Origin of the sequence: Candidatus Clostridium stratigraminis (assembly GCF_045310675.1) — a bacterium.
Lineage (GTDB): Bacteria > Bacillota > Clostridia > Clostridiales > Clostridiaceae > Clostridium_AT > Clostridium_AT stratigraminis.
On the sequence record NZ_JBJHZZ010000015.1, the window covers coordinates 1 to 57671 of the forward strand.

The 57671-nt window shown below is 32.8% G+C and carries 53 protein-coding genes, 2 pseudogenes and 1 riboswitch; of the genes and pseudogenes, 6 read left to right on the plus strand and 49 right to left on the minus strand.

The features are described 5' to 3' along the window. Nucleotides 1-55: 55 nt before the first annotated feature. The 20 genes and pseudogenes from ACJDUG_RS15055 to ACJDUG_RS15150 form a co-directional block, all read right to left on the minus strand. Nucleotides 56-232: a flagellar basal body-associated FliL family protein gene (locus ACJDUG_RS15055; protein WP_406770698.1), complete on the minus strand. Its 177-nt coding sequence runs from the start codon at nt 230-232 to the stop codon at nt 56-58. 315 nt (nt 233-547) lie between these two features. Beyond that, the gene (locus ACJDUG_RS15060; protein ID WP_406770699.1) at nt 548-1237 is read right to left on the minus strand and encodes a 4Fe-4S dicluster domain-containing protein; all 690 of its coding nucleotides are present in this window, start codon (nt 1235-1237) and stop codon (nt 548-550) included. A 582-nt stretch (nt 1238-1819) separates the two neighbouring features. Next, on the minus strand, nt 1820-2134 hold the full coding sequence (locus ACJDUG_RS15065; RefSeq protein WP_406770700.1) for a tetratricopeptide repeat protein: 315 nt from the start codon (nt 2132-2134) through the stop codon (nt 1820-1822). 21 nt (nt 2135-2155) lie between these two features. After that, on the minus strand, nt 2156-2278 hold the full coding sequence (locus ACJDUG_RS15070; protein ID WP_406770701.1) for a hypothetical protein: 123 nt from the start codon (nt 2276-2278) through the stop codon (nt 2156-2158). A gap of 35 nt (nt 2279-2313) precedes the next feature. Further along, complete coding sequence (locus ACJDUG_RS15075; RefSeq protein ID WP_406770702.1) at nt 2314-2847, minus strand: hypothetical protein; 534 nt, start codon at nt 2845-2847, stop codon at nt 2314-2316. A 98-nt stretch (nt 2848-2945) separates the two neighbouring features. Beyond that, nucleotides 2946-3728, minus strand: a complete 783-nt coding sequence (locus ACJDUG_RS15080; protein ID WP_406770703.1) for a class I SAM-dependent methyltransferase — start codon at nt 3726-3728, stop codon at nt 2946-2948. 345 nt (nt 3729-4073) lie between these two features. After that, entirely contained in the window at nt 4074-4697 is a 624-nt protein-coding gene (locus ACJDUG_RS15085; protein WP_406770704.1) for a CPBP family intramembrane glutamic endopeptidase, read from the minus strand. 112 nt (nt 4698-4809) lie between these two features. Further along, nucleotides 4810-5460, minus strand: a complete 651-nt coding sequence (locus tag ACJDUG_RS15090; protein ID WP_406770705.1) for a hypothetical protein — start codon at nt 5458-5460, stop codon at nt 4810-4812. A gap of 260 nt (nt 5461-5720) precedes the next feature. Then, nucleotides 5721-6242, minus strand: a complete 522-nt coding sequence (locus tag ACJDUG_RS15095; protein ID WP_406770706.1) for a hypothetical protein — start codon at nt 6240-6242, stop codon at nt 5721-5723. Between the two features lie 452 nt (nt 6243-6694). Then, a complete protein-coding gene (locus ACJDUG_RS15100; protein ID WP_406770707.1) occupies nt 6695-7123 on the minus strand; it encodes an OsmC family protein in 429 nt (142 codons plus the stop codon). A gap of 137 nt (nt 7124-7260) precedes the next feature. Then, complete coding sequence (locus ACJDUG_RS15105) at nt 7261-7836, minus strand: helix-turn-helix domain-containing protein (protein ID WP_406770708.1); 576 nt, start codon at nt 7834-7836, stop codon at nt 7261-7263. Nucleotides 7837-8016: 180 nt separating this feature from the next. After that, entirely contained in the window at nt 8017-8451 is a 435-nt protein-coding gene (locus tag ACJDUG_RS15110; RefSeq protein ID WP_406770709.1) for a hypothetical protein, read from the minus strand. Nucleotides 8452-8558: 107 nt separating this feature from the next. Then, the gene (gene ltrA, locus ACJDUG_RS15115) at nt 8559-9854 is read right to left on the minus strand and encodes a group II intron reverse transcriptase/maturase (RefSeq protein ID WP_406770760.1); all 1296 of its coding nucleotides are present in this window, start codon (nt 9852-9854) and stop codon (nt 8559-8561) included. A gap of 783 nt (nt 9855-10637) precedes the next feature. Continuing rightward, nucleotides 10638-10919: an immunity protein Imm33 domain-containing protein gene (locus ACJDUG_RS15120; RefSeq protein WP_406770710.1), complete on the minus strand. Its 282-nt coding sequence runs from the start codon at nt 10917-10919 to the stop codon at nt 10638-10640. A 571-nt stretch (nt 10920-11490) separates the two neighbouring features. Next, nucleotides 11491-12309, minus strand: a complete 819-nt coding sequence (locus tag ACJDUG_RS15125) for a tetratricopeptide repeat protein (RefSeq protein WP_406770711.1) — start codon at nt 12307-12309, stop codon at nt 11491-11493. A 316-nt stretch (nt 12310-12625) separates the two neighbouring features. Continuing rightward, nucleotides 12626-13172: pseudogene (locus tag ACJDUG_RS15130) on the minus strand (GNAT family N-acetyltransferase). Between the two features lie 484 nt (nt 13173-13656). Next, the gene (locus tag ACJDUG_RS15135; RefSeq protein ID WP_406770712.1) at nt 13657-13917 is read right to left on the minus strand and encodes a transporter; all 261 of its coding nucleotides are present in this window, start codon (nt 13915-13917) and stop codon (nt 13657-13659) included. 650 nt (nt 13918-14567) lie between these two features. Then, a complete protein-coding gene (locus ACJDUG_RS15140) occupies nt 14568-14933 on the minus strand; it encodes a MazG nucleotide pyrophosphohydrolase domain-containing protein (protein ID WP_406770713.1) in 366 nt (121 codons plus the stop codon). Between the two features lie 224 nt (nt 14934-15157). After that, nucleotides 15158-15325 (minus strand): annotated as a pseudogene (locus ACJDUG_RS15145) (MerR family transcriptional regulator); the annotation flags it as partial. A 272-nt stretch (nt 15326-15597) separates the two neighbouring features. Beyond that, the gene (locus ACJDUG_RS15150) at nt 15598-16158 is read right to left on the minus strand and encodes a hypothetical protein (RefSeq protein ID WP_406770714.1); all 561 of its coding nucleotides are present in this window, start codon (nt 16156-16158) and stop codon (nt 15598-15600) included. A 653-nt stretch (nt 16159-16811) separates the two neighbouring features. Here ACJDUG_RS15150 and ACJDUG_RS15155 point away from each other — a divergent pair. Continuing rightward, nucleotides 16812-17723, plus strand: coding sequence for a TraB/GumN family protein (locus ACJDUG_RS15155; RefSeq protein WP_406770715.1), 912 nt, complete (start codon nt 16812-16814; stop codon nt 17721-17723). Between the two features lie 437 nt (nt 17724-18160). Here ACJDUG_RS15155 and ACJDUG_RS15160 read toward each other — a convergent pair whose 3' ends face one another. From ACJDUG_RS15160 to ACJDUG_RS15170, 3 genes are all read right to left on the minus strand, one after another. After that, nucleotides 18161-18433, minus strand: coding sequence for an LbetaH domain-containing protein (locus tag ACJDUG_RS15160; RefSeq protein ID WP_479723037.1), 273 nt, complete (start codon nt 18431-18433; stop codon nt 18161-18163). A gap of 432 nt (nt 18434-18865) precedes the next feature. Continuing rightward, entirely contained in the window at nt 18866-19348 is a 483-nt protein-coding gene (locus tag ACJDUG_RS15165; protein ID WP_406770716.1) for a hypothetical protein, read from the minus strand. Between the two features lie 421 nt (nt 19349-19769). Beyond that, nucleotides 19770-21053 (minus strand): hypothetical protein, encoded by a 1284-nt coding sequence (locus ACJDUG_RS15170; protein ID WP_406770717.1) that lies wholly within the window; start codon nt 21051-21053, stop codon nt 19770-19772. A gap of 94 nt (nt 21054-21147) precedes the next feature. Here ACJDUG_RS15170 and ACJDUG_RS15175 point away from each other — a divergent pair, with 94 nt between their 5' ends. Next, nucleotides 21148-21315, plus strand: a complete 168-nt coding sequence (locus ACJDUG_RS15175) for a hypothetical protein (RefSeq protein WP_406770718.1) — start codon at nt 21148-21150, stop codon at nt 21313-21315. A gap of 155 nt (nt 21316-21470) precedes the next feature. Here the strand turns inward: ACJDUG_RS15175 and ACJDUG_RS15180 are convergent, their stop codons facing one another. The 16 genes from ACJDUG_RS15180 to kal form a co-directional block, all read right to left on the minus strand. Next, nucleotides 21471-22559, minus strand: a complete 1089-nt coding sequence (locus ACJDUG_RS15180; protein WP_406770719.1) for a nucleotidyltransferase family protein — start codon at nt 22557-22559, stop codon at nt 21471-21473. A gap of 799 nt (nt 22560-23358) precedes the next feature. Next, the gene (locus ACJDUG_RS15185; protein ID WP_406770720.1) at nt 23359-24012 is read right to left on the minus strand and encodes a hypothetical protein; all 654 of its coding nucleotides are present in this window, start codon (nt 24010-24012) and stop codon (nt 23359-23361) included. A 386-nt stretch (nt 24013-24398) separates the two neighbouring features. Continuing rightward, nucleotides 24399-25079 (minus strand): DUF2625 family protein, encoded by a 681-nt coding sequence (locus ACJDUG_RS15190; RefSeq protein ID WP_406770721.1) that lies wholly within the window; start codon nt 25077-25079, stop codon nt 24399-24401. Between the two features lie 283 nt (nt 25080-25362). Continuing rightward, the gene (locus ACJDUG_RS15195) at nt 25363-25773 is read right to left on the minus strand and encodes a DUF4279 domain-containing protein (RefSeq protein WP_406770722.1); all 411 of its coding nucleotides are present in this window, start codon (nt 25771-25773) and stop codon (nt 25363-25365) included. Nucleotides 25774-25867: 94 nt separating this feature from the next. Beyond that, nucleotides 25868-26086, minus strand: coding sequence for a hypothetical protein (locus ACJDUG_RS15200; protein WP_406770723.1), 219 nt, complete (start codon nt 26084-26086; stop codon nt 25868-25870). 265 nt (nt 26087-26351) lie between these two features. Further along, nucleotides 26352-27404 carry a site-specific tyrosine recombinase/integron integrase gene (gene xerA / locus ACJDUG_RS15205; RefSeq protein WP_406770724.1) on the minus strand — a complete coding sequence of 351 codons (1053 nt, stop codon included), beginning with the start codon at nt 27402-27404 and terminating at the stop codon, nt 26352-26354. Nucleotides 27405-27819: 415 nt separating this feature from the next. Further along, nucleotides 27820-28608 (minus strand): lysine 5,6-aminomutase subunit beta, encoded by a 789-nt coding sequence (gene kamE / locus ACJDUG_RS15210; RefSeq protein ID WP_406770725.1) that lies wholly within the window; start codon nt 28606-28608, stop codon nt 27820-27822. A 2-nt stretch (nt 28609-28610) separates the two neighbouring features. Continuing rightward, a complete protein-coding gene (gene kamD, locus ACJDUG_RS15215) occupies nt 28611-30185 on the minus strand; it encodes a lysine 5,6-aminomutase subunit alpha (RefSeq protein WP_406770726.1) in 1575 nt (524 codons plus the stop codon). Between the two features lie 224 nt (nt 30186-30409). Then, on the minus strand, nt 30410-31909 hold the full coding sequence (gene kamC / locus ACJDUG_RS15220; protein ID WP_406770727.1) for a lysine 5,6-aminomutase reactivase ATPase KamC: 1500 nt from the start codon (nt 31907-31909) through the stop codon (nt 30410-30412). Nucleotides 31910-31929: 20 nt separating this feature from the next. After that, complete coding sequence (gene kamB / locus ACJDUG_RS15225; RefSeq protein ID WP_406770728.1) at nt 31930-32955, minus strand: lysine 5,6-aminomutase reactivase subunit KamB; 1026 nt, start codon at nt 32953-32955, stop codon at nt 31930-31932. Between the two features lie 218 nt (nt 32956-33173). Next, nucleotides 33174-34451 (minus strand): lysine 2,3-aminomutase, encoded by a 1278-nt coding sequence (kamA, locus tag ACJDUG_RS15230; RefSeq protein ID WP_406770729.1) that lies wholly within the window; start codon nt 34449-34451, stop codon nt 33174-33176. A 26-nt stretch (nt 34452-34477) separates the two neighbouring features. Beyond that, nucleotides 34478-35512 (minus strand): L-erythro-3,5-diaminohexanoate dehydrogenase, encoded by a 1035-nt coding sequence (gene kdd / locus ACJDUG_RS15235; protein ID WP_406770730.1) that lies wholly within the window; start codon nt 35510-35512, stop codon nt 34478-34480. A 136-nt stretch (nt 35513-35648) separates the two neighbouring features. Further along, nucleotides 35649-36296, minus strand: coding sequence for a 3-oxoacid CoA-transferase subunit B (locus tag ACJDUG_RS15240; protein ID WP_406770761.1), 648 nt, complete (start codon nt 36294-36296; stop codon nt 35649-35651). A gap of 245 nt (nt 36297-36541) precedes the next feature. Beyond that, complete coding sequence (gene atoD / locus ACJDUG_RS15245; RefSeq protein WP_406770731.1) at nt 36542-37192, minus strand: acetate CoA-transferase subunit alpha; 651 nt, start codon at nt 37190-37192, stop codon at nt 36542-36544. Continuing rightward, nucleotides 37192-38016, minus strand: coding sequence for a 3-keto-5-aminohexanoate cleavage enzyme (gene kce / locus ACJDUG_RS15250; RefSeq protein ID WP_406770732.1), 825 nt, complete (start codon nt 38014-38016; stop codon nt 37192-37194). Before kce ends, atoD begins: the two co-directional genes overlap by 1 nt. A gap of 29 nt (nt 38017-38045) precedes the next feature. Then, nucleotides 38046-38438, minus strand: coding sequence for a 3-aminobutyryl-CoA ammonia lyase (gene kal, locus ACJDUG_RS15255; protein ID WP_406770733.1), 393 nt, complete (start codon nt 38436-38438; stop codon nt 38046-38048). 135 nt (nt 38439-38573) lie between these two features. Then, nucleotides 38574-38753, minus strand: a riboswitch (Lysine riboswitch). 600 nt (nt 38754-39353) lie between these two features. Here kal and ACJDUG_RS15260 point away from each other — a divergent pair. Next, nucleotides 39354-40733 carry an amino acid permease gene (locus ACJDUG_RS15260; protein WP_406770734.1) on the plus strand — a complete coding sequence of 460 codons (1380 nt, stop codon included), beginning with the start codon at nt 39354-39356 and terminating at the stop codon, nt 40731-40733. A 112-nt stretch (nt 40734-40845) separates the two neighbouring features. Here ACJDUG_RS15260 and ACJDUG_RS15265 read toward each other — a convergent pair whose 3' ends face one another. After that, nucleotides 40846-41043, minus strand: a complete 198-nt coding sequence (locus tag ACJDUG_RS15265; protein WP_406770735.1) for a hypothetical protein — start codon at nt 41041-41043, stop codon at nt 40846-40848. 193 nt (nt 41044-41236) lie between these two features. On the opposite strand from ACJDUG_RS15265, the gene ACJDUG_RS15270 reads away from it, so the two are divergent. Both ACJDUG_RS15270 and ACJDUG_RS15275 read left to right on the plus strand, forming a co-directional pair. Continuing rightward, entirely contained in the window at nt 41237-41806 is a 570-nt protein-coding gene (locus ACJDUG_RS15270) for an HDIG domain-containing metalloprotein (protein WP_406770736.1), read from the plus strand. 63 nt (nt 41807-41869) lie between these two features. Then, a complete protein-coding gene (locus ACJDUG_RS15275; RefSeq protein WP_406770737.1) occupies nt 41870-42457 on the plus strand; it encodes a protein kinase in 588 nt (195 codons plus the stop codon). Between the two features lie 23 nt (nt 42458-42480). Here the strand turns inward: ACJDUG_RS15275 and ACJDUG_RS15280 are convergent, their stop codons facing one another. The 7 genes from ACJDUG_RS15280 to ACJDUG_RS15310 form a co-directional block, all read right to left on the minus strand. After that, nucleotides 42481-42660, minus strand: coding sequence for a hypothetical protein (locus ACJDUG_RS15280; protein WP_406770738.1), 180 nt, complete (start codon nt 42658-42660; stop codon nt 42481-42483). 126 nt (nt 42661-42786) lie between these two features. Further along, nucleotides 42787-45555 (minus strand): tubulin-like doman-containing protein, encoded by a 2769-nt coding sequence (locus ACJDUG_RS15285; protein WP_406770739.1) that lies wholly within the window; start codon nt 45553-45555, stop codon nt 42787-42789. 64 nt (nt 45556-45619) lie between these two features. After that, a complete protein-coding gene (locus tag ACJDUG_RS15290; RefSeq protein WP_406770740.1) occupies nt 45620-47599 on the minus strand; it encodes a vWA domain-containing protein in 1980 nt (659 codons plus the stop codon). Nucleotides 47600-47817: 218 nt separating this feature from the next. Further along, nucleotides 47818-49035, minus strand: a complete 1218-nt coding sequence (locus ACJDUG_RS15295; protein ID WP_406770741.1) for an ammonium transporter — start codon at nt 49033-49035, stop codon at nt 47818-47820. Between the two features lie 355 nt (nt 49036-49390). Next, nucleotides 49391-50743 (minus strand): sigma-54-dependent transcriptional regulator, encoded by a 1353-nt coding sequence (locus tag ACJDUG_RS15300; RefSeq protein ID WP_406770742.1) that lies wholly within the window; start codon nt 50741-50743, stop codon nt 49391-49393. A 15-nt stretch (nt 50744-50758) separates the two neighbouring features. Then, a complete protein-coding gene (locus ACJDUG_RS15305) occupies nt 50759-52468 on the minus strand; it encodes an ATP-binding protein (protein ID WP_406770743.1) in 1710 nt (569 codons plus the stop codon). 148 nt (nt 52469-52616) lie between these two features. Next, on the minus strand, nt 52617-54524 hold the full coding sequence (locus ACJDUG_RS15310) for a cell wall-binding repeat-containing protein (protein ID WP_406770744.1): 1908 nt from the start codon (nt 54522-54524) through the stop codon (nt 52617-52619). A gap of 245 nt (nt 54525-54769) precedes the next feature. Here ACJDUG_RS15310 and ACJDUG_RS15315 point away from each other — a divergent pair, with 245 nt between their 5' ends. Further along, on the plus strand, nt 54770-55216 hold the full coding sequence (locus tag ACJDUG_RS15315; RefSeq protein WP_406770745.1) for a hypothetical protein: 447 nt from the start codon (nt 54770-54772) through the stop codon (nt 55214-55216). Nucleotides 55217-55281: 65 nt separating this feature from the next. Here ACJDUG_RS15315 and ACJDUG_RS15320 read toward each other — a convergent pair whose 3' ends face one another. Both ACJDUG_RS15320 and ACJDUG_RS15325 read right to left on the minus strand, forming a co-directional pair. Continuing rightward, nucleotides 55282-55440 (minus strand): hypothetical protein, encoded by a 159-nt coding sequence (locus tag ACJDUG_RS15320; RefSeq protein ID WP_406770746.1) that lies wholly within the window; start codon nt 55438-55440, stop codon nt 55282-55284. A gap of 102 nt (nt 55441-55542) precedes the next feature. Next, on the minus strand, nt 55543-57045 hold the full coding sequence (locus ACJDUG_RS15325; RefSeq protein WP_406770747.1) for a DUF5050 domain-containing protein: 1503 nt from the start codon (nt 57043-57045) through the stop codon (nt 55543-55545). Nucleotides 57046-57671: the final 626 nt, after the last annotated feature.

The window sequence follows — 57671 nt, forward strand, 5'->3', positions numbered from 1 at the left end:
GCATTGTAGACACGTCCTTCCTTTTCTATATTTTATTATGTTCGGATTTCTGTGTCTACATTATTATACTAACACCACCTTCATTAGATAAGGTTTTCTGAACAGTTTGCTTTTCTGAACTTGTTAATTCTTTCTTCTTGCTATCGGAACCATGTTGAATATAATAAGCTACACCTCCAACAAGCAGAACAATAGTTACGCTAACTGATACCCATATAAAAAGTTTTTTCATTATCTCGCCCCCTTATTAAATATAATAAATTATACGCTAAATTTACAAATGTAGGAGGTAATTTCAATTCGTGTTAAATTGTAAGTGTATCTCTATAAAATTAAATCTAAAAACCTTTAACGTTCCTAATTGCCGACGACGAGATACTTAGCTATCTCCTAGCTTAGTGTCACAGGTGTGTCTTGTCTCTCTTTTCAGGATAAGACGAACGGCAATTTTTTGCTAGTAGAAGTCCGGCAGAACTACAGTTGAAATTAATACTATCCCAACCTATCCAACAAATTTAAGATTTACTTTACCTATTAGCAAGCATGACTATTTATTAATATATCTTTGTGTATATGGACATACTTGTATACATTTTCCACATATGGTTGACTCAATTCCTATTTTTGCAGCTCGCAATCTTGCTTGCGTCCTACATAATACAGGATTAAAAAATTCATCTCTATCTTTTGTCACGTTCCATTGATCACCCGAAGCAGCATCTGCAGGGCAAGCATTTACACACACCATACAAGAATTGCATTTTGCACAGTTAATTGGGTCAGATATTTTAAGTGGCGCATTAGTAAGTATGGAAGAAATTCTTATTGCAGAACCATATTCTTCTGTTACTAGTAAAGCACATTTTCCAATCCAACCAATCCCTGCACGAGTTGCGAAACTCTTATGTGGTAAAAGCGTTCTATTATTGCCAAATTCTTTTACACTTGATGTTGTTTGTGCTAATGCCTTAAATCCTTTATTTTGCAAAAATGTCGCCCCTTTTATAACTAAATGATCTAGAAGAGAATTCAATCTTTTATATTCTAAATAATATTCCTCAGTAGGTCCATTCTCTATATTCTTAACTATACTGGGTGTCATGCTTACAACTACTGATACACCATACTTCATGTCACTGTCTTTATCTTTGACCAATTCACTAATGTCTCCAAATCCAACTAATGCCGCACCTTGTCCTAATAATAATTGTTTTAACTCTGCTCCTATCTTCTCCATAACTACCCCTCCCTCAAATACAGAACTTTTTACAATAGGATTTCCACTAACGTTTTATGATCTAGACACCGAGAAGCTTAGAGAGACTGCACTTGGCTTCGCAGGTGTGCTTTGCAGCCTTCTCATGCAAAGCTAACTTGAACATTTTGTGATGTTTTAGAACTATTAATATCTATATGCGTAGGCTTGCTCCAAAAATTTAAGAATAAGATTTACTTAAAACAAAAGAATTGTGTACTACACTCCATTAATAATTTCATTTAATTGAACTTGATGAATATATAGAATATACATCATTACTATGCCAAAGGTAATGAAAAAACTTAAGGATATAATTGTTTTTTTCTGTTTATTTAAATTTATACCATTATCAAGAATTCTCCTATTCAAAGTTCCTGTTAGAATTAATGATATAGTAAGCGGAGTTATTCTTTGATTTATTGAATAAATAAATCACACCCCCATTAATTAATGTTTTGATGTACCATAGATCACCATTACAATATATCCTTAATACGTACTCAAAAATACCTTAGCTCTAAAATCTCACATAACGTCTCGCATTCCTGCACCTCCTGAGGCTTAGATAGATCCTATCTTTGCCTCAGGAGGTTGTTTTGAAGCTTCCTCAAAATCTTTTTTCGCAAAGCATACTTTACCATAGGCATAATAAGTGCTTGCGTAATTTGAATTACAACTAATAGCTTGAGAAAGCAACCGGATTGCTCTTTTTTCACTACTCTCTCCGCATTCTTCTAGTAGAAAATAAGCCATGTCAGTAGCCCATAGAGAAAAACCTTCATCTGAAAAATTTGATTGGTTATGAACGTAGCATTGTTCTAATATTTCAACAGACTTTTCAGTATCCTCCCGCAACTCACAAGCTATCATAGCCATAAGACAATAGGCTTCTATATTTTATGGATTTGCAATTATCTCTGATTTAAGAATTTCCTTATACTTTTCAAAATATTGAGCTCTTTCATCAAAGTCAAGATTCATAACACTCTGAAGCTTTTTTATTCTTTCTTGTAGTTTCATCTATTCATCTCCATTGTACTATTAACATGAATTATTCATGCAAAATTTTCAAGCTCTTCTACTATACGCTCACTAAGCATATTCCAATTCCGTTTACTATGAATATAACCAATAATTGCTCCACTTACTATGACTCCAACCCCCATCTTAATTAATTCATATAAGTCCGTTTTTAATAAATGTACACTATCAAAAATGATACCTACAGATAATAGCATTATAGAAATTCCTATAATATTATTTATGAAGTAAACCCTTTTATATTTTTCTATTTCCACTTCTCTCAAATTATGAATCAAAGCATTGAATTTCCATATTATTTGCACACTTGCGTACGCATAAATTGTACCCAATAGCAGAGGTATTATTAAAAACACTAAAAAATATTGATATATAGTCAGCCTAATATTGCTAAAAAATAGTATAACTAGGTTTACTATTGTATTGAATATCGCAAAGACAAAAATAGTACCTATTGAAATATATGCAGTAGTCAAAACTCGCCCGCCTTCTTTTAATTCCGACCATTCTTCAAAAGATTTTATATCTTTAGAACCTATATAGTCCATTTATTCCACCTCAAATAACTTTGATAAAATATAATAATTGAAATTTATCTCCTTTAAAAATAATTTAGGAAACTGCATGTTATGCTCATAACAGGAAGTTATGGTTTTCTTGCAAGTTGTAAATCTATTGTATCGTATATAGTAATAATACCGCCGTTAGCATTAATAGCTTCTCTAATTTCATCAAAGAACTTAATTCTTGTCGTTTCTTCAATAATAATGTGGTCTGAATAGGTACCTAATAAAAACGTATACTCATCAGCTGTAAATGTTCTTGTTCTATGATAAAGTTTATAACTTATATCTATAAATCCATATTTGTTAGCTATTCCAGCTAAATTTTTGGCATTTTCCTTACTATATTCATCTCCACCTAATGAACCAGGCATATACTTTGCATATATTTTTTCAAATGCAATATGTATGTTATTGCGTTTCTTGTCTTTATATGGGTGATTAGCAAATCGCGCAAAAACACCACCACTTTTTAGCATATCAAATACTTTTGTATATCCTATATCTTCAGGAATCCAGTGAAAGGCAGATGCTGAGAAGATAAGGTCAAATGAATTAGTGGAGCACTCAAAATCTTGAAATGCCAAATTTTCAACATTAAATTTCTCATAATTTTTAAATTTATATTTTGAGAATTCTGCTAGATTGTAACCTAATTCAATTGCAGTTAAACTACAACCTGTTTCAAGTATAGGCAGTGTTGCTTGTCCAGTTCCTATTCCAACCTCAAGTACATTACTTGACGGATTTATTGCTTTTACATTAAAAATATCATCATATAGCACTTTAACATAAGAAGGACGCCACTTGTCGTATTCAGCGTAGACAGAGTTAAATGTGGTTTCTAAACCTTTAATTATGGACATTTTTTTAACCCTCCCATTATATAAATAGTCCCCTGGGCAAATTACGTTTTATTGCTTTTATAAATGATTCATATTTTACCCTTGATTAAATTAACAAAATACTGAGACTTTAAAGACCAGCCCCGATATTGCCATTTCCTATATCGTATCATGTTCAAGACGCCGAGAAGCTTAGAGTTACTGCACTTGGCCTCACAGGTGTGCTTTGCAGCCTTCTCATGCAAGGCGAACTTGAAAATTTTGTTCTAATGAGCCATGTTAAATATTTTCTTAAAGCGATAGTACTACCCCATAATTGATTATTCTATGTCATTTAAGAATACATTTCGTTACACCGTGTCTATACTATTTGTTTGATATTACTTTTTTGCTACTGTATTTTGAAAATACAATTGCTGATGTGTTAAACGCCATGTGTAAAAATATAGAGGGCAGTATTGATTTTGTCATTAGAACTATATTTGCAAAAAAACAGCCTCCTATAAATGCAAATAATACATATCTAATAACATCCTTCTTAAGTCCAAAGTACTGGAAATGCATAATGCCAAAGAACAATGCTGACAATACTACTGCATATTTATTACTTAGTCCCGCAATATTAATAAGAATTAAAAATATAACTCCGCGAAAGAGTATTTCCTCAAATATAGGGAATATAATACAAAAATTAAAATCATGCTTTCTATTTATTGTTTTATATCCTGAAAAACAACCTATAATACAAGCAAATACAGCTATTTTTAAAATTTCCATTACAATTTTTCCATTATATAAAAACTCAAACGATTCGTTTCTCAATAAACTATTAGGATAAATTAATGCTATAATCAAAATTGAAACTGCCCATATATAATTATAATACCTTTTAATAAATGTACTTACTTTTAATCTCATAAGTACCCTATAAAGAATGATATATAAGAAAGATAATATACAACATCCAATAATACTAATTATAGTTATCATCTAATCCCCCCTTAATCAAATATAAATTTAACTTCACAATATTCTACTAATGGAGCCTAACCCTTTCGTGACTCCATTTTGAAAAACCATTAAAAAATTCTCAAATCAACATTTACTTGTCTATCTTCTTAACATACATTGCTTTATGAAACTTTCCATCTTTATCTTCTACTGCAATAACTTTGTTAGAATTATTGCCTTGTAGAAGACTTATCTTTCCTCCGACTTTAAAGATTGACAAATCCCCCATATATCCAAGGGTTGTTATATCACCATTTTTAGCATTATTGTAGTCTATTCCCACCCTCTTAATTTGTCCAATCTCTTTAGTTAGATTTGCTTTTTCATTTTCTTCATCGAAATTACCAACAAAATCATATATTTTATTATCCCATACTATTCCTAATGAACTTCTTATTCTGTCTATTCTAAAATATTTACCGCTACTCATAATAGCAATTGCTTCCGTTGTTTCGATATTTTTTATACTGAAAATCTTATCACCCACAGCAAAATTACTGATATCATTGATTTCTCCATCTCTTTTAGGCATAGGTTGAACTTGTTTTGAAATTCTCCCTAACTCTGAATCTATAGATAATTCTTCGATAACAACCGAATTTCCAGGACTATAAAAGTCACTGTTCCACATAAGCGCTGCAACGTAGCTGCCTTGTTTAGATATTTTTGTAACTTCTCCAACTTTACTACAACCGGCAAGAAAAAGAAAAGATAAAATGATAACTATAGCTATTTTCCTCATAAATAATTTTTCCTCCTTAATATCTCTTTTACCTGCCTATGGATTTCCACTAACGTTTCGAATTTCCAATGCCGAGAAGCTTAGAAAGCTTAGCAGGTGTAGCTTAGCTATCTTTTCAAGCCAAGCTGAACGGAAATTTTTTGTTATATGTTGCTTTGGTACTGCACTTTATATAAATTCTGTTTTAATTAAATTTAAATTAGTTTTACTTTTCAAAAGAATATTGTGAGCTAAATTTTTATATTTATCGAGTTAACAAATTACTTGAAAATATCCTTATAACCACTATCAATTAGTTCCTTTATTTCTGGGGATAATACTCTAAAAGATTCTATGTTTGAATTTATACTAATTGTAACTTCATTTGGAATATCAAACTGGGATATTTCAGTTGAACCATCTGACAGTTTAGTAACTTTCCCTTCCACAGCAGACTTTATTTGAATAATCGAACCATCTTTAAGTTCTAAAACAAGAAATGTAGGCGAGCCACCCTTGTTAACAACCTTTTCATCTGCATTTCCTTGAAATTTAGCAGAGTTTAACTGACTTATAACATCTTTAAGAATTTTAATTTGGCTAGGGCTATTAAAATCAAAGGAATATTTCTTAATTGGACTTGATCCAGTTCTTGCTAATTCAATTCTTGCTGATTTTATATTATCAAATTCAAGTGTCTTTATGGTATTAGGAAGTTTTGCTAAAATTCCTCTAGAGCATCCGGCCATAAAGACTATAGCGAGTATTAAGTTAACAACTAAAATCTTAATGAGCTTATTCATATAAATTACCATCCTTCTAATATTCACTTTATATTTCTATACGAGTCTTAAAGATGAAAGTTTTAATATCATTTACAATTACGTTATAAAAAATAATATAAAAAAACTTTGAATTGGCATTCTGCTTATAAAAAATTACATATAACGTCTCGTGTTGCCGACATTCCTGAACCGGGCCCAGAGGAATACCTCTTGGCTGCACTTACGCTTGTGAAGGAATGTGCCTTGGAACCTCACCTATATAACCTATATATAGATTATAAACCATAAATTTACACATATCTATATTAAAAAATCCACCTACCAAGGCGGACGGCAAAACTTTGTTAGTTGATGTTCTAGGTCTTTTACTATCTAAATCCGTAGGATTTTTCCCAAAGAATTTCTTATAATGTAGTTTACAATATAAGAAAAAACATATTACTCTTTATGAAATGTACAATCTCTATTCTTTATTGGCATATTATCTTATACTCACATTTTATATCAACATTATTTTTTACCATGTTCCAAACTGGGCACATAGATTCTTTCGACAGTTTTATAGCCTTTTCCATATCATCAGGCTGCACATCCTTTGATTCAAGTTCAAAGCTTAGTAGTATACTTTTAAAATATGTGGGATTAATATCTCGTCTATCGCCTGAAGCAATTACTTTTAGTCCCAATACATCCTTATGCATCTTTCTAAGCAATATAACTATAGTCATTCCACTGCAGGATGCCAAGCTTAATAGAAACAGCTCAAGTGGAGTATGTCCATTATCATCACCTATAGGCGACGTATAATCTATCGTTATCTCATCATTATCACGTGATACCCCTGAAAATTTCACCTTGTCATTTATCAGATCTGCTGTTACTATCAAATTATTGCTCACAATAAAACCTCCTAAAATTTTGTTTATGTTATTTGAAAATACTTCATAATATTTTACATGTCAGAGCCCATTCATATAACTATTTACATAATGTAAAATATGAAAATGGCAAGTAAAATTAGCTATTTGAATTGGAATTAAAAAAATACACTGTACATGATTACCGCAACTGCAATCGTCAATAAACCTGCACCTATTGCTAACAACAATTTCTGATATGGTCGCTTCCCATACTCACGATTCTTTTCAATTTCATTGAGATTTCTTCCTTCTGAAAAAGCTATGATTTCTTTGTAAGTCTGGATATCAAAACTCTTTTTGTGCTTTTCGACCCGTATTGCATAATATATTGTGATAATAGCAATAAGAACCCAAACAATAGCGCCAGTATACCCCAGAAACTTCACAAGTGGAACTGGTAATACAATCATGCTTAACATTAGGACACTAAAGGTGGTGCTATCACGCTTAAAGCTTGCTTTGTCTTCGGTTTTGATTTTTGCTTTCATTTTCTCAAGATCTCCTTTAATTAATATGTCAAGAGAAACACAAAAAAGAGAACTTAATAATACTAAGCTTTTCACATCTGGGTAGTTTTTATTATTTTCCCAATTTGAAATTGTTTGACGAGATACAAATATTCTTTCAGCTAATTCATCCTGTGAAAGCTCCATTTCAGCCCTATATTTTTTTATTTGTTTTCCAATCTCCATAATAGTGCCCTCCTGCACTTTCAGTGTATAACCTCAAATGAATTTTCGCCATCAAAGGTGTTTGATATTACCGTCTTTTCGCGTGTCAAAAGCGTTTGACACTCAATAAATGCTATATGTTTGCATTCATAAATTATAAATAATCCGCAATTCAAAACTACCCGATAGAATTGGAATTTGTCATTCCTTATAATACTGAAACATCCTTTGATAAAGTTCTCTTGTTTGCTCTTCATCTCCCCACGACAAAGGATCATCCGCATAACACAAAGTCCAAAATGGTTCTTTATTTTCAATTTCAGATGGCAACACTCTCCATATTAAGTACATTTTTGAGCCAAAAAATCGTATATCCATATCATCTTGATAATAAATTTCTTCTAACTTACTCATCAAAAACCTACCAAAGGTATCATAATCAACATTATTCTCTAAAAAGTAGTCAAAAATAATTTTAATTGAACCTTCTATATCTTTAGTTCTCCACTCCAATTCTAAAAGCAAAGCATTATCAGGTTGTTCTAAAAAATGCGCATCAAGATTTTTTTTATATTCTGCATCCGATACCAATCTCACATATAACAAAATAGCATATGATAATAATATTTCAGCCATAATACCTCCTCCACAGTCGAGTAGACTTACACCTTACAATGCAAGCCCCTCACAGAATCCGTACGTGCGGCTTTCCCGCATACGGCTCCTCATAATAACATTCACAGTTAAAACAATTTACAATATATCTTTGGTTTCGCTAAAGAATAATATTTCAGCATTTCTGTATATCCATCCCAGTTGTAGCTTTTCATATCGCTTCGCCGATTAAGTGTCTTACATAAAAATTGCTGTACCCTATGCAGAAAGTTTGTTATCCTCTTGCCATTGAAAGATACACCATAGTACCTATAATGTCCAACCAGTTTGAGATTTAATGCCTTTATCATTTCCTTAACTGGCACTGTCCTATTATCGTAAAGCCACTTTTTGGTGTCTTTCAGCTTTTGTCTAAATTTCTTACTGCTTGTTTGTAGCATGACACATGGATACCCTCTGCGACTTTTCCCGCAGTAAAACGTAAAACCTAAGAAATCAAATGTTTCTGGTTTACCTTCTCCCCGTGCTTTCCGGTTACTTTCTGCAAATTTACCGAACTCCAGTAATCTGCTTTTGCTAATCTCTAGCTCTAGATTGAACTTCCCCATTCTTTTCTTGAGTTCATCGTAATATTTCTCAGCTTCCCATTTATACTGGAACCCTGCTATAAAATCATCTGCATAGACCGTCAAAAAGTTATCTCCCTTTATATCTTTTGCCATAACAACCTTATACCACAACATCAGAGCGTTATGCATATAAATATTAGCTATTATTGGGCTTATAATATTTCCTTGGGCAGAGCCACCTGTACTTTCATCAAATACTCCGTCAGTTACTACTCCAGCTTTCAAGTATTTCTTAATCAGCCATAGGAAATTTGGGTCTTTTATGTATACTCCCAAGAATTTCATTATCCATTCATGACTCATGTTATCAAAGAAACCTTTGATATCCGCATCAACAATGTAGTTTATCTTTCCATTATACATTCTACTGTAAACTTCTTTAATAGCAGAATGACAGCCTCGTCTCGGTCTGAAACCATGCATATTACTCAAAAATCTTGGTTCATAGATTGCTTCCAGTATCTTCTTTACTGCTAGTTGTACCATCTTATCTTCATATGATGCAATTCCTAATGGTCTCACTTTGCCATTACCTTTCGGTATGAATACTCTCAATGATGGTAAAGGTTTGTATGCCTTGTTCTTTAATCGTTCTACTAAATTAGATATATTTTCTTCTAGATTTACTTCGTATTCTGCTTTTGTAACTCTATCGATGCCAACTGCCTTCTTTCCGTCTAGCTCTATGTGGCACTTTCTTAACATATCTTCATTAATATGATGATAGAGTGAGGTGAATTCTGGTTTTCTCGTCTTTACTGATATTTCTGCTATTCTTCCTAATTTTGTTTCCATCATTTCTCCTGCCCCTGAGTACAGATGATGTGTCCTCAGAAAGATTGTTATTATGTAGTCCCCTTCCCTCCACTGGCATTACCCAGTCTCGCCGGTACTATGAGACTATCCGACTGCCTGTCATTCATTTGACATTCTCCGTTTTATTGTTGTTTGTCATACTTATTGCTAAGAAACAACAGGCTCTCCCCAGTTGATAATTAACCATAGTGTAAAGCATGATTGGCCCTTTGACCCGGCAGTGCCACATAGTTCTTGCCATTATGACCTATGTGATGTTGTTTTCCGCAGTAATTAATACGTCAACCATCTGGATGAACAAAATTTCGAGGCTCAATAGCATTTCAACCCTACTTTCTCGCTGTCTACGCTTAGCTACCACCATTACTGATGACAACTCAAGACTCGCTACTGCTGGTTGGCTAGACCTTATTCAGACAGGATTTCCACCTGTTAGGTTAATTACCCTTTGCTGGGCGCACAATTACTATTTATCGCATTTTAATAATTAATATTTTTAATATTTTCCCTTGATGTAATACTAATCAATTTTGGTGAAGTATGACAAAATACTGAAACTTCAAAGAACAGCCCCGATATTGCCATTTCCTATAACGTACCTAACTCCCGACGTTCTTGAGCCTTAGATAACTCCTATCTTAGTCTGAGGAGGTGGCTTTGGCGCTCTTCTCAAGCCAAAGCGGACTGGAATGTTTTGTTAGTCTATGGACCTCGTTTACTTTTCATATTGGATTTCAAAAAATGAAATCATTAAGTAAACCCTTATTTGTTTTTCCTTACTATCCATTCATCATGTTTGCTTTCTCTTTCCGCAATGTAACCAAGAGGTAAGTTTGCCAGCAAGCCAATAGAAGGGTCAATTGTATAAATGTATTTTAAACTAACAAGCATTGCATCTTCTACTTTCGTTTCATCACCAGAGTGAAATTGCCATCCTCCATCATCTTCATCATGTGAAACGTACAGTATATCTTTTCTGTTCTTTATGATATGTGTTGAAGTAAAAACAGCTACGTTTTCAGGATCTTCAAAGGGCCAGTCCATGGTTTCATCTCTCCCGTCTATATGATTAATAATATTATAGAGTTCCATTGGGCTCATTCTCTTGATTTTGTCTTCTACTTTTCTATTGTATCCGCGATCATTGGAATCTAGAGTATTTTTTCTCTTCCATCGATATTGGTTAATGAACGCTCCAAATTCCTTTCTAATTTTTTTGAATTATATGCCATAATGCCTCCATCTATTGATTTAGCACGAATCTCTTAAAAACTAGTGAGCTTGGGATAGTTACATTGTCTTTCGACTAACGTTTCGAATTTCCGACGCCGAGAAGCTTAGAAACTCTTTTCTTAGCTTCGCAGGTGTAGCTTGGCTGTCTTTTCAAGCCAAACTGAACGGAAATTTTTTTTTATATGTAGTTTTAACAACTGCGCTTTGAGCAAATCCTTTTTTTAATTAGTTAAACAAAGTTTAAATATTACGCTTAAAGATAAGAAATTTCTTAATGAACTTCATATTTTATATAACAAATTTACTCTAACCTGTTCCCACACTTAACTATCTATCCCTATTATTTTTTTACTTTTAGATTAATCTAAAATATTCTGATTAATTATTTCTTCTTTAATCTTGTTAATGCGTTTTTTGCATCTGTATAAGTAGGCTCAATATTAAGAGCACTCTCATAATCTTGTATAGCCTTGCTCTTCTGACCAATTCTTTCATAGATATATCCTCTCCAATAGTATGAAGCTGCAAAGTTAGGAGAAAGTTCTATGGATTTATTAAAATCAGATAATGACTCAGAATTCTTTTTCAAGGCTCCATAGGATATTGCTCTTAAATAATAGGCCATACTGTTTTCGGGAGTTAATTCAATTGTTTTAGTAAAATCATTAATTGAATCTAGAATTTTACCTTGTTTTTGATATGCCCATCCTCTATTCAAATATGCAATGTCAAATTTCGAATCGAGTGCAATAGCTTTACTACTATTCTTTATCGCTTCATCAGCGTTGCCTTGATCTAGATTACATTGGCTAAGAAAGGAGTATGCATCAGGATAGTCTGGCTTAAGTTCTATAGATTTTCTAAAGTCGCAAATAGCATTTGTATAATTACCAATGTTTAAATAGGCTGCGCCACGAAAACAATAAGCTCCATAGTCCTTGGGATTTGATTTTACTAATGAATCAAAGTATTTTATTGCACCAGTACTATCGTTGTTTGTTGAAAAATTATTGTACTTTTCTATATAACTTGGCAAGTCGATTTTCAAATTATTAGCTTCTGAGGTTTGAGCATTATTTGAGTTGGCATTAGCTGGAGCAGTCTCACTTTCTTTACTATTACTACTGCAACCAGCAACACTAAAAGTTGATGCCATTGTAAGTGAAAGAATAATAACCCACCTTTTATATCTAGTAATCATGATTGATATCCCCCTATATCACTAAAAAAATTTTTATTACACTATATTTATAATTTATAATAATATAACTATAAAAATCTATGAAATAGCACTATGTTATTCGAAAATTACATATAACGTTTCGTGTTCAAGATGGCGAGAGCCTTAGATACTTCTTATCTTAGGCTCACAGGTGTGCTTTGCAGTCTTCTCATGCAAAGCGAACTTGAATATATTGTTATACGTAGTTTTCACCTCTAAACTTTGGCCTATGTCTTCTATTTCCATCTACACTTACTTAAATATTACAGGATACTTTTTGATAAAAAAATTAATATTATACTAATTTTGCATGTTCAGTCTTATAGTCTTCCTTTTCCATCAAATATGAAGGGTGATATAGTCCTGTAGATTCATAATATTCATCATGTGTATAAATAAATCCAAGTTTCTTAAGCAAATTAGCAGATGCTAAATTTTTAGGATTGTGTCCTGCAAAAATCGCATTTACTTTAAGAGTTACAAATGCATGCTCAATAACCGCCAAACATGCTTCTAGCAAATCCTTTTCCCCAATACTTATCTTTCAAATGTATTCCTAATTCAAGAATATTGTTTTCAGAATCATATGGTCGTAAACCACAGCACCCTATATTCTTATTGATATCTATGCAGTAAATAGGCCAATATTGAATATTGTGATTATTAAATGTTTCTATTTCCTTTTTAAGTCTTTGCTGTATTTGTTCTTTTGACATTCTACCTTCAGATGAAATATACTTTGTTACTTCTGAGTTACCCCAAAGTTCTAGAGCATCAAGAATATCCTTTTCACTCCATACTGAAAATCCTAATCTCTTTGTTTTTAGAAAAAACTCTCTCATCATTTACTCTCCAGTTAATATTAAAAAAATTCCTAAAACTTTTTTTATATCACTTTGTTACAAAAATTACGTATAACGTTTCGTGTTGCCGACGTTCCTGAACCGGACCCCATAGGAATACCCCTTGGCTGCGCTTGCGCCGGTAAAGGACTGCGCCTTGGTAAGCCACCTGTCTTTAACCTTTATATAGATTATAAACCATAAATTTACACATATCTATATAAAAAAATCCACCTTCCAAGGCGGACGGCAAAATTTTGTTATCTGATGAGCTATGTTATGACTTTCTTCATGCAAAAAGATTTCCAAATAAACAATTACTTAAAATCATCATAAAAGAAAATAACGACCTAAAATAGCCGTTATCACTTTATCATTTTCTCATAAATGCGCTTCTATTACTACCCATGAAGTATTCAAAAGCCCCTCAATGCAATTAACTACATCAGGGGCTTTTTCAAAAATTACTTATTTAAAAAGAACTTTAGTAAAGGGTAGGAACCGGATAGCATGCAACTTGATCAATAAACTCTGGATCAAATCCATAGAACGTCCAATTTTGTCCAGTCCATATATAACCCGAAACTTCTCCATATTCTATTCTTGTTGGATAAAACCAAAAAGGTTTCCCCCTTTTGGGCCATACATACGTATATGAGTTTACGCAGTCAATGATATATGAAACTCTTGGTTTTTTAGGGATATTTGTTGGCGGTGGAGAATTCGGTGGTCCGAATTGTCTCATATGTTTTCACTCCTTTTAAAAATCCTATCTGATTATTATATGAGTGAAGTCATTCTGTTGTTCATATATATTATAATAGCTCATGCAAAAGTGTATCTAATCTTTGCAATATGAGTGCGTCACAATAACTTACCAATCTGACATAAGAAGTTTCCTATATTACGTTGATATATTTTAATAAACATAGCTTTTCAGATAACGTCTCGTGATGCCGACGTTCCTGAACCGTACCCCAGAGGAATACCCCTTAGCTACGCTTGCGCCGGTGAAGGAATGTGCCTTGGCTAGTCATCCATTTTCATTCTATATATAGATTATAAACCATATTCTTACACTGTTCTATATAAAAAAATCCACCTGTCAAGGCGGACGGCAAAATTTTGTTATGTGATGTTTTAGAGCTTTTACTATTTATATAGCGTAGTCTTGCACCATAAAAATTATATTTTGTATTTGGGAATAAAAGAAAATTATAAATTTTTATTTATATATATTCTTAATGCTTTAATTAGAAGATAAATTAAACAAATTACTACCACGATCGGTATAATCATAATAAGTAACAACAAAGATACCTTGGTCAATAAATTCCCATCCCCTTTTAATAAGTTCAACTTACTTTATTACTCCGTTGCAATATAAACTATACCTTACTTAAAGTTTTTATATTGCTCTTCATAATCTCTATTCATGTTTTTCAGAAATTTCTTTAGATAAATTTTAGAAAACTCTTCAGATGAAATGTTAAATCTATTTAGTACATCCATAAAATACATTAAGACATCCCCTAATTCCTCAACAAAATGCTCTCTAACATCTGGATTGTCCATAATTTCTGTCTCACCTTTTTTCTTTATGATTGAAATAGACTCTCCAATTTCTTCAATCATGTAAAGAATAAATGATTTTGCATATTCTGGCTTCATAGGCGACCATGAATCACTATGTTTTTCCCATAAGTCATACGATAACTTTAACATCTCTGATACTTTTAAATCATTTTCTTTAGTACCCATTTGTTTTTCCCTCCTTGCTTCATAATAACTTGAAATTTCGATATATTGTTTACATAAATAATTCCTAAATACGTAAACATAAACTCCCTTAGCTCTAAAATTTCACATAACGTCTCGTGTTGCCGACGTTCCTAAACCGGGCCCCAGAGGAATACCCCTTGGCTGCGCTTGCGCCGGTGAAGGAATGTACCTTGGCTAGCTACCTGTCATTAACCTTTATATACAATGAATTTTAAAGTAGTAATCTGCTGAAGTTTTAAAAAATCCTCTTCACAATAAACTCTGTAACCAGAGTCGCTCTTAGATGAAGGTTTAAGTAAACCAATCTTATCATAATGAAGTAATGTTTTTATTGATATACCTGCTCTTTTTGAAAACTCACTTATCTTCAAGATACCGCCCCTTTTAGAGCTATTGTAATATCCTACCTTAGGTCAGGGTCAATATATATTAAATATATTAATATTAGCAAAATAATACTTATAATAGTCAAGTAAAAACAAACAGAAGCTCCAAAGAACGACCCCGATATTGCCATTTCCTATACCGTCTCTTGTTCAAGACACCGAGAAGCCTAGAGCGACTGCACTTGGCTTCACAGGTGTGCTTTGCAGTCTTTTCATGGAAAGCGAACTTGAACATATTGTTATAGGTTGCGGCAACCTTAATTCTCATTTTTTAAATTTTCACTACATCTTTTTAAAAAGCCTAGTATGACTAATGTAAGTATAATTGCTATTATAAAAAGTACGATAATATAAACTACGGCTAATGGAGGTATGAAAATTAAGATATATGAAAACAATACTGCAATCTGAAACATCTTGTATTGATTCCATCTTTCATTAGACTCTTTCATTAAATCAAATTCTTCTCGTTTCTCCGCCATATCCTTAATTCCCATAAATAAATTAAATACAATTAATAAATTTAGCACAAAAGATGCAATTCCAATAGGGATACTAAATATCCCCAATGGGCCTAAATTAATACCTCCACCTTGGGCAGGAGTTTGGTAAATTGAAAATATTGATAATATTATCATGGGAATATTATATTTTGCAGCTATACTAAAATAGCTACTACTTGAAGCAAGCTCAACAAACCCGGAAGCAAAGAATAAATAGCCAACTATATCTGGTAAAATATCAAAGCCTTGAATTCTGAAACTGAGCATTATAAATATAAATCCCCAATACAATTTATTTATCCCACTTTCATTCATACAATTACCCCCTTATATTGAATTAACTTGTATTATTTTACTGTTTCCTGTAACTATTCTCTCAAAAGGTTTCAGAGAACAGCCCCGTAATTGCCATTTCCTATAACGTTTCGTGTTGCCGATGTTCCTGAACCGGACCCAAGAGGAATACCCCTTATCTGCGCTTGCGCCGGTGAAGGAATGTGCCTTGGTTAGCCACCTATCTTAAACCTATATATAGATTATAAACCATAAATTTACACATATCTATATTAAAAAATCCACCTACCAAGTCGGACGGCAACATTTTGTTATGTGAAGTTTTAGAGCTTTTATTATCTATATGCGTAGATTTACCAGAAAATTATATTATGTGTTTCTTAATATAAGAAAAAGGCGAAGTAACTATAGAAATTGATAATACGAATAATGTTCTTTGAAAATTAAATTATGCGGTGAAAAAATAGTATGAAGAACCTCTGCAATCTATAAGATTTATGGGGATTATTTACCATTAAATGATATAATTAGAAGTAGTTGAGACATAATAGTATTTTTCCGCGAAGGAGATGATTGAATTTATGCTAATACATGTTGGTACTAAGAAATATGAAGGAACATTGCGTCATTTTTTTATCAGGATGGAGAATAGTATAAAGGGGAGTGGAACAAATATGAGGAAAATAACAAAAAAAACAGGAATATTTCTGATAATCCTTTCAATGTTCTTAAGTGTTTCTGCTGGAGGTTGTAAGCAAGAAAAAAAATATGGTGATGTAAAAGGGATGTTCTGGGAAGTGAAAAAGGGGAATTCTACGGTGTATATATTGGGAACAGACCACGTAGGAGAAAAAAAATTTTTCCCAATGGCACAGGTAGTAGAGGATGCCTTTGACAGCTCAAATATAGTGGTTGGGGAAATTGATAGCACTGATACTGCTGAAATGTCATCGGCTAAAACTTTGATGGAATACTCAAATAGTGAAACTGCAATGGATCATTTGTCACCAGCTGGTAAGGAAAAGATGAACAAGTTGTGCAAAGAATTAAACTTAAACCCTGAAACACTATTAAATGAAAAGATTTATGCTATAGGCTTAACAATTCAATTGATGCAGTCTATGAGTACAGGTTTTGATCCAGCTTACGGTATAGATAATCATTATCTCTTTAAGGCTAAAGACAATGGTAAAAAAATAGAAGAGATGGAGAGCGTAAAATTTCAATTTGATATTCTAAATAGTTTTTCTGATAAAGAGCAGGAGAATGAATTTTTACTAAACGTGGGCACAATTGAGGAAACTAAAAAGTTGAATGATGATATATTTAAAGCTTATAAAGCTGGCGATGAAGAAAAACTTAAAGAGCTGGCATTTGGAGACAAAAACTCTGCTATTGGAGACAAAAATTCTAACATTTATAAGAAATGGGTTTTAGAAAGGAATATAGGTATGGCTAATAAAATAGAAGAATACCTTAAAACAAATAATACTTACTTTGTAATGGCGGGAACATTTCATTTTGTAGGCGATGATAGTGTCATTAAAATGCTGAGAGATAAAGGTTATACTGTTGAAAAGAAGTAGTAAAAAAGTACATTTTATGTATGTGTCAAAATCTTATAAGTCTGAGGGAACATTAGGAGATTTAATAAACATTAGTTACTTATCATTTATTTATGCCGTGTTCTTAAATATTTGATATACTCTTGTTGAGACACTTTCAACATTCCTTTCATCCCCCTCGTTGTTTCTCGACAACTCAACGATATAGGGTTTTTAGTTTGTTGGCAAGTGTCTTTATTTATAGCTGTTAATCTGTGCACTTTTAAGCAGCTAAACTCTGCACTTCTATTATGCTATAAACAACATTTTGTTATCTGTAGTTTTAGGTCTTTTATTATCTATGGTCGTATTACTTTCCCCCAAAAATCGCTTTTCTTTATTTTACAATATAAGAAAAATCCGAATTAAGATACAGTAAAATTCCTTCTAAAATAATTCGATATTCTGGTTCCTTCACTTTATCTTCGCTCTACAATTTCTCCATTATTTTTCAAAATACTCTTCTGTGGAATATAACCTCTTACAGAACTTAATGGATAAACAATACTATCTTTTCCTATTATTGTCCCTGGGTTTAAAACCGAATTACATCCTACTTCTGATAAATCGCCAACAATTGCACCAAATTTCCTTAAACCAGTTTCAATAATATCTGAACCATATTTTACTTTCACCAATGCTCCATCGGACTTTAAATTGGAGGTTATCCCCTTCAAATATGGCTCTTGCATCTAATTCTTTAACGTTTAATAATTCGTTAATGGAAATATTCATTACAATCCTCCCCTAATTTATTTAGTCATTATCTACAGTTGCAAATTATCTTTTAAGATTTTCCAAAAAAACCAAATGCGTAATCAAAACTTCATTAGACCTAAAATTACAGATAACGTTCCGCACTCAAGACGTTCCTGAACCGGACCCCAGAGGAATACTCCTTGGCGTGCTTGCACCGGTGAAGGAATGTGCTTTGGCTGTGCTTCAAACATTATCTATGCTCAAATTGTAAATTTCAGCTAACCAACATATTTGTCCAAACAAGCTCCAAGCCAAAGCAAACTTGAATGTATTGTTATACGTAGCTTTAGGCACCGCACTTTGAGCTGAGCCAATTAAAGAAACTTCCTAAATATATACAATTTAAGAGTTACCACTTTTGTTTGCTAACAATGTTTTTTTATTAGTTTTTGTAAATCCATTTCTTTAACAACCTTTAATCGATTATGCCCATCACCATAAAACTTTGTATTTAGGTCATCAACTAAAAATACTTTCTCATTATCAAAAACAATATCCCAATATTCACTATTATCAAGTCCAAAGCCAGTCCCATCGGTTATTGTTTTACAATTAAGACTCTGTGATAAATAATACGCCATAACTAGATCAACCCTTATCCAATCATGTAAATCTGGAAACGAAACAAACTCCCAAACAATGGGGAACTCACTTTCATTTCTTGTTACTTCATAAAAAACTACAGATGGATTTTTACTGGCGTTACTTAAGTTTAATTTATTTTGCCAACTCTCCAATTGTGAAGTTTCATATCCATAGCAATGTGATAAATTAAACTTTTCCTTTAATATATTTATTATAATATCTGAATTTATTTCTCTCTCAAAGCCTACCCAAGCAAAGTTCACATTCTCACAACCTCAATAATTTTTTTGTCACATAAATCTTATAATTAAATTTTAAAAAATATTTAAAAACTTTCTAATAATCTCTTTTTATTTAAAGTTACGTATAACGTCTCGTGTTGCCGACGTTCCTGAACCGGACCCCAGAGGTATACCCATTAGCGTGCTTGCACCGGTGAAGGAATGTACCTTGGCGTTTGCATCAATTTCTAATTAATTTAGATAGTGGTCTATTTATTTTTCTTTTCCAACTTGATATATTTTTAAGGCCAAGGCGAACGGCAACATTTTGTTATAGGTTGCTTTAAGCCTTTTGCCTCCTATATGCGTAATATTACTCTCATAGGATTCCTTTTCCATGTATATAAATTTAAAAATATTGAGAGGTAACTAACTATACTTATATACTTAAGCCAATAATTATCTAGTCCCAATAACTTGAAGCTATCTTTCTTAATAAACTATGTTTGTCATTATTTTCAATTAAATGATCTATAAATAATTGTTCAATTTCTATATCATCTTTTATTTTATTAAGTACATTAAAAGCTGTAAGTTTCAGATTATAAGAACAAATCTTAGCACATTTCAATGCAATATTTTTAGTTCTCTTATCTCTATTACTTGATAAAATCATAAGTAAGTTTTGTAATGCCTTAAGCTTTTTTTCATCTATATCTGAGAATAAAAATGCTATCTCTTCGTCAGAAATACCTGATATATCCAATCCAGAAGCAATAATTTCTGCAAGTTCACCTATTTTTGGATAGTACTTGATAGAATCATGATAACACTCTTCCCATGTTTTATTAATAAGATTTGTTTTTAGTTTATTTACATTTGTATATTGTATTATATTATCTGTATTTGTGTATTTCTTTTGAAATTCTTCCGGAATACTATCATAGTTAATTTCAATTCCAGAATAAAAAACTGACTCAGGCACATTAATTTTTCCTTCTCTTTTATACATAATTCCCGCATATGGGAGTATTGCAAGACATTTAACCTGTTTTCCAAGCATAGCAGCAGCACAAGACTTATGATGTCCATCAAGTATTAAGCTAATAAATTCCGAATAATTATAAACAATGGCTCTTGGGGCACTTTCATAATCTTCATACATCTTAATATAATATTCAACTCTCTTTTCATCAAAGCAGTTTGTATTTTGAGTTGGATATAGATATACTGGAATTCCATCAATACAATCAAAATCCTTAGTTAATATTTCAGCAGTTGCAGGATTCTCGGTAAATGAATCATTCACCTCCCAAAAGAAATGTCCATTGCCATCTGTTGGATATGCTTCTATGTCTGCAATTACATATAATCCACTTTGTAACAGTCCTAATAAAGGTCTCATATCCATTATTGAATGTTCCAAACTCTCATATGACATATTCAACTTGTCACCTATTTTTCTAATTTCAGGACAATCGACAGTATCAATCCCATATCCAGTAGCAAGCATACTAGCGCATGTAGGACATGATGGTGAATCTTTTTGTGCTAATGGAATGCCTTTCAATTTGATATGTGATAAATATCTACTCCCATAATAAGCATCATTCAACATCATAGTTTCAGTTTCTAATGCTCCAGTCCCATTGACTAAAACTAATTTTGCTGAAGAACACCAATGGTAAGCTGAAGCATCTATATCTTTAATAATATCAACATTTATTTTATTCTTATGAAATAACATAGATATCTCCTTTTATTAAGAAATTACTAATGATAATTTTGGGCTTGATAATGTTTAAGATTATGATTCACTTATAGACCATTAAAACTACTAAATGCGTATATATACTTTCTATGGTTTAAAGTTTCCTATAACGTCTCGTGTTGCCGACGTTCCTGAAACGGACCCCAAAGGAATACCCCTTGGCTGCGCTTGCGCCGGTGAAGGAATGTGCCTTGGCAAGCCACCCATTTTTAACCTATATATAGATTATAAACCATAAATTTACACATATCTATATTAAAAAATCCACCTACCAAGGCGGACGGCAAAATTTTGTTAGTTGATGTTTAAGGTCTTCTTTTATCTATAGCGTAAGTTCTTTCCCCACCAATTTCCCATTTTTAGTTTGCAAAATAAAAAAATACGTAGTAAGCGCTATACGTTATCAAGTCCAAGATAATCTTTTCTAAATGCATCGATAGAATCATAAGTAAGTACTTGCATATGTAATCTATCATACTCTTCTTTATATAGCTGCATTGCTTCCTCAAATGCATCCACAAAGGAGTCCAGGTTTTTCGCTTGAAAATGTTTCATTAGATTGATAGGAGCAGTTCCACGTTCTTTATGCATTTCGTCATAAAATCCCTGACAGCTAACACCAGAAGAAAAGGCTAGGAGTAAATCTTTATGCACTGCTGCATATTGCATTTTATTCTTCCAGTTTGACCAGATTTCTTCATATGTTCCTTTGAGATTATCCTTTGTTGGGACTGCTTTTTCCAATGTTTCTCCCTCTATCTCATCATAAATTTTCTTAACGGCTTTAATTAATTTTGCTGCAGTTTCTTTAATAGCAATCACTGATGCTGCATACATAACATCATTAAAATACTCCTCAAAACGCTTAGGAACATGTTTCATAGCAAGCATTTCTTCCAACTGATGCTTAACTCCAAGTTTAAAATAACTATGATTTAGGAAGCATACAGTATTGGTCAAATGATAGATAATATCTCCAGATAATTTTCTCACTACACCTATTTCTTCCTCCAACATCATTTTTCCGTATGCAAGGGTAGCATCCTCTAAATGTTTCCTTGATTTTTCAAGTATTTCCGGAGTCATCGAACTGTTTATAATATTCAGTGCCTTCTTTCTTAGTTGCATAAATCTTTCCCTACATTCAGGTTCCCTGCAATAAACAATATCAACATCTATAACATGCGATACGAAGGTATGATCAAAAGACGCCATTTTCTCTAGTTTTGTCCATGGTGAACCATAGAGATCATATCCGACACCATCTAATATAAAACAGGTTGAAAATCCCCATCCTCTTTCATTATTCAAAACCACTAGTAAGTCCAAATCTGATTTTTCATGAAAATCACCAGTAAAAAAGGAACCACAAACACCAATCAAATCAATATCATTTTGATATTCTTTCCGAATCTTCTGTATTACTATATCTATTAATTCTTTATTTTTTTGTTTTAGTTTATTTATTACGCTATTATCCATTTTGTACCCCCTACTATTAAAATACAACTCTTAAAAAAACTAATCTGAATTTTATACTAGTGCTATGTTCTCTTCCAGGTAATCTATGCTTTGTACTACTAATGAAATTAGTACATGCGTAAGTAAAACTTCCATAGACCTTAAATTTCAACTAACGTCTCGGATTCCCGACGTCCTCCAGCCTTACAGAAATAGCTCAAATTCTTAGATAGCTCTTATCTTAGTATTTGAGCTACTTCGCCTTGGTTAGGCTGGAGGATGTGCGTAGCGAACGGGAAAGTATTGTTAACTGAAGTCCGCCAGCGCAGTACTCGAAATTACAACCATCCAAAAGCTCTTTTCATGAAGAATAAAAGAAACTTACGAAATAATTCCGAATCATAAATCCCAAACTATCTATCTTTTTTTCCAAGATTGCCATAGAAACAAACAAGAGAAAATAAAAGCAGAGACCGAAAACCATTTGTTAATATTGCTGTAAAAACTGTGTTTAAGAAAAGAACTAATTAGCAAACAAAGAGACATTACAGCCCAGAAATTGAAATGCCATCTAATGGAGTAGGGTCTAGAAGTTAACTCCTTGTAATTACGATTTACAATAAAACTTAGTATATAAAAGGTAACGGAAAGACATACCAGAAACCAAGTAAAAATATTCATATTTATATTTATTTCTCCAAACATCATATTTATTTACCACTTTTATAATACTTTTTTATATTTTCTACACATCGAAAGATAATAATTGTCATTTTTTACTATTGTTCACTATAAAAAAGGATTGTTTATTAAGCTACATTCAATCGACTTCTGGATAAACAACTGAAGTCTCATTTACCCATATAGTTCTGCCACCTGCACATTGAACTTTCATATATCCATCTTTCTTTTCTTGAATTCTTCCATGTTCTGAGCCATCAGCCATGTAAGGCTTAACAGACTTAATATCCTCAAATGTTTCTGTCTCGTATATGTTTGTACCTTTTTTAACCATTACTTCACTTTGAACCTTAGCTATTTTATCTTTAGTATAAAGAACAGTATCGGATTCTTTTATCCACCCTTTGTAATTAGTTGGAGAATCATAAATAGGTATGGCTACATATAACCAAGTAACATTATTTACATTAGCAGTATCTAATACCGTTACTACTGTATTATACGAAACATCATTTAGCTTAACTGAATTATTAACTGGTAGAGCCAGTAAGTTACATTTCTTTTCAACAAAACTTTTACTACTCTTATTTTCAATGTAGTTTATGTTCAAGGTATTTATTTCATTATTTTGAAACTCAGTTATTTTATTATTTTTATCATTCAATTCTTTTTCCAGTTGAAATACTTTACTCTTAAGTTGCTCATTCTCGGTTTTAAGTGACAGAGTATTATTTGAACACCCACCTAAAAATATAATAAAAGCTGAAAGGATAATAAAAACTATTTTTTTCATACGCCTTACCCCTATCCATAATTATAAATTATCTGATACATTGTAATTTGTAATACTTTACTCTTGTGCCACTATATAAGAAGATTCTATATTAAGTCGGTTTATAGAATCCACGTTGAACCCGCATAGAGCCAGCAAATATTTATATATTTATATAGCTACGTTTAATAATACTTATATGGCTCAGATTCTTAAGTTTAATATTTCCTCCAAGTTTGCACTCATTTCAAAAGGATTTCAGTTAACGTCTCGTACTCCAGACGCCGAGAAGCTTAGAGAGCTCTTCTCTTAGCTTCGCAGGTGTGCTTTGAAATCTTTTCATGCAAAGCGAACTGGAGTATTTTGTTATATGAAGTCCTTTGCGCAGCCTTTCTCGACCAATAAAGTTAATCCTTTTTTATCATCTGTTTAATAAATTCTTGCTCAATACCCCAAATCTCTTTCATAGGTATCGCTTCTCTATGACATTTATTAACGTTCTTCCCTTCCTTTGTCCACAAATAAGGAAATATAGAAATTCCGTACTCTCCTATTAGTTTGCGAACATCTTCTTCCCATCCGGTCCACCTAAATGACTTATAGTAGAGATTGATATCTCCATTCAATGCCCAATTAATAAAATCAGTGTATCCTTTTTCTGTATCCTCCCATTCTAAAGTATCTGGTGCAAAATAAAATACATTCTTGAATGACTGTCCAAATGCTCCCCCGTTTATAGCATAAACTCCACCAACAATATCGTAAGCTATGATCAAAGCATTTTTAATTGAGTATTCAATTTTGATCTCACTAATATTATTCCATGATAATAAATTTCCCGAGATTCTTTCATTACCTGATCCTAAAATCCTTAACCAGCCATGATTTACTAGTAATCCCCCGCACTCTAAAGCAATTGCTCCCATAGTGGACCTATTTGTGATTTGCAGTTGCAATAAAGTTTCTTCTCCATCAGCTTTGGTGTTAGGTAAAACCTCAACCTGATTTTCAGCCTTATCAAACCATGTCTCGAACATGGTCCATGCATTGCCCTCTTCATATATTAATTCTGATAATTTTTTACTCATAAGTATTCCTTCTTTCTCAGTTTCTAGGTATCTCTTAGAAAAGCAAAGGATTTCATATAACGTCTCGGATTCCCGACGTCCTCCAGCCTTACAGAAGTAGCTAAAATTCTTAGATAGCTCTTATCTTAATATTTGAGCTACCTCGTCTCGGTTAGGCTGGAGGATGTGCGCAGCGAACGGGAATGTATTGTTAACTGAAGTCCGCCAGCGCAGTACTCGAAATTACAACTATCCAAAAGCCCTTTTCATGAAGAATATAGAAAAAATGCGTATTAGATATATCCTACTTAAATAAGTAAAGGTCGATATCAATATCAGTTTCGGTTTCATAACAGAATTTAATAATCTCTCTGCTTGGTGCTAAAGCTGGTGTTGGTTCGTTAATATATAGTTTAGGAACGACCTCCAAAACAAATGATACACCATATTTCATTTTGATATCTTTTAGTAATGAAATTTTAGGCTTTAAATTAACAATTGTATTCACCATTTGATTTTCAGTAATAACATCATAAAGGTCACATTGTCCATATTCCCATAGTGCAAAGTCATAAAAACTCTTTGTAACTGGTCTCTTATCACCAATCTTCCAACATCTTGAAGGAGTTAACTCTAAAATTTCAGTTATTTCATCAGGATTAAAGTTCCCTTTAATTGCAAAATAAGTATAGCAACTATTTTTTGTTTTCTCCATATTACCTTCCCCCATAAACATAAATAATTAAATTTCGCCATAGATTACTCTTGCAATTCTTTATAAGAAAATTTTTTCATTATATAAATCCATTCTATGCATCATTAAACTCCTTAGACAATGACTTCTTTGCCTTATATTTACTAGTAACCCTACGTTTGCTACCACTGCCTAGAGTCTTTCTTCTCCTTTGACATTCTTTGCATATATCTTTTAATCCCAATTTCCCTTTAGATGTTTTGTCAAAAAATTCTTCAGTTGCAGGTAAATTTCTTTTACAATCACAGCAAATCTTATGTTCAAAATTATCCATAAGAATCTTTGTAACCCTCCTTCCGAATGCTATCTTTGAAATAATCTGACATTAGTCTAATAAACTTACATTAGGACACAATACTTTACTTATATGACTCAGATCCTTAAATTTAATGTTTCCTCCAAATTCGCACTTTTTTCAAAAGGATTTCAGTTAACTATCAAATAAACGACCCTGTCGTTTTATACCTTTAATAAATAGGAGTTTATGACGTTTATGTCCGGTAATAAACCTTTGGCAGTATCTAGCCTATCCTTATAATTTACTTTTTTAACATTTTATCCAGGGGACTTTGTATGTTGGATATATTCTTTTGTGTAACATGAGTATATATTTCTGTAGTTTTGGAGCTAGAATGACCAAGAAGTTCTTGAATATACCTTAAATCTATTCCACTTTCAAGAAGATTTGTTGCAAAGGAATGACGGAGGCTATGTACCGAAACCTTCTTGGTTATTTTTGCTAGGCTGCATGCATTTTCAAATATTCTTTGAACTGTTCTTTCTGTAATATATTCATCTTCATCTTGTCCGGGAAAAAGCCACTTTTCTGGCCTAAATAATTTGTAGTATTTTCTAAGTTGATCTAGGGCAATTTCTGATAGAACTGTATATCTGTCCTTTGAACCTTTTCCTTGCACTACATGGATAAGCATTCTTTGACTGTCTATATCTTCTGTTTTCAGCTTTACAACTTCTCCTACTCTTAGGCCTGCTGAATATATTAAAAACAGAATTGTCTTATGTTTTTCATTCTTTAGTGCAGAAAGTATTTTTGATACTTCTTGAAAGCTTAAAACATTTGGCAGCTTGTTTTCTTTCTTTGGTCTTTTTATAAAACTTATATTTTTATCTTGCTTTAATACATCATTGCATAAGAATTTTATAGAACTAATGGATTGATTTACATATGAGTGTGATACCTTTTGGTCTTCAAGCAGAAATAGTATATATCTTTTTACATCTCCTGTAGTGAATTCCTGTAAATTTACATTTAGAAAGCTTGAGAATCTTTTAATATGCGAAATGTAGGATTTTCTTGTTTTAAAGCTATAGCCTTTAAGTTTTATTTCTTCATCCATCAAATTAATGATGCTTTGATTTTGTGGGTTATCCTCAAAATCTATATTTACTTGTTCATTTTTAAATAGTTCTTTTAAAATGTTTAGATTTTCTTCTGTAAAAGGTACAGTCCATATTCTTTTGTCAGGATTCCATTTATAGAACTTTTGACTTTTAATTTTTGCTACTCTTACTTGAGAATATTCAAAGGAAATTGCTAATTCATCTTTTAGTTTTGCTATATTTATTGTCACGGTTATACCCCTTTTTAAAAATTATGAGAATCTATGTTCCTATAAAAAGTATCTCCGTAACTTAACTATATTATACCATTTATTTGGTTTTATTACATTAATTATTATGCTTGTACTATTTCATTACAATTATCAATAAACTTTTAATTATCGGTGACGTTTAGCTATTTTATAATTACCATATGAAGAAATTTATGAAGCCTTTATTATTTCCAAGTTTATATTGCTTTTACAAAGAAAATATATCTTTAAAAATTTTCATGAAGATATCATAAATTTGTTGTGAGATTTATAATCTTGATAATTATTTTAACAAATAAAAATATCTCCAGAAATGCTTTTATTCTGGAGATATTTTTCAATCTTTATATTATTGATTTTTCAAATATACTATATATATTTAATTTATATATAATTATATTAATCCTCTATTAACCATTTCAGTAACTGCAAAGGTTGCTACGTCATCTGCGTATTTTGCTGGGCCGAAGCCTGCATCGTAGCCTAGCTCTTTGGCTAACTCGTGAGTTATTCTTGGACCGCCGCAGATTAGAATTATTTTATCTCTAAGGCCTTCTGCCTCTAAAAGCTCTACTAGGTTTGTGAGGTTTTGAACGTGTACATTTTTTTGAGTTACTGTTTGAGATACTAGAAGTATATCAGCCTTTAAATCAATTGCCTTTTTGATAAATTCCTCGTTGGGAACCTGGCTGCCTAGATTATAGGCTTCTATCATGTCGTATCTTTCAAGGCCATAATGCCCTGCAAAGCCTTTCATGTTCATTATTGCATCTATACCAACGGTGTGAGCATCTGTGCCTGTGCTTGCCCCAATAATAACTACCTTTCGTTTTATGCTTTCTCTAATGTACTCATTGGTTTCTTCCATGCCCATTGCATGAACATCAACGGATTGAACCTTTATGGAATCATAATCTATGGTTTCATTTAAGCTGCCGTAAACTACAAAGAAGGTGAACTCCTTGTCAAGTGCTGAGTGGTGAGCTACAGAAGGCTCCTGAAGTCCCATTTTTTTTGCTAAAAGCTTTGCAGCCTCTACTGCCTTGTCACCATCTGGAACTGGAAGGGTAAAGCTTACTTGAACCTTTCCATCGTTCATGGTGTCTCCGTAGGGCCTTACTTTAGTTAAATCTAAGGTTTGATCATAGTCTCTTTTTTCAGTTGAATATAGTCCTCCGCTCATGTTTACACCTCCCTTTTAGTATTATTTTCATTATTAAGCATAAGCTCTATGAATGGATTAAAGTATTCTTTTTGCTTTTCAACTACTCCATCTAAGCCTTTTCCGCCGTCTATTGGTCTTTTTATTCCTGCAAATATTCCTTTTTCTAAGGTTTTAAATAGGCCAAGACCTTCTATTTCCTTTAATAGATCTGAGGCCTTTCCTAATACTTCATTAGCTCTATTTTGTATTATTCCGCCTTCTTTAAAGCTTATTTCTTCTCCTAAATCTGCCATGGTATTGAAAATGTAGCTTGCATTTTCAATAGATAACGCTCTATCAGACATAAATGGAGTATGAAGTGCCTCTGTAAGCATGCCTAATAAATGCAGCCTTTGATTTGTCATTATAGTTACCATGTTAAATAATGCATCTTGAACATGACCCTTAAATATATTGCCAGTCATAAATTTAGTTGGAGGCATATATTTAAGTGGTGCTTTAGGGAATATCTCTCTAGCCATTTGTGCCTGTGCTAGCTCAAATAAAAATCCATTTTTCTCCTCTGGATTAATTTCAAAGGCATGGCCAAGGCCCATTTGTTCCTCTGGAAGCCCTGCCAAAACTGCAAACTGCTCATTTATAAATTGTGAAGCAAGTACTGTGTGAGCCTCTTCTACAGCATCAGCAGTGGTTAAATAGTTGTCTTCCCCTGTATTTATTATAACGCCAGCAAAGCCATTTATTATCCTTGAAAAATATTGGTCTACAATTGTTCTCTTCATATTAATATCTCTAAATAAGATTCCATAAAGAGCATCATTTAGCATAACATCTAATCTTTCTAATGCACCCATAGCTGCAATTTCCGGCATACATAGCCCAGAACAGTAATTGCAAAGTCTTATATATCTACCTAGCTCCTCACCTACCTCATCAAGTGCCTTTCTCATAAGATAGAAGTTTTCTTGAGTTGCAAAGGTGCCTCCAAAGCCTTCTGTTGTTGCACCATATGGAACATAATCTAAAAGACTTTGTCCAGTTGTTCTAATAACAGCTATAATGTCAGCACCCTGCTTTGCTGCTGCAACTGCTTGAGTTATATCTTCATAAATATTACCTGTTGCAACTATTACATAAAGATAGGGTCCTTTTTTATCTCCAAATCTGTCTAAGTATTCTTCTCTCTTTGCTCTGTTGCCTTTAATCCTTATTACTGTTTCCTTTGCAATTGAATTTACAGCCATTTTTATTTCAAAGGAATCTGCCATTGGAAGCTTTGTTAAATCTAGTTCTCCTTTTGAAACCTTAAGGGCAATTTCCTGAGGAGAAAGCTTTGTATTTACCATGGCATTTCCTATAAAAACAGCTGCTCCTATACTTAATCCATTACCATTTTTAATATTTTCTACTACTACATTTGGAAGAGGAACCCCAACTTCATCTACCCCGTCTATTCCTAATAGTCTGCAGATAGTTCTTTCTACTGCCACAGTTGTATGCTTATCAATAAATTCCTGTGTTTCAAGTGCAATATTTTTAGCTGAAAGTCTGCCCCTTTGCACTAAGTCAAAGTTTAAATTTAATTTACCTTCCATGAACATCCCCCCGATAATTTTTACTCATTTAAATTGTTATATTATTAATGAAATTTACTTTTCTTTTAATCAAGATTTTATTTATTATTAAATAAGAAATTATAATTTAAGTTTTTAATTTTAATTAAATAAAGCATTATTATAAGCAATGTTTTTATTCTTGTAATTAAGTAAAACTCTTATTTACATTAAGGTATTAATAATATTTAAGTTTGCTAATAGTATTAATCTTCGACATAGAACTTTTTAGCTATATCTATAACTTCCTCTTGAAGTCCAAGTAGAATTGATATATTAAGTGCATCCTTTGGAACCTCATTCTGTACTGATACCATTTCTAGCTTGTATTCCATGTGCTCTTGAATAATATCAATTGATTTCATTTTATTTAGATTAATTTTAGTTTTAAGAACATTAAAATCCATGTTTTTTAGCCCGACTACCTGATAATGCGTCATGGTATCATCAATTGTGCCATCATAATGAGTAGAGATAAGGCTAATGGAATTCTGTGTATTTAAATACTTGCATAAGGATTTAACTAAGTAATAGCCTTCTTTAGGGTTTGTGCCTCTTGCAAATTCATCAAGGGCAACAAAACCAGTTTCTTTTTTTATTGAGCTTAATACTTCCTTTAATTTAACTATTTCTGCTCCAAAGGTACTTAAACCTTGTGAAACAGACTGCAGGTCATCTGAAATAAAGTATATAAAATTTAAAATTGGAAATTGTGCCTCTTTTGCAAACACATAAAAGCCACATTGTCCAAGCATTAGGTTAAGTACAAGAGTTTTCAAGGCAATGGACTTTCCGCCCATATTTGCACCTGTAATTACTGTTGTTCCATTTTTAAGCTCAATGGATAAGGGAGTAAAAATCTTATTTTTCCTTGCCAGATGCTCTGTAACCTCAGGATTTATCATGTCTTTAAAGCTTATTCCCATTGAATCTTTTATTTCTGGCTTTACTGCATTATATTTTACTGTAAGCTTAGCTTTTGACATTAGAAAATCTAATTTACCTATGGATTTTATATTTTCCATTAATATTAAAGCATAACCAGAAAGACTTTCAGTAAGCTGCCTTCTGATTCTAAGTTCTTCGGCCTCCTCTAAAAGTACAGTATTAAGCCTTTCTTCCTTTAGTAACTTAATTTTTTCTTCATTATTTTCCTTATATATTAGTTCCTCTAATTTTCTTTTTTCAGCTCTTATATTTTTAAGTATTTCAGAATAGCTATCATATATATAAAAGGTAGGTATTTTCTTCCCTTCTGGATCTAAAATTCTAAGCACTTCATTTAAGCTTGTAAATTTTATAGTTTTAATATTCACCTTTAGTGATTTATAGGCTTCTATTAATTCCTCCATTAAAATGGAAAAATACTTTATTTCATAAAGCTCTACATCATCTAAGGTAATATTTTCACTGCATCTTTTTACTGTGTTTCTAAGGTCTTTTACTCTGCAAAATACTCTCTCTATTTCTCCTATGGCCTTTTCATTTTTTCTAAGAGCGTTACGCATGATTTCAATGTTGTTAAATTCATCCCTTAATTTGTTTTCTTCTGAGCTTTTAAAGGGTCTTATATTTTTCTTTTCTTCTATTCCAAAGGCCGTCATTATTTCTAAATTATCTATTATAAAAGAAAACCCAACTTGTTTTCTCTGTTCGCTATCTAAAAATTTAACCTTAATCCCCTCCTGTATTCCTAATATGCACATAAAGCTTTTTAACCTTCAAGTTATCCCATTAAATCAAACACAGGTAAAGCAATATTTTTTTGTAAAGTTTCAAGAAATAAGTCCTTATTAAATTCATACCCAAATGGCGATTTTGGATTACAGGTCAAACATGTTAAATTGATACTCTCTAAAGACTTAATAACCCCCCCGAGTTTTAGAAGCCTATAGAGAGTATCCTTATTTATAAAAAGTTTCGTTCCGTCCTCTACTAGAAAAGTAATCCCCTTATACTTATCTGTAGATTTTATTATGTCTTCTATTAATTTATCCGTTACTACCCCTCTAATTAAAACATGGCTTACACCATCACCTAGGTTATCTACTATTTCCTTTGCACCTTCTAGTGATGTTTGCGCCTTTAAATCTCTTATTCTCAAATCCTTGTATACAATTCCTATCCTTGCTTTAGAAAGCTCCTTTTCTACTATATTTATAATTGCTTTGCTTTCTTCTGCAGCAATGGATAGAAGACTAACAGCATGTGCTGTTTTTTCTACTACCTTGCTCATACTTTTATTTAGGGATGCTCCAGTTGAAAGGATAGCAGCCTCTGTTACTGACGGTGAAGCTGTGGTCTTTCTGCTTAATGCCCCATCCACAATTATTTTTTCACATCCGTAGGTCTTAAGCCTATCACAAATTTGCTTCATATAGGCATTGATAGAAGGTCCCCCAAGCTCAACAAAACCATCACTTAAGGCTTTTGCTATTATCACTTCTCCCATAGGAGTATTTATATTGGTAGTTTCTAATATTTCCTTTGTAATATCCCCATTAAATAAACACTGTTTAGAAGTTGCTAGATAAGTGTCCCTTTTTATATATATTTTGGGCTTCTTTGTTTCAGTTACTCTATCTTCCTCTTCCCCATCTCGTCCGATAGAGGTAAGACCAAGGGTTATATTGTTCCTGGTCTTATCTAAAATATAGTTTAAAGCTGTGGTTTTTCCCACATTTTTGTCCATTCCAATTATAGATATTGTGTGGTAGTTTTTTATTCTATCTAATATATCAATCTTCCCCATGATATCCCCCACTTAGATCTATAATCTTTTTAAAACTATATGAGGCGGAATACACTGAAGAAACTGAAATTGCTGAAGGGATTTAATCCTTACCCTATTAATTCAGTGATTTCAGTATCCTTCAGTTTGTATTTTTTCTTAAGCATTTTAGTAGTTTAGTCTGAACAGTTATTCCTACGAGTGCTTCTACCACTTAAGAGAGTTCCACGTCTAAATATTTAAACAGTTACAATGTCCTGTTCATGAAGATGTTTTGTTCTCTTCTTTCGCTCTAAGCCTTCTGGTTCAAGTGCCATTTGCTGATTATTTAATAGTCCTGCAACTCCTACCTTAGTAACCTTAGTTTCTCCTCTGCATACCTCACAGTTGCAGCCTGGAGTATAATCTGAAGGCTCTTCATAGGTAGTAATAACTCCTTCAAAGTTTCTTAAAATAACCTTATCATAGCCTTGAGAAATTATATAATTTGGCATTACAGGAATCTTTCCTCCACCACCAGGTGCATCTACTACAAAGGTTGGAATGCAGAAGCCTGAGGTATGTCCTCTTAAGCCTTCGATGATTTCTATTCCCTTAGCTACTGGTGTTCTAAAGTGAGTTAAGCCTAAGGATAAATCGCATTGATAGATATAATATGGTCTAACTCTTATTTTAACTAGCTCATTTACTAGTTTTTTCATAACATGCATGCAGTCATTAACTCCTCGTAAAAGTACAGATTGATTTCCAAGAGGAATACCTGCATTAGATAAAAGCTCGCAAGCTCTCTTAGCATCTTCTGTTATTTCATTTGGATGGTTAAAGTGTGTATTTAGCCAAATTGGATGATATTTCTTAAGCATGTTAACTAAGTCTTCAGTTATTCTTTGAGGCATAACTACTGGAGTTCTTGAACCAAGTCGTACTATTTCCACATGAGGTATTGCTCTTAATTTTGAAATAATATATTCAAGCTTTTCATCTGAAAGTAGTAATGGGTCTCCTCCTGATATTAATACATCTCTAATAACTGGAGTTTTTGCAATATAATCAATGGCATTATCAACTTGTGTCATTGGAAGTGAACTATCATGATGGCCTGCAAATCTTCTTCTAGTACAGTGTCTGCAGTACATGGAGCACTGATCTGTAACTAAGAGTAATGCTCTATCTGGATATCTATGAGTAAGTCCAGGTACTGGTGAATCTGCGTCTTCATGAAGTGGGTCAACCAAATCAGCCTCTGATCTATAGGTTTCAAATGCTGTAGGTATTGCTTGTTTTCTTATTGGGTCATTTGGATCATTTACATCAATAAGTGATAAATAGTAAGGTGTTATGGCCATTCTAAAGCTTTCTAGACATTTCTTAATACCTTCTTCCTCTTCTACTGTTAAAGGAAGATATTTTTTAAGGTCTTCAAGAGTTTCAATTCTATTTCTAACCTGCCATTTCCAGTCATTCCACTGCTCGTCAGAAGCTTCTTTAAAGAGTTCGAACCTTCTATTCACTTTCATTTTATTTCCCCCATACCCCTTATTTATTAAATATATAACTTTTCAAATATTTTTCTTAAGGTTTCACTTTCTCTAAGTTCTGCTAATGTAATTTCTGCATGATCCTTTGTATAGCCGTTTCCAATTATCATATTGACATCCTTGCCTACTCCTTCAGCTCCAAGTGCTGCCTTTGTAAAGCTAGTTGCCATAGAGAAGAAGTAAACTGTTCCATCATCCTTTACTGGAAGAATGCAGGACATTTCAGTGTTTGGTATATTTACGCAGCTTATTGAGATATCAACTTCTTTTCCCTTATTAGCTTCAAGTGTCTTATTTAATACATCAACTGGTTTTTGAGCATCTCCAATTATAACCTCATGACAAAGTCCCCACTCCATTAAGTCTTTAGCCTGTGATTCTTTTCTAACTAAGCCTATAACTTTTCCTGTAGGTCCAACTCTCTTCATCGCTTCGTAGCAGCAAAGCATACCTGATTTTCCATGTGCACCTAGCACTAAAACACTTTGCCCTGGTCTAACTAATTTTGCTGCCTGTGCTGGTGCTCCTGCTACGTCTAGTGCAGCTAGTGCAAGGTTTTCAGTCATATCATTTGGAAGCTTTGCATAAATTCCACTTTCAAATAATATAGCCTTAGCTTTAACTTCAACTCTGTCAATATCCTGCTTAATATCAATGATTTCTTCTATTTTTAATGGAGTTAAGGATAAGGAAACTAAGGAAGCTATTTTATCTCCAACCTTTAAGTCTCTGTCCTTTAAATCTTCTCCTATTTGAGCTATTGTTCCTATAAGCATTCCACCTGAACCTGTTACAGGATTTTGCATCTTTCCTCTTTGACCTACTATCTCTAGTATCTTAGCTTTGATTTTTTCTGAATCTCCATTAGCTTCCTGTTCTAATTGAGTAAAGCTAGCTGAATCGATATTAAGAGCTTGAACATCTATAAGCATTTCATTGCTGTAGATTTCCATATCGTTGTTAATCCTTAGTGCTGCTTGTGGCAATACTCCTTGTGGCTCCATAACTCTGTGTGTTCCAAATTTACATCCCTTTTTCATGAATAAAAACCCCCGTTAATTTAAAATTTTTAATTTTTTATTTGATATTTATTTATTAATGTTATTTATAAATCATGTTTCTTAAGCCTTCATTCCTCATTTAGAAAAGATCATAAATGTGAATTCAGTAAAGCAGCTAAACATTCATAATTTTTACTTCCTCAGGAATAATTAATGCTGCTTCCGTAAGTGATTTAACTTCATCTATAGTTGTATCTTTATGAATTTCTCTTAGGACTAGACCTTCCTTTGTTACTTCAATAACACATAATTCAGTAACAATTAAGTCCACCTCAGCCTTTGCTGTAAGAGGAAGTCTGCATTTTTTAAGTATTTTGGGTTCCCCTTTTCCTGTGTGCTGCATAGCAACTATTACTCTTTTAGCTCCTGTAACTAAATCCATGGCACCACCCATGCCTGGAACCATCTTCCCCGGAATTATCCAGTTAGCAAGGTTACCTTCCTCATCCACTTCTAATGCTCCAAGAACAGTAGCATCTACATGACCTCCCCTTATAAGCGCAAAGGAGGTTGCACTGTCAAAGAATGCACCATGAGGAAGAATTGTTACATATTGTCCTCCTGCATTTGTAATATCCATATCTTCATCACCAACTGCAGCGGCAGGTCCCATTCCTACCATGCCGTTTTCTGATTGAAAAGTGATATGCATGCCTTCTGGAATATAATTTGCAACTAGAGTTGGAAGGCCAATTCCTAGGTTAACAAGCTGTCCATCCTTAAGCTCCTGTGCAACCCTTTTTGCAATTACTTCCTTCGCCATTTTACTATCTACCAAATTGTTCACCTCCTATTTTTTAAATCCTAAGGGACGGTCCCTAATGATTCTATGCAAATCTTAAGGGGCGATTCCCTGTGAAATCATAAGGAACCGTCCCTAGTGATTCCTTCAAGGGTAAATTTAAACCTAGTTATTTAAATATGTAAATATTCAAATATATAAATAGATAAAAATATAAATATTTAAATATTTACTGCATTTATGCGGGTTCATGGTAAATTCTAAAACTAAATTCCTTCTATAATGTAGTCTATAAGCACCCCTGGAGTTATAACATAATCGGGATTAAGTTCCCCCACCTTTACTAACTTTTCTGTTTCAACTACTACCTTGTCTGCTGCCATGGCTATTAATGGATTGAAGTTTCTAGTTGTTCCCTTGTAGAAGGTATTACCAAATTCATCAACTATAGTTCCTCTGATAATTGAAAGATCAGCTCTTAATGGAAGCTCGATTAAATATTCTTTTCCTTCAATAGTTACCTTTTGCTTGCCTTCCTCAACAATTGTTCCAATACCTGTAGGCGTTAATACTCCACCTAAGCCTGATCCGCCTGCCCTGATTCTTTCAATTAAGGTTCCTTGTGGTACAAGCTCCACTTCCATAAGACCTTCATTCATAAGTCTTCCTGTTTCAGAATTTGTACCAATATGGGAAGCAATTACTTTTTTAACCTGTCTATTTACAACAAGCCTTCCAATACCCTTATCTACAAAGCTAGTGTCATTTGCAATTATAATAAGGTCTTTAATATTTGCTTCAATAAGCTTATCAATTATTTTATGGGGAGTACCACAGCCTAAAAAGCCTCCTATCATAACTGTCATTCCATCTTTAAAAAGAGGTATTAAATCTTCTGGTTTTACTAACTTATTCATTACTTCATCCCCAATCCCAAAATCTCTCTTGCCTCTTTTGGAGTGGCTACTTCTCTTCCAAGTTCCTTTGCTAGTCTTACTACCTTTTCAACTAATTCCCCATTAGATTTAGCAGGCATTCCTTTGGAAATGTAAACGTTGTCCTCAAATCCAACTCTAACATGGCCCCCAGAAATTATTGAAAGTGCAGCCATGGGAAACTCATTTCTTCCTATTCCTGATACAGTAAAGGTGCTTCCTTCTGGGATACTTCCCATCATAAAAGTAAAATCTCTTGGAGATGCACTTATGCCCCCATTGACTCCTAAAACAAAATTGAAATGCATTGGAGCTTTAATAAATCCTTTTTTATTAAGCCTTATGGCCATATCAATCATGCCTTTATCAAATACCTCAACTTCCGGCTTAATGCCAAGTGATATCATCCTTTCCCCAAAGGCTTTAATCATGTTTTCAGTATTTACAAATATGTCATCTCCCCCAAAATTACAGGTACCGCAATCTAAGGTAGCCATCTCTGGCAGTAAGTCCACTGGCTGAAGTCTTTCTTCAATACTCATTCCAACTGCACCGCCGGTTGAAGGCTGTATAATAACATCTGGACATCTTCTCTTTATTTCTTCGATACAAAGTCTAAATCTTTCCCTATCTTGAGTTGGTGTGCCGTCATCATTCCTTACATGAAGGTGGATAATGCTAGCTCCTGCCTTATAGGCTGCCTCTGCTTCTCTTCCTATTTCCTCTACTGTATAAGGTACACTTGGATTGTGTTCCTTAGTAACCTCAGCCCCGCATATAGCTGCCGTAATAATCAACTTTTCCATAAAACTCCCCCATTTAAATGTTAATACTTTTAATCTCTAACTAATTTTCTCTGTTTGTTTTTCGGAACAACACAGGTTCCGCTTGCTCTGCAGACTATAATAGGCTCCTCCAATATTTCAGCAGCAGAGTCGTTAATATGCGGCAATGGTACTATAACTTTTCTAGCTTCAAATATCATCTTTCTGGAAGTATTTCCGCACTCAACAATTTCTCCTACTGCTTCAATATAGTCTCCTGCATAAACTGGTGCCAAAAACTCTACGCTGTCATAAGCTCTAAATAAGCCTTCATCCCCGTCATTCCTTATTAATAGCTCTGTGGCAACATCTCCAAATAGATTAAGCATTCTTGCTCCATCAACAAGATTGCCGCCATAATGAGCATCATGGGTGCTCATTCTCATTCTAATTAAAGCCTTCATAACTAACCCTCCAACCTGTTTGTAAAATATTGTTAATTTTTAAACATAAAAAAGCACTGAAGATTTTCAGTGCTTGCTTTTAAAACCTAAGGCCTTTAAATAGTGCCATCTATGCAATGAAAATCAATCTTCCATCACGTAAATAGCGCTCCATGAAATTATTCACGGCAAGGATAAAAGCGTACCTATTATCCCCAAGGGTAAGCTAAAGAACTAAAATACCCTTTCGGCAGGTAAATCCTTCATCTTTAGTTTTGAAGGTTCTTCTTCTTAACACCTAAAGATTAAACGTTTACTTGCTCCTCTATTTATGTACCTAATTATTCAATTGTTAATTTTATTATATTCCTGCGAAATTTTACTGTCAATATTATTTATTGAAAATTTTAATATTTCACTAAAAAGGGAATATTCTATTTAATGAATAATTTTATTTATATAATCTAGTAAGATGAATAATTATTATTTGTGAAAATATTCTCTTGGTCTTAATGTGTAGTATAGTGACGTCTCTTCTACCATAATATTACATAAAGAACCTCCTCATACTACATTAAATTTTTTAAAAAAAGTACTTCCCTTGGTAAAAATAATTTTATATAATATATTTATATATTTCTGAAAATTCATTTAATTGACAACAAGTTTTTAAAATCCTTTATTGCTTTACTACAAGAAATATTCTATTTACTCTATATATCTATATCTTTTGAGCTTTTATAACATTGTTTTATTCATAGTTTTCTTTAATTATTAATATAATTAAATATAATATAATAATTAAAATCTACTAAAGATAGTATCCTTTAGCCAGCATATAGACTATTTTTATTTTCATTGTATAATAAGCACATAATTATTATGGGGAATTATGTTATGTGTTGTTATAAAACAAAATATTAAGGAGGACAAGCTATGGATCTTTTTAGAAAGAAAACCGCGGACATGATGGAGGATGAGGGGGAACATTCGGGACTTAAGAAAAAATTAAGGGCTATTGACCTAGCTGCTTTAGGTATTGGTTCAGTTGTTGGTACAGGAATCTTTGTTGCTACAGGTTCCGCTGCTCAAGCTGCAGGTCCAGCTGTAATTATTTCATTTATTCTTGCTGCACTTGTAAGTGGTTTTTGTGCACTAACCTACTCAGAGCTTGCTACTATGTTTCCTGTTGCAGGTAGTACTTATTCTTATTCTTATGTTGCTTTTGGGGAATTTATTGCATGGGTTATCGGTTGGGATTTAATGCTTGAATATGTTGTTTCGGCTAGTACTGTTGCTTCAGGTTGGTCAAGCACCCTTGTTGCACTACTAGCAAATTATGGAGTTACATTACCTACTTCAATAACAACTTCTACATTAAATGGTGGTATTGCAGACATTCCTGCAATTCTTATTACTTTATTGGTAACTTGGATACTTTATATTGGTATTAAAGAAAGTGCCAATGTTAACAATATTATAGTAGGGGTTAAAATAATAGTAATTTTACTATTTATATTCCTTGGTTCAACACATATTAACCTTACAAACTTCCACCCATTTGCACCATTTGGCTGGAGAGGTATTATGCAAGGTGCTGCACTTATATTCTTCTCTTATATCGGCTTTGATGCAGTTTCAACAGCTGCAGAGGAAACCGTAAATCCAAAGAGGGACGTTCCATTAGGACTTGTTATATGCTTAGGTGTTGTTATAGTCCTTTATGTAGCTATAGCATTTGTTCTTTGTGGTATAGTTCCTTTCAAGAGTATAGATATTACAGATGCTCTTCCAGCTGCCCTTAGAAGCATAGGTATTAATTGGGGCGGTGCCTTAGTTGCTACAGGTGCTATTATAGGTATGATTTCTACATTACTAGTTACACTTTACGGACAAATTAGAATATTTATGGTTATGTCAAGAGATGGACTTCTTCCGCCAGTTTTTGCTAAACTGCATACTAACCATAAAACTCCACATATTTGTACTTGGATTACCGGTATAATATGTGCAGTATTAGCTGGATTATTCCCATTAAACGTATTAATAGAATTATGTAATATTGGTACACTTTTCGCATTCATACTAGTTTCAGTTGGCGTTATAATATTAAGAAAGACTATGCCAAATATTGAAAGAAAGTTCAGATGTCCTTGGGTACCTGTTACACCTATTATTACTGTGCTTCTTTGTCTATACTTTATAGTAAGCTTACCTCCAGTTACCTGGTTAAGATTTATAATCTGGCTAGCTGGCGGCTCACTTCTATACTTTGTTTATGGCTTCAAGCATAGTTCTTTAAATGATGTAAAATAGCAAATAAAAAAAATCAGCATTCTAAAATGCTGATTTTTTTATTTGAAAATATAAGTATCCGTGACTTTTTAGCGTAGTGATATATGAACACATACTTTATAATAGCAGCTAGCTATTTTTTACCTTTATAGATAAATGCCTTATAGCCCACATATAAAGCTATTGGAGGTAGGATAAACATCCACCAAGGCAATCTGTTATGAGCCCATATAGCACTTTTACTAGTGATAATATTAGCTATACTTACTGATACAAAGCCTATCAATAACCCAAATACTAAAAATCTAGATTTTAAAATCTGTTTAATCACCCTTAACACCCACTTTATAAATGTAATCATATTATAACTTGTCCGTATAATCTTTATATTAATTGTATATTTAATTTGCAACTATTTCAACACTTATTTGAATATTGCAAATATTCTTTAATGCTTGACACCTTATCTTTATATTACTAATATGTAAATAATATAATTAATATTACGAAAGAAGGTATTTTTTATGAAAACTAGAGAAGAAGCATATACTCTTCTAAAAGAATTTAATAAAAGTGACAGTCTAATAAAGCATGCCCTTTCAGTGGAAGCTGTTATGGGGCATTTTGCTGGGCTTCTAGGTGAATCTGATGTTAACAAGTGGAAAATCGTAGGTCTTCTCCATGATATAGATTATGAAATGTATCCAGAAGAACACTGTGTTAAGGCTGGAGAACTCTTAAGAGAAAGACACTGGCCGGAGGATTATATTCATGCTATTCAAAGCCATGGCTATGGAATTTGCATTGACACAGAACCTATAGAGAAAATGGAAATGGTTTTATACACCATAGATGAGCTTACAGGATTAATAACAGCCACTGCACTTATGCGTCCAAGCAAAAGCATTTTAGATATGGAGCTTAAATCTGTTAAGAAGAAGTGGAAGCAGAAGAGTTTTGCTGCTGGTGTAAATAGAGAGCTTATAGAAGAAGGGGCTAAGAAGCTTCAAATGAACCTTGACTATATAATGGAGGAAACCATTAAGGCAATGCAAGGTGTTGCAGAAGAAATTGGTCTAAAAGGAACAGTATAACTTAGTGGAACAATTCACTATATCCATTCATATATTATATAAAGCAATATTTTTGGTGTAGGAATGGGAAAAAACAGCAAATTTAATTATAAATATTCAGATATAAACCTTTTTGATTGCAAATTTCTTGGAAGGGGTCATAATGGAGCTGTTTACTTGCTTCCTGATAATAAGGTTATTAAAGTATGCTTCGTTATGAAGGACTTTTTAAGTGAGACCTCCATTTTAAAAAAGGTAAATGGAAATAAATATTTCCCTCGTTTGTATGAGGTAGGCGGCAACTACATGATTAGAGATTTTGTTGATGGAATACCTCTAAAAAATTACATAAAGAAAAATGGCCTAAATGAAAAACTTACACGTGATATAATAGAAATGCTTAAGGAATTTGAAAGACTTAGATTCACTAAGATTGATGTAAGATGTAAGGACGTTTTTATTACACCTGATAACAAACCTATTATGATAGATCCTCAAAAATTTTATACTAAAGAACGAAATTTCCCAAGGCACCTTTCAAAGGGACTTTTTAAGTTAGGTGTCTTAGACCTATTTATGGAAGTTTTAAAAAAAGATGAGCCTAGACTTTATAAAAAATGGGCACATAAAATTATGCATTACCTTACCACTTTAGATAATTTCAGGGGCTGAAACAACAGCCCCTAAAGTTTTGCTTAATTATTCTTTAAATGATTAATTATGTTTACAATATCTGAACATAATTCAGGATCCTTTAAAAGCTTAGCTTTATCATATTCTATATCATTCTCTTGAAGAAGCTTCACAGCCTTTTTATATAAAATCAGGTTTTTTATCTCTATTACATTTTCCATTAGCTCACCTAATTTAATCATTTGTATCATGATATGAATAATGTAAGATCTTTGTGATTAACATATTATGCTCACTTTCTTTAGCTTATAAGTGTTTCTCATTTATAAAAGTTCTATTTATTAAGAATGGGACGGCATGGCGGCTTATTAATTAAGCTTATATAGAAGCTTTTCTCTAGATATAAAATCAGGTTCTACCTTACCCTTAATATATATTTCTAAACAATGCTTCTTAAGCTCCTCTTTTGTAAATATCTTGTCTATGTCTTCAATAAAGCCGTATATTAAAGCATTAACCTCAAGGTCTTCACTTATACTTACAAGTACATCTTCTTTTCCTTCTCCAAGCCTTTTAAAATCACCTCTAAGCTTTGCCTTATTATCAGGTATTTCTAAAGGTCTTTCTTCTGTATAGGCTCCCCTTATACAATATGGGGAATAATAAATATAGTTATAGGTCCCTTGCCTTGCCCGTATATTTAAATAGTAGCTTCCATCTATTTGCAGTATGCCTCCATAGGCCTTTGCTAGTGAATAATATTGAAGAAGTTTATCTACATTCATTTCTATTTCCTCAAGTCCAATATATTTTTCGTTTAGATGAAGAGGATATGCCTCTGAAGCTAGAAGCTTTACGTATTGCTTCTTATAATTTTTTATCTCTGGTAAATAGCTTGCACAAGCCCCCATAGTAATATGAATTATGTCTATTGCATATGGATTTGTTGTTTCAACATATCTTGCCTGCCGTGAAAGTTCTCCTGTTTGATTCTTTATCCAGCTGTCAATTGCCATAGGCGGTTTATTTGTTCCTTCTTCCTTAATGGAGCCCACATAATAGCATTCTGTCCAGGATACCTCTGGACTCTTTACTGCTGACCAAAAGGGCCTAGCTAGCTTAGCAGCTGCATCTAGTTCCTCTTTTAAATAATCTTCTAAGTTTAATTTTTCTTTTACTGCATTTCTTTCCATAAGATTTATTATATTAATATTTCCTTTAACTTTTTCAAATTCTATATTGCAAAGCTCAATTATATCTTGTAAAGCTTCATTAGCAACCTTTAATATATCCTTTTCCATGAAAATATTTTGCATTCTCCTAGTGAAATTTACTAAGAATTTTTCTGAATAAAACTCCTCATAAAACTCCAAATTAACCATTTCCCTGGAAATAATGCTTCCCCCATACTTTTTTTCAAGCTGATTTTTTAAGGCTTTAAGCCTATACAAAATTTCGCTTTTATTACTTGTAATAGAAATTAATGTTTCTTGGAATTTACTTATTAATAATCCCTTAAGCTTAACAAACATTTCATGTCTATCCTTATAGATGTCTGAGACAAGTTTGCCTTTCTCCTGTTCTATATACTTATTAAATTTCCCGCATAATTCACCGCCAATAGTAACTTTTTCTCTCCTCAATAAGCCTTTAGTGTTTTTTAATTTTAAGACTTCTCCCTTTATTTTTTCTTTATCTATTGATGTAGTTATAAGTCCTTCAGAATACTCATTGTACATTATAGCTTCAGCTTTATTAAACATTTCAATAATAAAGTTAATGCCCTTTCCTACAATATTTACGTCTATATAACTTTCTAATAAAGAATTTAATTGGTTTCTCAAATTTGTTTTATTTTGATTCCATAGAGCTTTTCTTTCCTTGGCAAAGCGCTGAGCCTTATCTAAATTGCCGCAGTTCCCTTCCTTTAAATCAAAAGCAGCTGCACTGCTATTTATTTTTAAGTTAAAAGAAAAATCAGCTAAAACCTCATTAATACCTAAAGTCTCATTAATATTACTAATAAGGCTTTCAGCATCATCATCTATAATACTATCTGAGTTACCCCTTCCCTTTTCTAAAGTATCCATAATGTCCATTGCAAACCTTAGGCTGCAGTAGCTTTTAAGTTTATCTATAGGAAGCTCCATGGTAGAGGTGGAAAAGGTACTGAAATTTCTATCTTTCTTTAAAATAGGATCCTTATCTTTACAAATAAAATTGGAATAATCTGCCCTAAGCTGTGAACCCAACTTACTGCCAACCTCTTGAAATAGCTGTAAGGAACACAATTCATAAATGTCTTCAATATTTGTAAGAACCCCTCCAAGCTCGTTTTTATTTTCAATTAAGTAGCAAACATCTAAAAGTCTTCTCTCTAATCTAATTTCTGCTAAATTATTATACTTAAATAAATATTTTTCATCCTTTGGATCTGTTATGGTGGACATATAGAATTCCAGTTCTTTAAGGGCAGCATAGCAGTTTGCCTTACTTCTATTTTGAGCATCTATATCTGAGGAAAGCTTTTCATCGTAACAGCTTTCTAAGGTAAAGAGGCCTATTAAATTTGTATTATCCCTATTAAATATTTTAGAAAGCATCACTGCTACATCTAAAAATACTCCACAGCCAGTTCCCCCAGCAAGAGAACCAACTATATATACCTTTTGCCTGTCTATATTCTCTAAAAAAGCACTTCCATATTCAGTTAGAATTTTATGTATATCCACTAAATCGTTTTTAGCATTAGTAAGTACATCATACACAAGCTTTGCATTCTTGCAAAGATAAAGCCTGCCTATTGGTCTCATAAGACCTGCTCCCTGATCAATAGCTGTAAAAAAATCTGCAGTTAATTTTGGACTTTTGGGCAGCCAATGAAAGTTAAGGTTGCTATAAGCAAAGTCCAAAGTATTTTTTATACCGTCACCAAATTTTAATTGACATTTCTCGTTATTTTCAATGCTTTCATCCATAAAAGATTTTAAATCTGTATCAATTAAAAGGTATCTTATAGGCAGCTTTTCATCATTGTATCTTTTTTTGAAAAGTTCCTTTACTCTTTTGATTACTTGATAGCCTGTTCCTCCAAGACCAATTATTAGGGTAGGTAAAACATCCTTTGGTACCTGCATAGTTGCCTCCTTGATTATTTATTAATTTAAGGTTCAGCGAGTTTTGCATCTAATAATATTATGTTTATGAATATATTATTATTTCATCTTTTTTAACTTTAATAATGATCCTTATATTTCCTTCAAATAATAGAGAACCGCTTACTTCTTCCTCCTCCTTATACACTTGCTGCTCCATACTTGGATAATATTCTATTTTAAAAGCCTTATCCTTTAGTACAAGGTATTTAAGTCCTTGAAATATCTTACTGCCTTTGGGGAAATCAAGGAGTAAATAGCCTACTCCATTATTTTCTTCATCTTCAGCCTCAAGTGTATTACCCTTTAGATTTAAATATTTTATATTTTTTGTTGGAGTGAGGGTTACAGTCAAGAAATAACTTATATTCTTTGAGCCTAATTTATAAGTTAATTCCTTTGTAATGCTGTACTTTAAAAACCTTTTGTACTGTGTTCTTTGAAATACAATAATTAGTAAATCCATGGCTGATAAAATAAAAATAATTAACATAGGAATTTTAAATTTTTCATAATAATACTCCTTCATTGTTAAAGGTCTTTTTACTGCAGTAACTTTAGACTGAGGTAAAAAATAAGAAAAGCTGTCATTATCAAAAACCCCATTAACACAGACAGTTAAACTTACTTCTTGAAGCTTATGTAAAGTCACCTCTGTGGTCAAATAGTTATCCACAATTTTTAGAGGGAATTTCTCATACTTATCCCCATAATCCACTATGATTTCTCCTGAGGGGTTGATAACTTTATCCTGGCTTAATTGTTTAAGCACTATTTTATAGGGCTTATCAATAACTATTTCCTTTGGTATTTCAGCTTTGTAATAAAAAGGCGGGTCATCTGTAACATTAATCCTTAAGTTGTTTACAGCTATAATTCTTCCCTGTCCATCATAAGCTGTTACTAATATTTCATATTCACCACTTTTAGCCTTATTAAAGGTAAAATTAAAGCCACTGCTGTCCCTCTCTATTGGCTCTCTAAATGTTCCCTCAACCTTATCCATGTGAAGCCCGACTATATCTTTATCTGCAGTTAAAGTAACGTTTAATTTTAAAGGTACCTCCTTAGGAATACTAAAATCTTTTTCTAATGGTTTAATACTTATCACGGACTTACTTTTAATCTGGATTATTACTAAATACTTTCCATTGTCTCTTGGAGAAACATTTAGAATACAATCCTCCTTATTACTAATGTTGTATATTTTATAGCCATCCCCTAATTTACTTGCAGACAGCACCGCGCCGCCTTTCATTATGTCTACAAGAGGAGTTTTATTCTCTAAAGAGGCTATTTTAACAGTTATCTCCTGAACATAACTGCTTAACTTAATTTCACTAGGTACCTCATCACTTATTTCATATTCCTTTATAGTAAAGAAATTATTTATGCTCTCTATTAATTTACTATATACATTAATTAGCTGAGAAGGGCTATTAGAATAGAAAAACTGCCCTTCTGTTTTAAAGGCTATATTCTGCAGAGCAGCTTTATCAGCCAAATTAGATAAGGCAATACAATTTATTTTTATTTCCTCAGAATGTGCCTTATCAATTAATGAAGCGAACTCATCTTTATGCTCCTTTGTTATTCCATCTCTTATATCTTCCTTGCCATCTGAAAGTAGAATTATACTCTTATTCCCCTGCATTTTACTAAGCTGCAATAAGGCCTCCTTTATTCCATCCTTCAGGTCTGTGTAGCTGTTATCAAACTTAATATTTGCAAGCTCCCCTTTTAGCTTTTCTTTTGATGGTTTACTTTCTAAAGTAAATTTAGACTTTGCCTTATCTCCGAAAGTGACAATGTTTAGATTGGTGTTATCAGCAGAACTGTCTATAAGCATTGAAGCAGCTACTATGGAAAGTCTTTTAGGATCAGTTTCTTTCATACTTCCTGAAACATCCATAAGTAAAATGATATTATTTTGCACTTCTGCTGCCTTTAAGCAGTATATATTAATAAATTGCATAACTAAGGTTGTGAAAAAAAGAAGGCTTATAATTTTTATAGCTTTTCTCATGCCTATCTCCTTTTACTTATATAAAATCATAATATTTATCACTATAATATATTTTAACTTACCTTATTTTTAGAACAAAAAAGCCAAAGGAAGGCTCCCATTACCTTTTTAGTAATAGAAACCTTCCTTTATTGTTAAAGAATATAAGCAATAAGTTAGTGAATTGTTTTCACTTCCTTTAGGTGGTAAAACGCCCTTTATGATACTAGCCACTTAGTTTAAAGATATGCAGTTTCTCCATGTAAACTTGCGTCCAATCCCTCAATTTCAGCTTTTTCACTTACTCTTACTGGTTCAAAAGCATTTAATATCTTTAATATTAAATAGGTTACTAAGAATGAATAACCAGCTGTAAATATTACTGCAAGTACCTGTACTCCAAACTGATGGAAATCACCTGCAACTAAGCCCTTTACTCCATTTACAGAGGCTTCAGCAAATACTCCTACAAGTATTGAGCCTAAGATACCTCCTACACCATGTACTCCCCATACATCTAGAGCATCATCCCATTCCAATTTAATTCTGGCTTGAACAGCCAAATAGCAAACTACTGCTGATAAAATTCCTATTATAACAGCAGCCCAAGGTCTAACATATCCTGCTGCAGGCGTTATAGTAGCGAGGCCTGCTACTGCTCCTGTAAGAGCCCCTACTAATGTAGGTTTTTTCTCTACCTTCCAGGATATAATAAGCCAGGTAACCATTGCTATGGAGCCTGCAACGTCAGTATTAATAAATGCTGTTGCAGCTACCCCATTTGCAGCTAGTGCGCTGCCGCCATTAAAGCCAAACCATCCAAACCATAATAGACCTGTGCCTAGGGCAACGAAGGCAATATTGTGGGGTGCAGTATTTTCTCCAGGAAGTATCTTTCTTTTTCCAACGAAGAATACAGAAGCAAGCGCTGCTATTCCTGCACTTACATGAACTACTATTCCTCCCGCAAAGTCCACAACTCCAAGTTTTTGAAGGAAGCCTCCCCCCCATATCCAATGAGCTAGTGGAATGTAAATTAAAATACTCCAAATTACAAGAAACTTAAGATAGCTCTTAAAATTAACTCTATCGGCAAAGGCTCCTGTTATAAGTGCAGGAGTAATTATTGCAAACATTTCTTGATAAGTGAAAAATGTTAAAAATGGTATGGTAGGTCCATAGGTTGGGTTTGGAGCCATCCCTACACCTTGAAGTCCAAAATATTTTAAACTTCCTATAATTCCATGTATATCTGGTCCAAAGGCTAAGCTAAAGCCTCCAAATATCCATATTAAAGTTACAATTCCCATGGATATAAAGCTCTGCATCATTATTGTCAAAACATTTTTCTTTCTTACAAGACCTCCGTAGAAAAATGCAAGCCCTGGTGTCATTAGGCAGACAAGTGCTGCGCTAATTAAAACAAATGCTGTATCACCGCTGTTAATGTGTGGCATAAACCTTTCCTCCTGTTTTCCTTTTTTGTACTAAACAATTACTAATTGTTTAGCTTGTTGTATTTTACTTTTGCCCTAACAATTATTAATTAGGGATTTGAATTATTATTGCAATTATATAATCAGCAATTATTGTGCCAAGAGAAAAGGCTTACAATATATGCTAACAGAGGTTTATTTTAGATTGTTTATTTTTACATTCCTAAAACTTTACGTTATTTCTATAGAATTTTAACTGAAAATAGATGAATAATAGTCATAACATTGATTTTATTTGTTCATGAGTTTAAATTTGTATATAAAATAAGTGGGACAAAGTTGCACACTAGCGCCAACTTTGTCCCTATAAATAAACTTATATATTATATTTTAAAATTTTTCTATGAAGGGATCTTCTGCTTATACCTAGTATCTCTGAAGCCTTTGTCCTGTTCCCGCTGCTCTCCTTAAGGGCTTTTAAAATTACTTCCTTCTCTGTATCATCTAAGGCTTCTTCAAGCTTTGAAATCTCCTCATCAGCTTCTTTAAGTTCCTGAAAGCGAGAAATATTTAATGGCAAATCTTCTACACCTATATTAGTCTTTGGTGTAATAACTACACATCTTTCAATTATATTCTGAAGTTCTCTAATATTCCCCGGCCAATTATATGCCATTAGCTTAGATAAAGCCTCTTCACTTATGCTCTTTGGAGCCCTTCCCGATATATCCGAGGACTTGTTTAAAAAACTTAAGACAAGCATAGGTATATCTTCTTTTCTTTCCCTTAATGGAGGCATATTAATTGGCACCACATTCAGCCTATAATATAAGTCTTCTCTAAAGCTTCCTTCCTTAACTAATTCCTCTAAATTCTTATTTGTAGCTGCTATTATTCTAACATCCACTTTAATAGTCTTAGTTCCTCCAAGCCTCTCAAATTCTTTCTCCTGAAGTATTCTTAATAGCTTAACCTGTACTCCAAGTGTAATATCGCCTATTTCATCTAAAAATATAGATCCGCCAGAAGCTAATTCAAACTTTCCTGGTTTTCTTATAACAGCCCCTGTAAATGCCCCTTTCTCATAGCCAAACAGCTCACTTTCAAGCAGGTTTTCAGGTATTGCTGCACAATTTACTTTAACAAAAAGCATGTGACTTCTTGAGCTGTAATTATGCAGGGTTTCAGCAGCCAGCTCCTTACCGGTTCCTGTTTCCCCATAGAGCATTACAGTTGCTCTTGTATCGGCAATCTGCTTTATCATATCTATAACATTAAGCATTGCAGCGCTTTCACTCTCAAGTTTATTTTTAGTATTTTTTATATCCTTTTGAAGCGCCTGACTTCTTATTAGAACCTCATCCTTATCAGAAGTTAAATTACGAAGTGCTTCTATTACTTCTTCTATATCAAAGGGTTTTGTAATATAATCCTTTGCACCCATTCTTAAGGCTTCAATGGCTGTATCTACAGTAGCAAAGGCAGTAATCAAAATCACCTTGATAAAGGGTGCCACCTTTCCTATATTTTTTAAAAGCTCTATTCCACTCATACCTGGCATTTTTATGTCAGATATAACTATATCAATATCATAATTGTCTATTATGTAAAGAGCCTCTTCCCCATTATGTGCCATATGAGTCTCATAACCTTCTTTGACTAAAACTTTATTTAATAGCCTTGTAACATTTTCTTCATCATCTACAATTAGTATCGAATAATTTTTCATTACTGCACCGTCCTATTAATTATCCTCCGGAAGTTTTATTATAAACTTACTTCCTTTCCCTGGTATGCTTTCTACCTCAATTATTCCCCTGTGATTCTCTACTATTCTGGAACAGATGGCAAGCCCAAGTCCTATGCCTTTATCTTTGGTGGTAAAATAAGGCTCAAATATTTTTTTCACATTTTCATGAGATATTCCTTGTCCAGTATCGCTTATCTCTATTTCAACCATAGATAATATTTGATTATTAAGAGTAGATATTGTTAGTTCTCCACCTTGAGGCATTGACTGCACCCCATTGATTACTATATTTAATACGACCTGCTTCATTTGCTCAAAATCAGCATTTATAAGAGGAAGTTCTCCAAAATTAATATTAAGTTTTATATTATCAAAGGTATTATCCCTTTTAATTAAGAGGATAACTTCTTTAACAATATCATTTATATCATATTTTTCAAGTTTAAGCTCATTTGGTCTTGCAAAGGCTAAAAATCTATCAATAATATTGTTTAATCTATCCACTTCAGAGCTTATTACAGCCATGTCTGAATATAGTTCACTATCCTTATTAAGTTCAGACATAATATACTGAGCATAACCCTTTATAGATGTAAGTGGGTTTCTAATTTCATGTGCCATACCAGCTGAAAGTGCTCCAAGTGCCTCCAGACTCTTAGCTCTAGTTACGCTTTCCTCTAATTTTTCTAACATTTTATTAAAGGATTCTGCCAGGCTTCCTATTTCGTCTTTGCTTTGGATATTAATATTCTGACCCATATCACCCTCAGCAATATTTTGAGTTTCCTTTACTAAATTTTTTATTGGCATTGCTATTTTTCTTGAAAGTATAGCTACTAGTACAAAAACTATTGCCACAGATATCATAAGAACTATAATAGTATAGGTTCTAAGCCTATAGGCAACTTCATAGGCTTCACTTACTGGCTCTTCCACTACCACATACCAATTGTTTTTTTGTGTATCGTATTTATTTATACCATAAAGAGCAGAAAAATATTGAACATTATTATGAGTGGTATAAAAAGAAGCATATTTGCTATTATTAAGAGCTTTAATAACCTCCAGACTATTAAAGGGATGATTAATATAGTTACCTTTGCTGTCTACTAAGAAAGCATAGCCCTTTTCACCAAGACGAACATTGCTTATTATATCTAAAATAGCATTAAAGTTCATTCTCTCAACTACTGCTCCCTTTATCTTATCTTTGTCATCCATTATTGGAGCAGCATAATAAACCCCGTAGGATTTTGTGTCCTGAAAATATGTGAAATCTGAAACAAAGCTCTTTCCCTTTAAAACCTCTCCTAAAAAGCTTTCATAGCCATTATCAGCTTTTAAGTTTCCTGAATAAGCCAAAACCTTTCCCTCTAAATTTGTCACTAAAATATAATCATAGGCCTTATAAGCATTTCTTACACTATCTAAATAGCTATTCATAAGATCATTGCTTGCTTCTTTATTTTTAAGCAGTGGAGAATTCACCATTACCTGTATATCTCCATACCTTTCAAACATATATCTTTCAATCTTATTAGAGGTTTCCTCTGCTAAGGTTATAAATTCTTTCTCCTTAGAAAGGTTTATTGCCTCTTTTGTGCTTTTAAAGAACAAGAACCCTACTGTAACAAAGAGAACAGTAGAGAGGATAATAAAAAACATCATAATTTTAATTTGAATAGAATTTTTTCCTAAGTTCATGATAAATCCTCAAATTCATTTATTTGTTCATATTTTACCACATTTAATATATTTTAAAGAAGCTTTATAAAAATAAAGATGACTGCAAGGCAATCATCTTTACTTTATAGATTAGCTAGGTATAAACTTACGTTGTTTATCACTTATATTAATTTAATTTTGTTTTAATGCTTGTCCAATAATCTGCATTTTCAAGTCCAAGTCTCCATATAGCAATACCACCTAAATTGTTATTATTTACTATGTCCAACTTATAGGCAATGCTTGTACTATTCTCAAACCAAACACTATGGTAAATAGAAGATTTATCAGTATAATTGAAATAATTGGTATCTGAAACTGGATCCCATTTAATTTGTGCTCCATAGCTTTCTGCTAAATTATACATTGAATCTACTCCATAAGCCTTAGCAGAAGCTCCATTTGAAGGCCAATCATAGCCATAAGCAGCAAGTCCTAATAATATTTTTTCACTAGGAATATTTTTTACTGCGTAATTTACTACACTTTGTACCCAGCCTTCAGATGCAATAGGTCCTGGTGCTCCGCCCGCATAGTGCTCATCATAGGTCATAATTACAACTTCATCAGAATTATTAGCAAGTGCTGCATAATCAAAAGCCCCTGCCCAGCCATCAGTCAGGCTTTCTACTGTTTTAGCCGGTACAGCAATAGTTACCTTATAGCCTTGTGGATGAAGAACATTATAAAGCTCTCTCATAAAGGTTGTTAAATAAACTCTGTCTGAGGAATATATCCCCTCAAAATCTATATTAACTCCTTTAAAATTGTTTACACGAATTGCATTGGAAATATTATTAATTAAATTTGCTCTGTTAGCTGAATTTTCTAGAAGAGTTTTCGCAATGCTTCCATCAAAGTTATTAGCCACCATAGCATAAGTATCTATATTCTTACTATTTGCATAACTAATTTGATCTGCCGGTAAAAGTCCTGTTAAATTTCCAGTTCCATCAGTGTTATAGGTATCAGTAGCAATCTGATCTATTACATCGGAATGTGCTGCTATTGAATTATAGGAGGAGCTGTCTCCAGGATAATAATATGTTGCATAGCCTAAAACAACTTTAGAGTAAGGCTCATGCAAAAAGGTATTAACAATAGCATCAGAGACAACAGCCGTTCCCCCAAGTACCTTTAAGGCTGAAATATTATAATACTCTGACTTAATGAAACTATATGTATTATAATCAGTACCATCAGTTAAAACTAAAGGCGAAGAAGTTAATGCCGCTGCTGCAGATCCTGATATTGCGTCTGCAAAGTCATTTCCTGTACTTATATAAACCTTATTGAAGTTTATAGTATCTGAGAACTCCTTAATTACAGCCAAATTTGTTTCATACCTGTTAACTCCGGCTAATCTCTTATAAGCGCCTAACGAGGCTGCTGCACTATCACTAATTACCCCACTTCCACCTATAACATATTTTTCTCCACTGCTATTTAAGGCAAGATTTTTTATATTTGAAGGCATTGTATTAGAGTTTGATAATAGAATAGGCATTTGCTTTGCTGCAGCTATTGGCGCAATTGACAAGGCATCGGGGAAATTTTCTCCTGATGCTATAGCAATCCCATTGCTTGTACCAATTATCTGAGCTACTTTAGCACTAGTTTCATACCTATCCTGCCCCTGTATTCTTGTACTTTGAATATTCAGGCCATTGAGTACACTTTCTGCAGCTGAGGATATTACTCCAGTACCACCAACAATAAATACTTTTTTGGCACCAAGTCTTTGAATTTCGGCTACTACATTAGTAGGAATTGCAGCATTTCGAGTTAATAATATAGGTGCATCATATTTCTTAGCTAAGGGTGCAGCACATAGAGCATCTGGGAAATCTTCTCCTGTTGCAATAACTACGTAATCTGAGCTTTGCCAGGAGTCCTGTGAAACCTTTATTGCCGTCTCATATCTATCCATTCCCGAAAGTCTAATGGCAATTGGTGCAGCTAAAGCCTTATACGGAACAAGCTGTGCTGAAATACACAATGCCATAGCTGCTAATATCATTTTTCTTTTTACCATTCATGCCCTCCTATCATAACATTTAATAAGATTCATTAAATAATACCAAGGGATTATACGTATATTATCATATTTTTTAGGGATAAAATCATCATGAAATATATTCCAGCAAGGCTATTAGCCTACAAAATAAAGCCTTTAAATAAGTATGATTGAAACCTTATAATTTATTTTCTTAATAAGGTAACAATAGCTACTACTGAAAATATAATATTAATGTAGGTAATTTTTTTGGAGGGTTATTAATGTATTATAGGTTCCCAGAAGAGGATATCAATGATGAATTAGATATCAATGCAGATCTAGACCGCCGCAGAACAAGCGACCATCACCATCATATGGACTGTAATATGCCAATGCCTTATATGATGGAACCAATGTATATGTGCCCATATATGCACATGTGCCCTATGATGTACAACGCAAATCCAATGATGATGGAAAATAATCAAATGCCAATGGGCCATAAAATAAACTATGATATGGATGAATACTCAGATGATGATATGATGTCAAGACAACGTCGTCCATACCACCACATGCATCCATATTACCCATATCATCCTTATTTCCCAATGCATCCAATGCACCCTATGCACCCTATGCATCCACATCATCCAATGCACCCGATGCATCCTATGCATCCACAACATCCAATGCATCATCATATGGGAAGGGATGAAGTAGAGTAAAATAATGGCATCCACATGACTTGTTACTTATTTAACAAGTCATATGGATGCCTAATTTTATCTTCTTAACTTTTATCCTCTACTGCCTTTTCTTCCACCTTTTCTAAATAATCTGTCTGACTTACAATATTATTTTCAAATTGTTTTACTGCATCTCTTGTAAAATTCCCCAGTGTTTTTGCATTAACTTCACTTAAATCTTTAAAATCATCTTTTTTACTCAAGCTGCTTCACCGTCCAATTTTTAAGTTTTTAAGTTGCTTAGATATAATATGTGATAGAAGCTTAAATTTATTCGTAAGAAAATTATTGCACCAAACTATATTCTACATTTCTCCAATATCAAATGATTTATCTTCTAAATCATCTTTTATTTTAATTACTTCAACTCTTTCTGATGCATTTCCATAAATAAAGGCATAATTATCAATAATATTTATGCTGCTATAATAAATATCTGTAACTTTTGATTGTTTCTTTCCATCTATATCAGATTTAAATACCATTTGTGAATTGCCTATGCGTAAATTATATATCAAGGTATCTTTTCCAATATTGAAGCTTGTTACTCCATAATCAATTACTTTAATACAGTCACTACCATCCTTTTTCATTCTATAAAGCGGAGAGTTTTTATCACCTAAGTCTGTGAAATATATCCAATCTTCATATATAATTATTTTGGAGGTTCTTTTATCCGTTAATTTTGTATTGTTGCTTCCATCAGTTTTAATCTTATATATTCTGTTTTTATCAGATATATTAGAATAATATATCCAATCATCTTCAATATTTATACTTCCAGCTGGTACATTGGTTAATTTTTCAGTTTTTAAACTCATAAGATTTATCTTATTAATACCTTTATCATCATAGTAAAGCCAATTACCTTTAATTGTAAAACCATATAAAAGCCCTGTTATGATTTCTTTATATCCACTACCATCAGTGTTGATTTTACAAACTGAAAAACCACTTGAAAAGTTTAGAAAATATATCCGATTATCAACTACATTTATATCTTGAATACTACCATCAAATAACTTTTTTAATGAAGTCCCATCTTTGCGTACTTTATATAGACTATTAAAGCCTGCTGATTTATTTACAAAGTAAATCCATTCACCTTGCTCTGCAGCATAACCATCATTTTCTATATTGTTGCCGCTATTCCCCATTTCATTTACCTTTTCTCGTGTAATTACTTCAATAGCTTCCGAAAAATTGCCTTCTCCATTTTTATCTACTGCAGTTATTTTATAATTATATTTAGATGTTGACTTCAATTTAGTATCTAAATATGTGCTATCTTTTGATTCACCAACTTTTTTAAAATCTCCTTTATCCTCATCTTTCCTATAAATTATATATTTATCTATATTGTTTACAGGTCCCCATTTTATTTTAACATTATCAAAGGTATAAGATTCAATAACCAGATTAGTTGGAGAACCTGGTAATTTTTTAGTATATACTCCAATTGATGAAGATAGCTTTCCTTCTTCCCCATTAATAATTGCGGAAACCTTATACCAATATTTATAATCAGGATTCAAATTATAGTCTGTAAATTTATTCTCTTTAACAGTAGCTATCTTGCTATACTCTCCATTTTCTTGATCTAATTTATAAATATTGTATATTGTTGCTCCTTTAGATGACTTCCAAGTAATACTTATTTCTTTTGCTTTTATATTTTCGGCTTTTAATCTTGGAATAGGTGAAAAAAAATAAGTAAAAAGCCACATTATTACGCAAAATAATACAACTATAGTAAAACCAATATAATATTTCTTCTTATTGTTAAATAAAGAAAAGTAATTTTTCATATTTGATGCACTCCTAATTTATAAGCATTATATGTTCCACTCTTTTCTACTGCGTTAATCTTTTGTTTCATCAATGCTTTCCCCTTTATTCAATAAATTTTAAATAATTAATATATCCTATAGGCTTGTTTACATTTTTTACAATCGAGTATCATCTTTTATATAATCATTAATTCAAAATAAAGATAAGCCATTCTATGCCGTAATATTAGTTTTCAAAGAACATTATTCTTATTAAATTATCGGTAGACTTTATGCAATTCTTTACAATTAATCATTATCTATTATATCTCAGCTGAGTTTTACACCCGTGGGTATGTGACATATGTCGTTAACTGTCTCATTCATGCAGCATCTGCCTAGTTCCGGGATACTTAATTAAAACTATGATTATGCTTAAATTTATAAAAATGTAATATTGACAGAATAATGGAAAGGTGATACATTTAAATCATAAGTAGTAAGTAGTAAGTAATTGGCAAAAATATACTTTTAGAAATTTGTTAATTAGCCGGTAAATGTCCTAAATGGACATTTACGAGCAATTATCGAGGTCAAAGTCCTAAATGGACTTTGACGGGCAGTTTGCGAGTGGAACGAGCGGTTTAAACTGCCCAGTGCCCGAA

Coding starts and splice junctions, on each gene's coding strand:
- ACJDUG_RS15055 (WP_406770698.1), bottom strand. CDS start 232: ATGAAAAAACTTTTTATATGGGTATCAGTTAGCGTAACTATTGTTCTG.
- ACJDUG_RS15060 (WP_406770699.1), bottom strand. CDS start 1,237: ATGGAGAAGATAGGAGCAGAGTTAAAACAATTATTATTAGGACAAGGT.
- ACJDUG_RS15065 (WP_406770700.1), bottom strand. CDS start 2,134: ATGGCTATGATAGCTTGTGAGTTGCGGGAGGATACTGAAAAGTCTGTT.
- ACJDUG_RS15070 (WP_406770701.1), bottom strand. CDS start 2,278: ATGAAACTACAAGAAAGAATAAAAAAGCTTCAGAGTGTTATGAATCTT.
- ACJDUG_RS15075 (WP_406770702.1), bottom strand. CDS start 2,847: ATGGACTATATAGGTTCTAAAGATATAAAATCTTTTGAAGAATGGTCG.
- ACJDUG_RS15080 (WP_406770703.1), bottom strand. CDS start 3,728: ATGTCCATAATTAAAGGTTTAGAAACCACATTTAACTCTGTCTACGCT.
- ACJDUG_RS15085 (WP_406770704.1), bottom strand. CDS start 4,697: ATGATAACTATAATTAGTATTATTGGATGTTGTATATTATCTTTCTTA.
- ACJDUG_RS15090 (WP_406770705.1), bottom strand. CDS start 5,460: ATGAGGAAAATAGCTATAGTTATCATTTTATCTTTTCTTTTTCTTGCC.
- ACJDUG_RS15095 (WP_406770706.1), bottom strand. CDS start 6,242: ATGAATAAGCTCATTAAGATTTTAGTTGTTAACTTAATACTCGCTATA.
- ACJDUG_RS15105 (WP_406770708.1), bottom strand. CDS start 7,836: ATGGAGATTGGAAAACAAATAAAAAAATATAGGGCTGAAATGGAGCTT.
- ACJDUG_RS15110 (WP_406770709.1), bottom strand. CDS start 8,451: ATGGCTGAAATATTATTATCATATGCTATTTTGTTATATGTGAGATTG.
- ltrA (WP_406770760.1), bottom strand. CDS start 9,854: ATGGAAACAAAATTAGGAAGAATAGCAGAAATATCAGTAAAGACGAGA.
- ACJDUG_RS15120 (WP_406770710.1), bottom strand. CDS start 10,919: ATGGACTGGCCCTTTGAAGATCCTGAAAACGTAGCTGTTTTTACTTCA.
- ACJDUG_RS15125 (WP_406770711.1), bottom strand. CDS start 12,309: ATGATTACTAGATATAAAAGGTGGGTTATTATTCTTTCACTTACAATG.
- ACJDUG_RS15135 (WP_406770712.1), bottom strand. CDS start 13,917: ATGAGACAATTCGGACCACCGAATTCTCCACCGCCAACAAATATCCCT.
- ACJDUG_RS15140 (WP_406770713.1), bottom strand. CDS start 14,933: ATGGGTACTAAAGAAAATGATTTAAAAGTATCAGAGATGTTAAAGTTA.
- ACJDUG_RS15150 (WP_406770714.1), bottom strand. CDS start 16,158: ATGAATGAAAGTGGGATAAATAAATTGTATTGGGGATTTATATTTATA.
- ACJDUG_RS15155 (WP_406770715.1), top strand. CDS start 16,812: ATGAGGAAAATAACAAAAAAAACAGGAATATTTCTGATAATCCTTTCA.
- ACJDUG_RS15160 (WP_479723037.1), bottom strand. CDS start 18,433: ATGCAAGAGCCATATTTGAAGGGGATAACCTCCAATTTAAAGTCCGAT.
- ACJDUG_RS15170 (WP_406770717.1), bottom strand. CDS start 21,053: ATGTTATTTCATAAGAATAAAATAAATGTTGATATTATTAAAGATATA.
- ACJDUG_RS15175 (WP_406770718.1), top strand. CDS start 21,148: ATGCGTATATATACTTTCTATGGTTTAAAGTTTCCTATAACGTCTCGT.
- ACJDUG_RS15180 (WP_406770719.1), bottom strand. CDS start 22,559: ATGGATAATAGCGTAATAAATAAACTAAAACAAAAAAATAAAGAATTA.
- ACJDUG_RS15185 (WP_406770720.1), bottom strand. CDS start 24,012: ATGAAAAAAATAGTTTTTATTATCCTTTCAGCTTTTATTATATTTTTA.
- ACJDUG_RS15190 (WP_406770721.1), bottom strand. CDS start 25,079: ATGAGTAAAAAATTATCAGAATTAATATATGAAGAGGGCAATGCATGG.
- ACJDUG_RS15195 (WP_406770722.1), bottom strand. CDS start 25,773: ATGGAGAAAACAAAAAATAGTTGCTATACTTATTTTGCAATTAAAGGG.
- ACJDUG_RS15200 (WP_406770723.1), bottom strand. CDS start 26,086: ATGGATAATTTTGAACATAAGATTTGCTGTGATTGTAAAAGAAATTTA.
- kamE (WP_406770725.1), bottom strand. CDS start 28,608: ATGAGCGGAGGACTATATTCAACTGAAAAAAGAGACTATGATCAAACC.
- kamD (WP_406770726.1), bottom strand. CDS start 30,185: ATGGAAGGTAAATTAAATTTAAACTTTGACTTAGTGCAAAGGGGCAGA.
- kamC (WP_406770727.1), bottom strand. CDS start 31,909: ATGTGCATATTAGGAATACAGGAGGGGATTAAGGTTAAATTTTTAGAT.
- kamB (WP_406770728.1), bottom strand. CDS start 32,955: ATGGGGAAGATTGATATATTAGATAGAATAAAAAACTACCACACAATA.
- kamA (WP_406770729.1), bottom strand. CDS start 34,451: ATGAAAGTGAATAGAAGGTTCGAACTCTTTAAAGAAGCTTCTGACGAG.
- kdd (WP_406770730.1), bottom strand. CDS start 35,512: ATGAAAAAGGGATGTAAATTTGGAACACACAGAGTTATGGAGCCACAA.
- ACJDUG_RS15240 (WP_406770761.1), bottom strand. CDS start 36,296: ATGGCGAAGGAAGTAATTGCAAAAAGGGTTGCACAGGAGCTTAAGGAT.
- atoD (WP_406770731.1), bottom strand. CDS start 37,192: ATGAATAAGTTAGTAAAACCAGAAGATTTAATACCTCTTTTTAAAGAT.
- kce (WP_406770732.1), bottom strand. CDS start 38,016: ATGGAAAAGTTGATTATTACGGCAGCTATATGCGGGGCTGAGGTTACT.
- kal (WP_406770733.1), bottom strand. CDS start 38,438: ATGAAGGCTTTAATTAGAATGAGAATGAGCACCCATGATGCTCATTAT.
- ACJDUG_RS15260 (WP_406770734.1), top strand. CDS start 39,354: ATGGATCTTTTTAGAAAGAAAACCGCGGACATGATGGAGGATGAGGGG.
- ACJDUG_RS15270 (WP_406770736.1), top strand. CDS start 41,237: ATGAAAACTAGAGAAGAAGCATATACTCTTCTAAAAGAATTTAATAAA.
- ACJDUG_RS15275 (WP_406770737.1), top strand. CDS start 41,870: ATGGGAAAAAACAGCAAATTTAATTATAAATATTCAGATATAAACCTT.
- ACJDUG_RS15280 (WP_406770738.1), bottom strand. CDS start 42,660: ATGATTAAATTAGGTGAGCTAATGGAAAATGTAATAGAGATAAAAAAC.
- ACJDUG_RS15285 (WP_406770739.1), bottom strand. CDS start 45,555: ATGCAGGTACCAAAGGATGTTTTACCTACCCTAATAATTGGTCTTGGA.
- ACJDUG_RS15290 (WP_406770740.1), bottom strand. CDS start 47,599: ATGAGAAAAGCTATAAAAATTATAAGCCTTCTTTTTTTCACAACCTTA.
- ACJDUG_RS15295 (WP_406770741.1), bottom strand. CDS start 49,035: ATGCCACACATTAACAGCGGTGATACAGCATTTGTTTTAATTAGCGCA.
- ACJDUG_RS15300 (WP_406770742.1), bottom strand. CDS start 50,743: ATGAAAAATTATTCGATACTAATTGTAGATGATGAAGAAAATGTTACA.
- ACJDUG_RS15305 (WP_406770743.1), bottom strand. CDS start 52,468: ATGAACTTAGGAAAAAATTCTATTCAAATTAAAATTATGATGTTTTTT.
- ACJDUG_RS15310 (WP_406770744.1), bottom strand. CDS start 54,524: ATGGTAAAAAGAAAAATGATATTAGCAGCTATGGCATTGTGTATTTCA.
- ACJDUG_RS15315 (WP_406770745.1), top strand. CDS start 54,770: ATGTATTATAGGTTCCCAGAAGAGGATATCAATGATGAATTAGATATC.
- ACJDUG_RS15325 (WP_406770747.1), bottom strand. CDS start 57,045: ATGAAAAATTACTTTTCTTTATTTAACAATAAGAAGAAATATTATATT.